At 44.1% G+C, this 57671-nt stretch carries 27 protein-coding genes (2 of these 27 running past the window's edge); 19 read left to right on the top strand and 8 right to left on the bottom strand.

Features of this window, described 5'->3' with window-relative positions:
* Window positions 1-1189: the 5' portion of an FAD-dependent oxidoreductase gene (locus FKN16_RS01575; protein ID WP_170901854.1), read on the bottom strand. The gene continues 503 nt to the left of window position 1, outside the view; 1189 of the gene's 1692 nt are visible here — the first part of the coding sequence; its start codon is at window positions 1187-1189; its stop codon lies beyond the left edge, outside the window.
* A gap of 283 nt (window positions 1190-1472) precedes the next feature.
* Between FKN16_RS01575 and FKN16_RS01570 the strand changes: the two genes are divergently transcribed.
* The gene (locus tag FKN16_RS01570; RefSeq protein ID WP_170901853.1) at window positions 1473-1946 is read left to right on the top strand and encodes a DUF1842 domain-containing protein; all 474 of its coding nucleotides are present in this window, start codon (window positions 1473-1475) and stop codon (window positions 1944-1946) included.
* Window positions 1947-2080: 134 nt separating this feature from the next.
* Here FKN16_RS01570 and FKN16_RS01565 read toward each other — a convergent pair whose 3' ends face one another.
* The gene (locus tag FKN16_RS01565) at window positions 2081-5254 is read right to left on the bottom strand and encodes an AAA family ATPase (protein ID WP_170901852.1); all 3174 of its coding nucleotides are present in this window, start codon (window positions 5252-5254) and stop codon (window positions 2081-2083) included.
* A gap of 869 nt (window positions 5255-6123) precedes the next feature.
* On the opposite strand from FKN16_RS01565, the gene FKN16_RS01560 reads away from it, so the two are divergent.
* From FKN16_RS01560 to FKN16_RS01540, 5 genes are all read left to right on the top strand, one after another.
* Window positions 6124-7422 (top strand): hypothetical protein, encoded by a 1299-nt coding sequence (locus tag FKN16_RS01560; protein ID WP_170901851.1) that lies wholly within the window; start codon window positions 6124-6126, stop codon window positions 7420-7422.
* 7 nt (window positions 7423-7429) lie between these two features.
* Window positions 7430-8377, top strand: coding sequence for a formyltransferase family protein (locus tag FKN16_RS01555; protein ID WP_249370499.1), 948 nt, complete (start codon window positions 7430-7432; stop codon window positions 8375-8377).
* A 146-nt stretch (window positions 8378-8523) separates the two neighbouring features.
* A complete protein-coding gene (locus FKN16_RS01550) occupies window positions 8524-9138 on the top strand; it encodes a tail fiber protein (protein WP_170901849.1) in 615 nt (204 codons plus the stop codon).
* Between the two features lie 120 nt (window positions 9139-9258).
* A complete protein-coding gene (locus tag FKN16_RS01545) occupies window positions 9259-17973 on the top strand; it encodes an Ig-like domain-containing protein (RefSeq protein WP_249370498.1) in 8715 nt (2904 codons plus the stop codon).
* Window positions 17974-18218: 245 nt separating this feature from the next.
* Window positions 18219-18362, top strand: coding sequence for a hypothetical protein (locus FKN16_RS01540; RefSeq protein WP_170901848.1), 144 nt, complete (start codon window positions 18219-18221; stop codon window positions 18360-18362).
* A gap of 189 nt (window positions 18363-18551) precedes the next feature.
* On the opposite strand, the gene FKN16_RS01535 is transcribed toward FKN16_RS01540, so the two are convergent.
* Complete coding sequence (locus tag FKN16_RS01535) at window positions 18552-19955, bottom strand: PLP-dependent aminotransferase family protein (RefSeq protein WP_170901847.1); 1404 nt, start codon at window positions 19953-19955, stop codon at window positions 18552-18554.
* A gap of 359 nt (window positions 19956-20314) precedes the next feature.
* Here FKN16_RS01535 and ampC point away from each other — a divergent pair, with 359 nt between their 5' ends.
* Window positions 20315-21466 carry a class C beta-lactamase gene (gene ampC / locus FKN16_RS01530; protein WP_170901846.1) on the top strand — a complete coding sequence of 384 codons (1152 nt, stop codon included), beginning with the start codon at window positions 20315-20317 and terminating at the stop codon, window positions 21464-21466.
* 94 nt (window positions 21467-21560) lie between these two features.
* Window positions 21561-22205 carry a CatB-related O-acetyltransferase gene (locus FKN16_RS01525; RefSeq protein ID WP_170901845.1) on the top strand — a complete coding sequence of 215 codons (645 nt, stop codon included), beginning with the start codon at window positions 21561-21563 and terminating at the stop codon, window positions 22203-22205.
* Window positions 22206-22388: 183 nt separating this feature from the next.
* Here the strand turns inward: FKN16_RS01525 and FKN16_RS01520 are convergent, their stop codons facing one another.
* Both FKN16_RS01520 and FKN16_RS01515 read right to left on the bottom strand, forming a co-directional pair.
* Window positions 22389-23387 (bottom strand): 2-oxoacid:ferredoxin oxidoreductase subunit beta, encoded by a 999-nt coding sequence (locus FKN16_RS01520; protein WP_170901844.1) that lies wholly within the window; start codon window positions 23385-23387, stop codon window positions 22389-22391.
* On the bottom strand, window positions 23377-25218 hold the full coding sequence (locus tag FKN16_RS01515; protein WP_170901843.1) for a 2-oxoacid:acceptor oxidoreductase subunit alpha: 1842 nt from the start codon (window positions 25216-25218) through the stop codon (window positions 23377-23379). Before FKN16_RS01515 ends, FKN16_RS01520 begins: the two co-directional genes overlap by 11 nt.
* A 265-nt stretch (window positions 25219-25483) precedes the next feature.
* On the opposite strand from FKN16_RS01515, the gene FKN16_RS01510 reads away from it, so the two are divergent.
* Window positions 25484-26413 carry a LysR family transcriptional regulator gene (locus tag FKN16_RS01510; protein ID WP_006741107.1) on the top strand — a complete coding sequence of 310 codons (930 nt, stop codon included), beginning with the start codon at window positions 25484-25486 and terminating at the stop codon, window positions 26411-26413.
* A 248-nt stretch (window positions 26414-26661) separates the two neighbouring features.
* Here the strand turns inward: FKN16_RS01510 and FKN16_RS01505 are convergent, their stop codons facing one another.
* Complete coding sequence (locus FKN16_RS01505; RefSeq protein ID WP_170901841.1) at window positions 26662-27639, bottom strand: peptidoglycan DD-metalloendopeptidase family protein; 978 nt, start codon at window positions 27637-27639, stop codon at window positions 26662-26664.
* A 381-nt stretch (window positions 27640-28020) separates the two neighbouring features.
* Here FKN16_RS01505 and FKN16_RS01500 point away from each other — a divergent pair, with 381 nt between their 5' ends.
* From FKN16_RS01500 to FKN16_RS01485, 4 genes are all read left to right on the top strand, one after another.
* Window positions 28021-38433 (top strand): tandem large repeat, encoded by a 10413-nt coding sequence (locus tag FKN16_RS01500; protein WP_170901840.1) that lies wholly within the window; start codon window positions 28021-28023, stop codon window positions 38431-38433.
* A 763-nt stretch (window positions 38434-39196) separates the two neighbouring features.
* Window positions 39197-40915 carry a hypothetical protein gene (locus FKN16_RS01495; protein ID WP_170902004.1) on the top strand — a complete coding sequence of 573 codons (1719 nt, stop codon included), beginning with the start codon at window positions 39197-39199 and terminating at the stop codon, window positions 40913-40915.
* A 1-nt stretch (window position 40916) separates the two neighbouring features.
* Window positions 40917-42152: a hypothetical protein gene (locus FKN16_RS01490; RefSeq protein WP_102387268.1), complete on the top strand. Its 1236-nt coding sequence runs from the start codon at window positions 40917-40919 to the stop codon at window positions 42150-42152.
* On the top strand, window positions 42145-46836 hold the full coding sequence (locus FKN16_RS01485; protein ID WP_170901839.1) for an OmpA family protein: 4692 nt from the start codon (window positions 42145-42147) through the stop codon (window positions 46834-46836). Before FKN16_RS01490 ends, FKN16_RS01485 begins: the two co-directional genes overlap by 8 nt.
* A gap of 82 nt (window positions 46837-46918) precedes the next feature.
* Here FKN16_RS01485 and FKN16_RS01480 read toward each other — a convergent pair whose 3' ends face one another.
* Together FKN16_RS01480 and tssH are read right to left on the bottom strand one after the other, a co-directional pair.
* Window positions 46919-48550, bottom strand: a complete 1632-nt coding sequence (locus FKN16_RS01480; protein ID WP_085343953.1) for a sigma-54-dependent Fis family transcriptional regulator — start codon at window positions 48548-48550, stop codon at window positions 46919-46921.
* A complete protein-coding gene (gene tssH / locus FKN16_RS01475) occupies window positions 48537-51215 on the bottom strand; it encodes a type VI secretion system ATPase TssH (protein WP_170901838.1) in 2679 nt (892 codons plus the stop codon). Before tssH ends, FKN16_RS01480 begins: the two co-directional genes overlap by 14 nt.
* Before the next feature lie 455 nt (window positions 51216-51670).
* On the opposite strand from tssH, the gene FKN16_RS01470 reads away from it, so the two are divergent.
* From FKN16_RS01470 to FKN16_RS01445, 6 genes are all read left to right on the top strand, one after another.
* Entirely contained in the window at window positions 51671-52189 is a 519-nt protein-coding gene (locus FKN16_RS01470; RefSeq protein WP_005373415.1) for an Hcp family type VI secretion system effector, read from the top strand.
* Window positions 52190-52261: 72 nt separating this feature from the next.
* On the top strand, window positions 52262-54340 hold the full coding sequence (gene tssI / locus FKN16_RS01465) for a type VI secretion system tip protein VgrG (RefSeq protein ID WP_109169809.1): 2079 nt from the start codon (window positions 52262-52264) through the stop codon (window positions 54338-54340).
* A 2-nt stretch (window positions 54341-54342) separates the two neighbouring features.
* On the top strand, window positions 54343-54825 hold the full coding sequence (locus tag FKN16_RS01460) for a hypothetical protein (RefSeq protein WP_005392644.1): 483 nt from the start codon (window positions 54343-54345) through the stop codon (window positions 54823-54825).
* A 111-nt stretch (window positions 54826-54936) separates the two neighbouring features.
* A complete protein-coding gene (locus FKN16_RS01455; RefSeq protein WP_145534683.1) occupies window positions 54937-56256 on the top strand; it encodes a hypothetical protein in 1320 nt (439 codons plus the stop codon).
* Window positions 56237-57229, top strand: coding sequence for a DUF2169 domain-containing protein (locus FKN16_RS01450; RefSeq protein ID WP_170901837.1), 993 nt, complete (start codon window positions 56237-56239; stop codon window positions 57227-57229). Before FKN16_RS01455 ends, FKN16_RS01450 begins: the two co-directional genes overlap by 20 nt.
* Window positions 57222-57671, top strand: the start of a protein-coding gene (locus FKN16_RS01445) for a hypothetical protein (protein WP_170901836.1). The gene runs 495 nt beyond the window's last position; 450 of the gene's 945 nt are visible here — the first part of the coding sequence; it begins with the start codon at window positions 57222-57224; the stop codon falls past the right edge of the window. The genes FKN16_RS01450 and FKN16_RS01445 overlap by 8 nt, the downstream gene beginning before the upstream one ends.

The following is a 57671-nucleotide window of genomic DNA, read 5'->3' as shown; positions in this document are numbered from 1 at the left end:
CGTCATAATCGGGAGGGAAAGGAGAACCACTTTGACACAAAGAATCGCGCCCCCATGTGCTCATCAGGGAGTGATCGTATTTCTTCCCGTCAAAATCAGTGCCATGTGCTTCATAGACTTGAACTAAATCAGGGGAGCAAGCGCCAAATTGAACGGCTATAAATTGGTCAAGATCTTGCACTGTTCCTTCCCAGTAGCCATACATGGTGCAGTGATGGCTGATGGTTTCGAGATCACAGTGGTTAGATGATTCAGGCAGAGCATCAATTTGCAAGTTGGTGCCGAGAAGTTTAGCCGTATCGAGACTTTTTATAGCCTGTTCCCAATTTTTTAGCACATCTATTGTAGGGTGCGATGGTATTGGCTGAAGCATACCGTTGATTTTTTTGTAAAGGTTCCACTGAAGTTCGAAGCGGTGGATCTCTTTGGGTAAAGGGAATGTTTTTACGCGTAGCTCGGTAACAATGCCATAACTCATGCCTCCGCCGCCTCTTAGTGCCCAAAATAGGTGAGGGTTGGACTCTGCTGAGACTTCTGTGATCGTACCATCGCCCAATACCACGGTTGCACTCACTAGGTGCTCACAACACATGCCGTATTTTCGCGTCCAAGGGCCCCATCCTCCGCCTTGAATATAGCCAGTCAACCCAACTGTGGCACAGGTTCCATGTGCAATCATTCGATCATGCTCTGCAAGTTTTGGTGTCAGTTGATAGAAGCGATAGCCAGCACCAATGGTGGCAATATTTTCACACAATTGGAAGGTCTTAATTCTGCTCACGTCAATCAAAATGACGTTGTCACCACTGCATTCACCTGCGTGATCATGCCCTCCTGAGCGAACACGAATCGGGAGACTGAATCGAGTTGCTGTTAGATAGGCTTGTTGAACTTCTTGCGTACTTTCGCACATGACAATGACAAAGGGTTGGTGTTGATAGCGAGTATTGAAGATGAGTGACTCGACTTGATATTGGTTCAAACCGGGAACCGGTGAAATCGTGTTTTCAAGAGGTATCAGTAGTCGCTCTTTAGGAAAACCGCATTTATCCATTTTCTGAATAAACAGTTTGGCATTATTGATTGAGATTGAGTACGCGTTAAGTACAGCGAGGCGTTGTATTTGAGGGTTAGGGTGCTGTTCTACCACTTGGTTTTCTTTAGTTCCCTGCATCCATTCTTGTTCCATTATTTTTTCCATTTGGCTTGTGTATTGAATAGTTGTTTAAATATTAACTCGCACGCATATGTTCGCCATATCAGTTTGGTATCAGTTGTTCTGTACAAATCGCTAAAAGCATCAGCGAGAGAGCAATAATATCTGGTTGATGAAAATAACGAGCGGCATCTGCGTTACCTTAGATAATTTATGTAGTCAAGTAGATCTGATCCTAAAGTGATACTGAACTTGAATGACGTGTTATCTACATTGAATGGGTCACTTACGACAATAAATTCAGTTGGAGAACACAATGAAAATGGAATCAAAAGAATCACAAGCAATTTTTACTGCTCATTATCAAATTGGTAACGGCTTACCTGGAGGAGTGAACTTCGATGTTAATCTACTCGTGGCCAGCGAAGACAAATCAATAGTGGGTAAAGGACATATCTTTCAGGCCATTAACCCACCGTTAAATGTGGTGTCTGATCTCAATGGCAGTTTCAACTATCAATGCACGATGCGTGATTGTCATATCATGGTGACGTTGCAGGGTTACCAGCCTTACCTAGGTATTGCTCCTCTAGGAGCAGATCTTCACAACGTAACGCTCAACATCCTACTTAATGATGATTGGAAGTCAGGCGTGGCATTTTATCGATATAAAAATAGTTCAGGTAAATGGATTGAAGTAGCAAATCAACGCGTTGCTCTACTTTTACCTGAGCATGTTCCTAGCATCGAGAACTTTAAGGTGGAGCAAAGTGATCTTGCGCCAGCATAAATCTAATCAGCGATGACACTGTGCCAAAACACAGATATTCGATGGTTTCGAATATCTGTGTTTGACGAGGTAAATCGAGCAAACAAGATGATTTGACGGTGCAATTAATCGACTTTCTTCGTTTATTGAATATTTCATGGTTGAGTAGATGTGAAGAGCCAATGGTCGAGCTCATCAACACTGATTTGAGCCTGGTTCAGTTGATGTTTACGCGCGGCCTGATTGAAGTTTAACAACTCAGAGACGGAGCTGGACTGGTCGAGTAAGGCAAGCATCAGATTCGCTTGTTCAATATAAAAATCACCCCATGGATGCGGATCTTCTCGGGTGAAGTTAGCAAGCTTATCGCGATATTTTCGAAGTAGCGTAGGCTGCTTATACTGCCACGCTACTTGGATTCCTTGTTGGTAAAAGCGTAAATAGTTATGACCAACACAGGTAGATTCTAGCCAAGCCTCACCAGTGCGCAAAGCGGAGAGGGCCGTTGATTCATCGCCACAAATAAGTGCCTTGGTAGATACGAGCCAAGGACCAATAAAATTGTGTAGCTTATTGATATGAACAAGCTCTAGAGCCGTGTCGATGTCCGAAAGGGCTTTCTCCTCTTTTCCCTGATACCAGTGCAATCTTGCACTGGACTCCAAAAGAAAAGCGACAAATCGATGAGCATTAAGCTGTTTTGAAAGTTGCAGAGCGGTCGAGATTTCGTTTTCAGCTTGCACCAATACATTACGGTCGAGAAAGATCCATGCTGCCGTAAGCCTGGAAACAATTTCTGCTTGGCGGTTTGCCGTGAGATAGGCAAGATTCGAGGCATGCTGAGCCTGTTTTAGTGCTTCGTCAGATTGCAGTTGATAGATCATCACTGTTGCCAGCATGTAGCGATTGGCAGTTTCAATCGAAAGCAACTGATGCTCTTCACACAGCTGCAAACACTCGGTTAAGTGCTCGTATGAGCGAGCCATTTTTCCTTGTGCGTAGGCACAATCACCGAGGCCGCCAAGCGATTTTGCTTTCGCGCGAAAACAGTTTGCTCGTTGACTGTAATCTAATGCAAGTAAATGTTCTTTCTCACATTCGTCTAGCTGCCCAGTGGGGAACAGCATATTACCTCTCATCGAGTGAATTTCACACAAAGATTTATTTAACGTCAGCTTTTCGCACAGGGCTTGGGCTTGGTCTAAAATCGACATCGCTTGTACAAAGTTGTCGGTTAAGCGGTAGGGGTTAATGAGGTCTAAATAGTATTGAACACGTTCAGGATCATTTTCTGTGTGATGAACCGCTTGCTCAAGAACCTCAATACTCTCTTTGATGCGTCCCATCGAATACAGGCAGTTTCCTTTCATATTTAGTGCATACGCCATCTGTTCTTTAGGTGACTCTTTAATAGCGTACTCAATAAGAGTCAGTGCTTTTTCAAACTGATAATTACTCAGGTAGTGTTTGGCGGTCTGTTCAAGAACAGTAAATACACCTTCGACCTTGGCATGATTAATATGGACGGCATGTAAGAATCGATCTCGGTTCTCATACCATTTTGCGCAGGCCATGTGTATTTTGGAACACTGTGACTTGTCTATTTGACGGAAAACAGCATTACAAATCAAATCATGATGGAAAAGGTATTGATCGCCATTGAGTTTTACTAAGCCAGCGTCGACTAACTTATCTGGTACGTAACCGGGAATTCGAGTGATTTCACGCAGTTGCTCCAGTTGAAAGCACTGCCCCAACACAGAGGCAGTACAGAGTGCTTGGCGATCTTGGGCTGGAAGTTGAGCTAATTGTATCGAAACTAAATGTTCCAATGACTCCGGAACGTCTTTATCAAACTGAGAGCAAAGCAGTGTTTGGCGCAAGTATAGAGGATGGCCTTTCGCAAGCTTTATACAGTCATTGATATGTTTATTCTGTTGGCATGTGATTGAGCAAGCTAACTCGTAAGACTCTTCAGATGATAACTCCCTAAGTTCGATTAGATTCACGTTGGTAAACCAAGATTGTTTGGAACTAAGTCGTTTTTGCTGCCTAAACGTCAGAAAGAGCAAAATATTGGTGTTTGTAATATGAGGTAGCAGTGTCTCAAGAAATGCCAACATTACCTCGTCGGCCCAATGGACATCTTCAACAATAATCAAATGCGGTTTGCTGGTCTGCCGTTGTTGAATTAAGAAAGGGATAGATTGCTCTATCGTTTGTTTCAGCGTTTGGAACTCCATTAAGTTCAGCAACTGCTTTTCTGATTCGTTGAGTGCTACCCCCATTAACCAATAAAGGCAGAGGTGGAAAGAAGAGGGAATTGATGACTCGACAGTTTGCTGACGAATAGAATCATCGGTATCTTCACTAGTAAATGAACAAATTGCCCGAGTGAATATATTTTGAGGGGACAAGAGATCAGCACTGCCATGATTCAGGATTTGAATCTCTGTGGTTAAACACGAAGATCGATTCAAAGACGCAATGACCTGGTTGAGTAGGCTGGTCTTTCCTATCCCTGCGGTACCAGTAATACAATACGTTTGGCCTGCTTCCTGTTTTTGCCATCGCTTGATTCCGCTATTCAATGTTTCTAGTTCAAGTTTACGCCCTACAAAACAGTCAGTATGGCTTTGGTGTAAGGATACAAGATGCCAGTTGTTGAAGTCTGGCTCTCCTGTTAGAAACGGTTTTATTGGTCTGGCACAATTGGACGAGATAAAGCAAGGACAAGCAGCTATTTCTCCCCAAGGGATTTTAACTAGGATTTCATTGATTGGGGTTATCGCATTCGGATGTTCCGATAGTTCAGTGACTCGATGCTTGTATTTCGCATTGATAAAAGACCGAATCGAAGCCGAAAGAGCAACCTGTAATTGAAGGGCTAGTTGCCGAATTCGTTCAAAAACATATTCGTCCGATTCCTGTATAGACCAAGTAAGAACAAACGTCCGGTTTTGTATTATGGGTGTAGTGTTTTGGCTGAAAAGTAATGTTTGCAGAGTCTTTGCGGTCAAATCACACTTTGCTTCGATTGCAAAAATAAAAAAATATGGTGGTGATGAAGACACATTTGTAAGTAATGGTTCTGGGGCGCGATCTATTAAGAGGTCCTCTACGTGGACAGAAAAGTATTCCGCGAGATTGGATGCGGTACGATACAGCACATTCGCCCCAGACTCTGCTCGCTTTATGGAAGCAATAGATACGACAAAACCCTGTTGAAAGCATTCTTCCGCCAGTCTTTCTTGGCTCAGTCCTAATTTCTTTCTCAGTTCTTTGAGTCGTAATACGTTGAGTGGAATTCTTCCATCCCTATTTGCCATATTTCACTCCGTTGTAACGTATAGCTTTTCCCAGTAAACCTGAATCGATTGGATATGTTGAGTGAATAAATTTATCTTATTTCACTACATATAATACTAGTAGTTAAAATGTTATATACGAAAATGAAATGGGAATTTTAATCTTCAAACTACCTTAATTCATTGTTGTATTAGTGGTGTTTTTGTTGTTAATAATTTTGATAATTATTGTTGTGAATTCATGTTTTTCTTAATAAGTTTTTTGAAATATCTTTAAATGTATATCTTTTAAAAGATTGCACACCTTAAACTTATATTGGTTTATATTAAACTTTAACAATTAAATTCTTTAATTTTAAAGATATAAATTGACAATTTTATTTTTAGTGTTTTTTTTATTTCTATTCTGGCGAGTTAAGTTTTTCTAGTCTATAAATTAAACATCGGCGCTTTCTAAATAACTGCCGATAAAAATAATTTTAATTTCAATATTATAAATAGTTGGCTTTATACAATGGATATTGGCTTTTTCTGCCTGTTAAAAGGATTTCATATTACACCACACTTGAATGCCGCGCTTACCTCTATCAAGGAGACTGCGTGGCTGCCACATGTCAAACGATCTTGTTATCGAGGGGATTGGCAAGCGCTTGCTTTAGAAGAATCCTATCGAAAGGCCTATTACCCTAACTATTTACTACTCTCTGAATTTCCAGAATTGGAACTGTCTTTATCTCAATTTTGCTGCCCAATTTTGTCAGTACGGTTTATGAAATTGGATCCGTGAGCTCAGATATTATAACGCCGAGCTTATGGCGTATGTTTTTCTCAAGTACAGGCTTGTTTACATCATTAACTACTGCTACAGCGGCAATTGAGGTTCATGAATTATGCAAAAGGGCTCACCTATAGAATTCTACCAGCAACGTCCTCAATCTCGTGAGACGGTCGGTGTTGAAGAAGTGCAGCAACAAACTCAACAGTTTGGTTTTGCTGAACCCGAAATGGATGAGCTGCTTAAGTACTCATTACGGACTCAACTTGAGGCTATGCTCCAAAACCAACTCAGCACGGCTGAACGCCAACGGCAACTGAAAGAGAGTTTCGCTGCGGCAGTTGAGCTCGTATTGAAGGAGACAAAAGTTGAGCACCGAACACTGGTGCAAGCCTTTCAGACCATGTATGGCAACGCTTGCCAATCTCTTTCTCTGGCTAAACTCACTCAAGAGGAACTGACCCGACAGTACATTTCCACGTCTGGGCTGGTGATGTCTCCACTTAACTGTAAACACACCATCAAAGATGTGTACCGAATTAAAGGCTTTGCGTGTGGTACAAACAAAGCTATCCAACAAATGCTTGCCAACAAGCCACAGGTTAAAGTGCTTTATCCAGCTTGCGGCCCCTTTGCACCATTGCTGCTGCCTTTACTTGCTCACTACAAACAAAGTGATCGGATTAGCGCAGAGCAGCTTCAGGTGACACTAGTAGATATTCACCCCGGAGCGATTAAAGCAGTCAATCAATTGATCGCTGATCTCGATATCGCAGACTACATTGAAGCCTTAGTGGAAGAAGATGCTACCCAATTTTCGTCAACTCAAACGTTTGATCTCCTGATACTTGAAGCGATGCAGCATGGCTTTAGTCGGGAAGGGTTCCTAAGCATCGCGAAACATTTGGTTCAATATTTACATATTCAAGGCGAAATGATCCCCAAGCAGGTATCTGTGCGCGCCATGATGGTCATCGGGGAGACGGAATTTAATCGACAATGGGAAAAAGCAGAGTATGCACATTCCAACCATTGCCAACCGGAAGCGATAGATGATCGAATTGATCTGGGAGAAATTCTTAACGTCAATAAAGCCATGTTGCTCAAAAGCGAGATTTTTGAGCTAGATGGTGGAATAAAAATGCTGCAAGGCAACACCGTTGAGCTGCCGAAAGATGTGCCAGATATGGCAAAACGTATCCTGGCCATTTACAGCCATATCGATACTTACGGAGATGCGATGGTCGGACAATACGACTCTGGTATTACCCATCCTAAACCCGACATGACTTTTTATGTGGATGCCAAGCCCAAAGCTGTTGAACACCATTACTTTGAAGCGAAGGGAGGGGATAAGGTCAGTTTCTATTATCAGTTAACCGGATTGCCAGGTTTTGTCGCCACCCATGGATGATTTCGATATGCAGCAAAAATACGTCGTTTTTACAGGAAGTTGTTACGCCTTGCCCATCATTCAGTTGTTGGCACAACAGCATAAATTGGCGGGCGTGGTAGTACCGGAAGGAGAACTAAATCCTGACTTACAGCAGCTACAGAGCTATCTGAGCGCTCAATCGATTCATATTGCTCAGTATACCGCCAATGACAGCAGTGCTTTGATAGCGCAACTCGATGCTTGGCGAGTCACGGATGGCGTCATCTATTTGTTCAGGCACATAGTTCATTCCTCGCTGTGTCAGTTTTTCAACGGAAACTTGTACAACATTCATCCGGGAAAGCTGCCCGAGTATCGAGGCCCGATGCCTCTCTATTGGCAATTAAGAGACGGTTTAGACACCTTTAGCCTCACCCTGCATCGTCTTGAGGCATCGGCTGATTCCGGCTCTATAGGAATGGAGTTAGAGGTACCATTTCACCCGTTTGAGACCTTAACCAGTGCTCAGCAAAAAGCGTCACAAATGACGGCTAAGCTGATGTATGACTTCCTCATCGCGCAACAAAAGCAAGGGCTGGTTTGGCGTGAGCAAGTATCAAACCCCAACGAAGTGGCACGAGCAGTAAACCAACATGATCTGCACATTCGTTGGAACGTGCAAACGAGTCGCGAAATCGTCAATTTAGTGCGAGCAGGCAATCATGACTTCGGTGGTGCGATGTTGAGCTTGCCAAATGGTGTCGCCAATGTTTTGCAAGCAAGCGCAATGGAGACTTCTTTAGTCGGTGTTGAGGCGGGGAGCATTCTCGAGATCAGCCCACAGCATGGGTTACAAGTGAAAACGTTAGATAGCGCCATATCAATAGATGTTATTGCTACACAGCAAGGCGTGTTTTCGGGTTATCGCTACGCGCAAATGGCTGGGCTGGACGCTGGGATGTCATTGCTTCAGCGCTCTTCGGCCTGCGAGTAAAGAAATATCTCAATACGGCTCTTTGCGGCATTAATGAAGCCCGTAAAGGTATTTAGTAATGCGAGATTGGAAAGTTTTAACCAACCACACCAATTACGTTATGGGTTGGTTTTAACTTAAGTGTATACGTTAAAAGGAAGAACAGTATGGCTACAGAACCGTATCTTGGGACACTAACCGCATTTGGTGGCAATTTTGCAATTAGAAATTGGGCAATGTGCTCGGGGCAAATGCAGGCAATTGAAGATAATCCAGCACTCTTCTCTCTAGTTAGCACTCTATACGGAGGTGACGCCCGAACTACCTTTGGTTTACCTGATTTGCGTGGTCGCAGTCCAGTTGGTGTAGGCACACGACCTGGGGGGATGGATTATCATCAGGGAGAAAGATTGGGTACTGAACTGGTAACTATTGATATAACCCAAATGCCAGCACACTCACATACGGCAATTTTTACCCCTCTTGGCACTTCTGCACCTGTAACAGGCAGGATGCAGGTTGCTACCAATGCTGCAAATACACAGGTACCCGATAGTAATTCGTATATAGCGCAAAACTCTACCCCCGGGTTCTATAAACCGACGTTTCAGCAACCAGATTTGACTGAGATCGAAGGCTTAAGTGTGTCTGGTGGTGGCTCGGAAGGAGGTACTGTAACTGTGACTGAAACAGGCGGTTCAGCGCCACTTAATATTTTGAGCCCGGTATTGCCGATCAATTGGTTAATTGCCACTGCGGGAGTATACCCACCGCGCAGCTAATCAACCAAGAAAGAATTGGCTGAATCTTGCGCTAATCCTTTCCTATAAAAAAATTAAATATTTAAGTTGATTATGATAACCCGGCCATGTTGATAAGGCCGTCATCTTCAGGAGAGGAAAATGAGATTACATCGTCAGGTTGCGATCGCAATTACAACAGCATGGGTGTTCTCAGCGTTTTTTTCCGGTGGAGCCTGGGCTGCACAGCAAACGATTAACTACTCTAATGGTTCAGGTTCCAGTTTTCGTGAGGTGGAGACAGGCGTCACAGGGGGTATGCCCTCAGTTACTCTTACCAATGCAGGTGCTGTATCTATGGTATTAGATGCGGGCACTAGCTCGGATGGCCCTCCGTTTACTGGCCTAGATGACCTCGGATTTGTAGCTGGTGTTTTTTACTCAAATACCATGATTAATGAGTTCAACAATCGTGGCTTCCGCTTTTTTGAGAAATCAAGTACTAACTTCAGTTTCGACGAAATTACCTTTATGCAGGGGTCGGCCCGAGACTCAGATAAAACGTATCAACTTGTGTTAACTGGCTTCTCTAATAATACTCAAACAGTGACCGAAACTGTCACCTTGCCAAAAGGTGGTGAAGCAAACTCAGGGTTACAGGATTTGTTTACCCTGACCCGTGGTACAGACTTTACTGATTCTGCATGGCAGGACGTTGATACAGTGACTATGGCGTTTACCCGAAGTCCGGGTGCTGACTCTCGTTATCTTATCAAAAGTATCAAGATTGATGACGCTGCGGTTTCAGACTCAACCGCGCCTACTTTTGTCAGTGCGAGCTCAACCCCCACTGATGATGCAACCAATGTTTCTGTTAGCAACAACATCGAGATTGCCTTTGATGAGAATATTGAGCTGAAGAACGGCAATATTACCATTCGTAATGTTACAGACAGTCGCGACTTTGAAGTATTTAATGTTGCCACCGAAAGCGATGGCACAACAACATCACCAGGCGCTGGCCGAATCAGTGTTACCAACGATAAAGTTTACTTAAACCCAACCAGTGATCTGATAGGAAACCGGACTTACGCCATTCATATTGAATCTAGTGCCGTGGCTGACACCGCAAATAATAGCTTTGCTGGGATCAGCGATGATGCCACATTTAACTTTACTACGGTCGATACCACGCCAAATGCGCCATCTACACCCGATTTAGATGCTAGTTCGGATACCGGATCATTAAATACTGATAATATTACCAGTGACACTACTCCAACGTTTAGTGGGATTTCTGAGAGTGGATCGATCGTTACTTTATACAGTGATCAAGTCGGTGGAGGTGCAACGGTTATTGGCACAGGCACTGCTACTGGAGGAAACTGGCAGATAACAACCAATGAGTTGGCGTCTGGTATTACACATGCAATAAGTGCTAAAGCGTCTGATAGCGATGATAATGTTAGCTCGGCATCCAACGCGTTAAGTGTCACCATTGATACAATAGCACCATCCGCAGTGAGCATTACCACGCCGATTGAGACTGACAGTATCGTCAACGCTGCAGAAGACAACGATGTGCTGATCGCTGGCTCCGGCGCGGAAGCAGGCAACAGCGTGACCGTGACTATCACAGACAATAACGGCTCTGTCAGTCGTACGGTGACGGCCGACAACTCAGGCAACTGGACGTTGAGCGGCAGCGAGCTGGATATCAGTGGCCTGAACAATGGTACCCTGACTGTGTCTGCAACCCAAGCTGATATAGCAGGTAATATCTCCACCGCAGCCACACAGAGCATTACCCTGGACAATGCTGGCCCATCAGCAGTGACCATCACCACGCCGATTGAAACCGATGGTATTGTCAATGCAGTGGAAGATAACGATGTGTTGATTGCTGGCTCCGGCGCGGAAGCAGGCAACAGCGTGACCGTGACCATCACGGACAATAACAGCTTTGTCAGTCGTACGGTGACGGCCGACAACTCAGGCAACTGGACGTTGAGCGGCAGCGAGCTTGATGTAAGTGCGTTTAACAATGGCACCCTGACGGTGTCTGCAACCCAAGCAGATATAGCAGGTAATACCTCCGCCGCAGCCATCCAGCGCGTTACCCTGGATAACGCCGCACCATCAGCTTTGACCATCACCACGCCGATTGAAACTGATGGCATCGTCAATACGGCAGAAGACAACGACGTACTGATTACTGGTTCCGGTGCGGAAGCAGGCAATAGCGTGACCGTGACCATCACGGACAATAACAGCTCTGTCAGTCGCACGGTGACGGCCGACAATACCGGGGCTTGGACGACTATTGGCAGTGAGTTTGATGTAAGTGCGTTTAACAACGGCACCCTGACGGTCGCGGCTAGCCAGAGCGATGCTGCGGGCAACACCTCCAGTGCAGCTAGCAAAACATTTACGTTAGATAACGTGCAGCCAACTGTTTCTTTGAGCAGCTCAGACCTCGATTTGATCTCTGGCGAAATGGCGAGTGTCACGTTCACCTTAAGTGAGTCATCAAGTGACTTTGCTGAGTCAGATGTCACCGTCACTGGCGGCAGTTTGTCCAACTTTGCAGGCAGTGGTAGCAGTTACACGGCGACCTTTACACCAACGGAAGAGAGTGTGGCGAGCGGCACCATTGATGTTGCCACCGGCACATTTACCGATGCCTCTGGTAACAGCAATAGTGCAGCAACACCACTTTCCATCAGCGTCGATACTATGCTTCCAACCGTCAGTATCACTAGCTCCAGCGCTGCGCTGAAAGCGGGTGAAACGGCAACACTCACGTTTACCTTGAGTGAAGCCGCAACTGATTTTGCCGAAGCCGATGTGACCGTTGCTGGCGGAACTCTTTCTAACTTTGCGGGCAGTGGCGCCAGTTACACGGCTACCTTTACACCTGCAGAAGAAAGCACTGAGGATGCAACTATTAATGTTGCAGCAGAGCAATTTAGCGACGCTGCAGGTAACCTCAATACCGCAGCGACTCAGTTGTTGATCTCAGTGGATACGGGGATCCCGACTGGACATAGCATCAGCATTGATCAGGAGAGCATTAACAAAACCAACGAACAAGCGATGAGCTTTACCTTCGCAGCAGCTGAAGTGAACGCGATGTTCATTTATCGCGTGACCGACGGTACCACGACCATTGACGGCGCTAGTCAAACAATCTCCTCGGAGACCATGCAAGTAACGGGCATTGACGTCACTGGTTTGCAAGAGGGGACGTTGACAGTAAGCGTGGTGGTAACCGATGCCGCAGGCAATGCATCTGATGCAGTGACGGATACGGTGACTAAACGCTACGATGTCGCGCCAACGGCAGTTGATGATAGCTTCTCGACTGAGGAAGATACGGCGAAACAATTTGATCTGTTAGCCAACGATTCCGATATTAATGATGACATGGTCGCTTCTTCTGCAACGGTTAAAACGCAACCAATTAAAGGTCAGGTGTCGATCAGCAACGGTGTTGTTACCTATACGCCAAATAGTAATGAGACAGGCACGGATAGCTTTACCTATACCGTGAAAGATGCCCTGTTGCAGGAGTCACAAGACGCGACAGTGACCGTCACTATCATGGCTATAAATGATGCGCCAGTCGCGAAAGCGCTGACCATTAACACTGACGAAGATACCGCAAGCGCAGCAGTCACCGCGCGTAGTCAAGCGAAGGATGTTGAAGATGGCATCCCAGCGGGTGATTTAGCGTTAGTTAGTTTGCCTCAAAAAGGACAAGTCGCCATTGATCAAGCTGTAGGCACTTTTGTATATACGCCGAATGCGAATGAAAATGGTAGCGACAGTTTTACTTACACGATCGCAGACAGTGAAGGCGGCGTTTCTCTTGCGGCCACAGTCAGCGTCAATATCGGTTCCGTCAATGACTCACCAGTGGCGGAGGCAGACAGTTTTACTTTTGATGAAGATGTCACATCGACACTCGATATTTTAAGTAACGACAGTGATATCGAAGATGGGTCATTCACCCCGAGTAGTATTACCCTGCAAGATCTTGGTCAAGGAGAGGGGGGATACAGTTTTGCCACGGTTAGTGTCAATGCCGATGGGACCTTAAAGATTGTGCCAACAGCGAACGTTAATGGTCAACATAGCTTTACCTACACGTTAACCGATAGTGGTCAGGCAGTCTCCGTGCCAGCAACCGTCACACTCAATATTACGCCAGTGAATGATGCCCCCGTTGCTGTTGATAACAGTGCACAACTACTGGAGGGAGGCTCCTTTGAAGTCAACGTATTAGGCAATGATAGTGATGCCGATGTTGGAGACAGTTTTGAACTCACTAGTGTCACAGTCGTCGATACGCCAGCATATGGCAGTGTGAACGTGACGGCGTCAGGAGCGATTGTTTACAACCCCAATGAGAACTACTTCGGTGAAGACAGCTTCACCTATACGGTGGCAGACTTAGCAGGTGCTGTATCTAACGTCGCAACAGTGACCATGACGGTAACACCAGTCAACGACGCACCAATGGCGCAAGCACAGTCACAAACGCTTGATGAAGACAATAGTTTGGTGATCACGCTGGTTGGTTCAGATATTGATAACGATGATGACACTCTGCAGTATCTTATCACTGAGCAAGTCAGTCATGGCGTTCTAGAGCAGTTGACCAATAATGGTTGGCGCTATACACCAGAAGCGAACTTCAATGGCTCCGACTTCTTCTTGTTCAAGGTCAACGACGGTGATCTCGACTCGACAGAGGTTCGTGTCGATTTGACGGTTAATCCAGTCAACGATACACCAACCGCGACCGATATCAGTGTTACGGGAGAGGAAGAGATACCGCTGACCATTACTTTAAATGGTAACGATGCAGAAGGCTCATCTTTGAGCTATCAAATTGTAACATCACCAGTCAACGGTAATGTTACCGTCACAGGCAATCACGCGGTTTATACGGGTAACAGTAACTTCTTTGGTCAGGACAGTTTCACTTACAGCGTAAGTGACGGAGAACTTACCTCTGGAGTGGCGTTAGTGACCATCACGGTGAATAACGTTAATGACTCGCCAGTGATTACGGGTACCCCATCGGCGCAAGTTGATGAAGATAGTGTGTATCAGTTTGTGCCCGCGGCATTGGACGATGACCCAGCGGATACTCTGACCTACTTGATAGCTAACAAGCCACCTTGGGCTACATTTGACAAGACAACAGGAGCACTTTCTGGTACGCCAAGTAACAGTGATGTGGGGACTTATCCAGATATCGTGATTAGCGTATCCGATGGTACTATTTCTTCCTCATTGTCAGCGTTTTCGATTACTGTGAATAACGTGAATGATGCACCTGTTATCTCTGGCTCACCAGCAACACAAGTGAATGAAGACAGTACCTATCTGTTCACGCCACAAGTGTCAGATGTTGACAGCCAAGCCTTTACTTTCAGTATCGTGAACAAGCCATCTTGGGCTAGCTTTGATGCATCAATAGGCACGCTCAGTGGTACACCAGATAATGGTGATGTTGGCAAATATCAAGGCATTGTTATCTCGGTTTCTGATGGTCTCACGACCACAATGCTCAATAGATTCAGTATTGTGGTTAACAATGTCAATGACGCGCCAGTGATCAGTGGCACTCCTGCTCTTACTGTCAACGAAGGCAGTACGTATCGCTTTGCGCTGCAGGCATCGGATGTTGATAGTAGTAGCTTGAGCTTTTCAATCCGCAATAAACCATCATGGGCAACCTTTGATAGAGCAACTGGGTTGCTAAGTGGTACGCCGGAAAATGAGCATGTTGGCAGCACCAATAATATTGTTATTAGTGTCTCTGACGGTGAGCTAAGCGCTTCTCTAGCAGCGTTTAGCATCACGGTAATCAACGTCAATGATGAACCAATGGCAGTTAATGATACCTATGTCTTTACCGAGAGTAACGATGGTAGCTACTTATTGGATGTACTCAGCAACGACAGCGATATTGATCTAGACACATTACAACTGGAATGGGTTAAACCTACATCTGGAACGGCAACAATTGTGGGCAGTCAAATCCAATTGGTAACGACCTCAATTGGTACAGTGACAGTGCAATACAGTGTGAAAGATGGTAATGGAGGAAAGGCCACCGCGAAAGCAATCGTGACAATTAAAAGTGCGAGATTGGACGCACCAACAATAACCGCACCTTCAGATATCGAAGTGAACGCAAGTTCGCTCTTTACTAAAGTTGCATTAGGCTCTGCCGTGGCCCGAGATAGCACAGGCAAGCTATTACCTGTTTCATTGGTGGACAGCACAACCTTCTTCCGACCTGGAACTAATACGGTCTATTGGCGCACTCAAGACTCTGATGGAAACGTTGCTGAGGCTAGTCAAACGGTAACAGTGTATCCACTGATAAGTATCTCCAAAGATGCGCAAACCACGGAAGGCACCAACCATAGCGTAACGATACACCTTAACGGCCCATCGCCGAGTTACCCAGTAGTCGTACCTTACACGGTTTCAGGAAGCACAGACAGTGATGACCACACACTCACCTCTGGCGAAGTGGTGATACCTAGTGGTACCGAAGGCAAACTTTCGTTCGAACTACTTAATGATGGACAAAGTGAAGGCGTTGAAACCTTAGTGATTGATTTGGACAGCACCCTTAATCTAGGTAGTAAGCGTCGTTACACCTTAACAATCTTTGAAGAGAATGTGGCTCCGAAGGTCTCGGTAAGTGTATCTCAGGCGGGGGAGCAGCGGAGCCAAATTGAAAATGGTGTTGAACCGGTCACAATCACAAGCAGTGTTAATGATGCAAATATGTCCGATATACACAGTTTCAGATGGAGTAGTGATAGCGATGTACTTAACCAAGCGATTGCGGGGCAGATGTACAGCGAAACATTGACTTTCTCTCCGCAATTACTGAGTTCAGCGATTTACAATTTGCAATTGACAGTGACTGACAATGGCACTCCACCATTATCAGTGACACGGAATGTCTATTTAGAAGTGGTACAAACATTGGCGGAGCTCGGAAGTGAAGATAGTGATGGCGACTTAATCCCGGATGATCAAGAAGGTCATAATGATAGTGATGGTGATGGCATTCCTGACTATCTTGACGCAATTTCTGACTGTAACGTAATTCAACAGGTTGTGTCAGAAAAAGATCGCTTCCTCATTGAGGGGCAGCCAGGTGTCTGTTTACGCAAAGGAATAACCATTCTGACTAACACAACAGGAGGAGCTTTATTGCTAGATGAGGAGCTTCCTAAAGATATCAACATGAAGAGCATCGGGGGAATCTTTGATTTTGTAGTAACTAATTTGCCGCTGCCCGGCCAAAGCTATCAATTAGTTTTGCCTCAGCGTTTACCTGTTCCAGCAAATGCAGTGTACCGAAAGTATAACGCTGAACAGGGGTGGATAGACTTTATTGAGGATGCTCAAAACACAGTTTCTTCTAGTGCTGGCGAGGCTGGTTATTGTCCGCCACCAGGGCACAGTTCATGGTCACAGGGTCTGACTGAAGGTGACTGGTGTGTACAACTTACCATTGAAGACGGTGGTCCGAACGATGATGACGGATTGGCTAATGGCAGTGTCGTTGACCCTGGCGTCGTTGCCGCTCGTGTAAACAATAATGCACTCCCTCAAGCGATTGACGACAATGCGTTTGTTAGTCTCAATGGTACGGTGACGCTCGATGTATTGAGCAATGATACCGATGCTGATGGTGATGGGCTGAAGGTAAGTCGCGCTTCTGTAGATATTGGTAGTGTTAGTGTGGTTGATAACAAACTAAGTTATGTCACTCAACCACAGTACTACGGGGAGGCTTTGATCACTTATAGCGTAACGGATGGTAATGGTGGAACGGGATCGGCGAAGGTGACGGTAAATGTGGTAAACAGTCAGAATCCGAATGCGGTGGACGATAATATTACCACCGATGATCGTACCCCTGTCACGGTTTATGTCCTTGCTAACGATACCGATCCGGATAACGACACATTGAAGTTGGTTTCAGTCCAAGCGCAGTATGGGCAGGCGGTCATGAATGCAGATCAGAGCGTGACCTATACCCCTACCTCAGGGTTTGAAGGCAATGATGTGTTGACATATATCATTCAAGATAGCCAAGGCCTGCAAGACACAGGGAAAGTTATAGTGACAGTTAAGTTGGTAAGAGATGTAAAGGTTGAAAATACTTCAGCAGGATCATTGGGTGGAATGGTGTTGATGCTTTTGATTTTGTTAGGAGCCATGCAACGTTATGGAAGAAACAGTGCTCTAGCACTAATTGCTGTGTTTAGTTTTAGTAGTCAAGCGGGCTGGTATGTTGATGTTCAAATGGGGTCAAGCCATGCAGATGAGCGTGATGCTGTTAAAGGTGATAACGTAATCTCTACTGACAACACCGGGCTCTATCGCTCTGTCGGGTTTGGATATACTTTTTCTGAGCAATGGTCTGGAGCTATTCGTTATATTGATATGGGTGAAGGTGGTGCTACATTGCGTAGTGCTACTACTTCACCAGAAGACTATCACGCCAATGTCGCATCGATAGCACCACTCCTTGTTGAGGGCATGGGCTTCGACATCGGTTATAAGTTCTGGCAATACAATTCATGGTCCGCAAAACTGAGTTTGGGGGGCTTGTTCTGGGAAACCGATATTGAAAGTACGTATCAAGGCAGCAAGATAACGACGGAAGTGGATGGTTTTGATGGATATATTGGTGCAGAAGTTGGCTACAACCTCTCAGATAATTGGGAGATCGGTGTCCAAGGCGCTCGTTATTTTTTACATGAAAATGATGTTGATATAATTGCGCTACAACTTCGTTATTTTTTTGAGCCGTTATCAGTGTATTAATTTATGGTTTGGTATTTTTCGATAATTTGTATCCCAAGTGATCATGAAGCGGTATGGTAAATCACTGGAGATTAATGTCGTGATTGTGATCTTTATTATGTAGGTCAATAGTCCATAACAAATCCTTAATTACCTTGAAGTCTTCTCTTCTTTAACATCTAGGGAAAGATAGTGATTGATAGAGTGTTAAGCAGAACTTACTATCCGTTCGATATTAGAAAAATAAGGTTCATTGGATACTAGATGTGAACTTAAAAGAAGATGATTTACGTAATAGGGTTGCTGGTGGCGCTGAAAATGTCAGCGTGATACGTCGCTTTACTTTGAACCTAGTACGTTTACAGTCGAAGAAATATAGTTTGGAGGCTGAAGCAAAACAAGCGGGTTAGAGCGACACAATTCGTAGTGAACCCTTATTGAGTTGAAAAGCGTTCCAAGCTCGCAGTTGCTCTGACTCTGCTGGTGATAACACGACGATAAATTGATACCTATCAAGACGATAGTTTGATATTGCCTCTTCATAAGTTTATTGCTTTTTAGGTTTATGACATTTTTGAAGAGGCAATTTTATATCTGCTTTAATCCAATACTGATTGAATAATATCAAATGCTTTTTCTATTTTTGGGGTAGGGATAATGCCAAACCCAAATAAGAGGGCATTAGAATGATTGTTGATAGAAAAATGCGATGATGGATAAACCGCTACATTGGATGAAGCAAGCTTATTCACCATTTGTGTCGCGCACCCCGATACTTCAGCTGCTATATGCAATCCACCTTGGCTCTGAATACGTTGTAAGCAATCTACGTTGTCAATTAATTGAGTGAGCTTATGATACCTTTCGCTATAGATTTTATTCATATTGAGTAAATGGTGAGAGAAATGACCGTCACGCATGAATTCGTCAAGTAGGATTTGAGACACTACAGATGTACTTCTTCCCAAGTGCCATAACATATTTGAAATTGGCTCTATTAAAGACTTTGGTGGAATCATATATCCAATGCGTATGCCGGGAAATAGTATTTTAGAGAAACTGCCTATCATTATGACGCAGTCATTTTTGTCTTGTGACTTCAGAGCTTGCTTACTGGTATTGAGATAGTGATATTCCGCATCATAATCATCTTCGATAATGATTGCGTTATTAAATTCTGCCCACCTCAACAGTTCTAACTTTCTTTCTACGGAGTAGCTAAAGCCTAAAGGGAACTGATGACTAGGCGTTGTATAAATAATTTTGGTATTAGAAGGGATTGATTCAACGACAACGCCTTGGTTGTCCATCGGTACGGTGCCTATTTGCGCGCCAAGCAATCGAGCTTGATTTCGAAAAACAGGATATCCTGGATCTTCCGTCGACACGAGGTCCCCCGGAGAGAGTAATGTAAGGAGAGTCGTCATTATTGCCTGCTGGCATCCTTGCGTAATGATGATGTCTTCAGGATCACAGATTACGCCTCTCGAATGTCTTACATACTCGCAGATAGACTCTCGTAAACAAGCTAGTCCTTGCAAATCACCACCATGTGCAAACTCTGGAGTTAATGCATTGAGCCTACTCAGTCTTGAGTGTCGCCAAATATGCTTTGCTATTCTCTGATGATCAGGAACGCCTAAAGTGAAGTCATAGTCTAGATTCTTTGGTGCGATGATCTCTGGCTTTTTCGCTGCGTTAGTGCCAAACACCCCTAGTTGGTAGTGTTTTATTGGTCTCTTATCTTGATTCACCGTTTGTTCTAGAGCATTACTTACGTACGTGCCAGACCCTGCCTTTTTTACTATCCACCCCTCGAACTGAAGTCGCTCATACACCGAAATGACAGTGTTTCTTGCTATGCCTAACTTTTTAGACAACATGCGAGTCGACGGTAATCTCTCATTTGAGCGTAATCTGCCTTCTAATATCCCTTGGTATATCTCGGAATAAAGCTGTTGGCTGGTGACTTTTCCAGTTTCGAAGTGTAGTGAAAATGGCATCGTTTTCTCTGTAGACGTTGAAAAGTGGTTCTAAATCGTTGTGAGGATGTGGATCTGTATATACCAAGTATATCTACCTAGTATACCGTTATCGTGATATGGAGAAAGCGTAATTGAGTACACTATTTCCCCATCTTGCAAACGGATGTTAATTACATTCGTATCTAATCGGCCTACCTATCAACGGTGATCAGGTTTAAACCTGTTTATATCGTACTAAAAATTTGAAGACATAGTGTTATTCATCGGGGGTTAACGATTGGAGTTCTTCAAGTCAGGATTACTTTTATATAAAAAGCTAAAAGCCTTGGAATAAACTAGAAATTAATTATAAGTGAAAATTAAAAATTGAGGGTTCAATGAAACTAAACAATGCCTTAGTGGCCATTTTATCGCTCACTTCTTTCGTCACGTTTGCGAAAACGGAGTTAACGGTTAGCAGTCAATTAAAGAGCATAGTTGATGAATGTGCTAAAGGATTAATGAACGAATACGACATTCCGGGGTTGGCTGTTGCAGTAACGATTGATGGTAAGCGTTATTTTTACAATTACGGTTTCGCTGACGAAAGTACGGGGAGTTTAGTCACCAACGACACAATTTTTGAACTCGGCTCTATCAGTAAAACTTTTGCCGCTACTTTGATTGGGTACACCCAAGAAAAAGGTAAGTTGAACATGGATGACAAGGTCAAAGATTATATTCCAGAATTAGAAAATAGTGTCCTGGGTAATACCAAGCTAGTTCATGTCGCAACCTACACTGCAGGTGGTCTACCATTGCAATTTCCTAGCGAAGTAACGAACGACGCTGAAATGATGCAGTACTACAAAACGTGGAAACCGGAGTACGAAGCCGGTACGAAGAGGAAGTACTCAAACCCTAGTATTGGTCTATTTGGCTACATCGGTGCCTTGAGTATGAAGTCAGACTATACGGAAATGATGGAAACCGTCATCCTACCTGAGCTCGGTATGACCAATACCTTTGTCGATGTACCAAAGGATAAGCTTAACAACTATGCTTTTGGTTATAGTTCTGAGGGAAAACCCGTTAGAGTTAATCCAGGTATTCTTGATGCACAAGCCTATGGTATTAAATCAACAAGCTTAGACATGCTTCAATATATCGAAGCAAATATGGGTCAAGCGCAACTTAATACGGATATAGAAAATGCGCTAGAGCGAACTCATACTAAGTATTTTGATACCGACACGTTTACGCAAGCCGTAGGGTGGGAAGGTTATGATTACCCCGTTTCACTTTCGCAATTATTGAAGGGTAACTCCAGCGATGTAATTCTCAACGCTAAACCGGTTCAAGCAAGTGTATCCGGTACTCTCGGTCGTGACGTTTGGTATAACAAAACGGGCTCAACAGGTGGCTTTGGGGCATATGTCGCGTATGTACCCTCTGAAAAAATAGGCATAGTGATTCTGGCGAATAAAAACTACCCTAATGCAGAAAGAGTAGAGGCTGCTTACAATATTATTAGCTCGGTAGTGAAGTAAATTTTAGTGGTAATAGGCACTACGTAATTATTAGAGCTTATTTAGATACATACTATCTGCATTGTTTTATTCGATAGTATTTATAGGAGTATTCATGAAAACTAAGCATTGGTCTAAGGTGACTTTGCTACATGAAGTTGTTACGAATCCAAATATAACGATTAAAGGTAAACATAGTTATTACAGTGATTGTTGGGACGCCGGTTTTGAGGAGTCCGTTGTAAGATATCTACAAGGCGATGAGTTCAGCCGAGATTGGGAACCAAAATGGAAGATTGATAAGTTACATATAGGTGACTTTGTCTGTATTGCAGCGGAAGTTGTGATTGTTATGGGGGGAAATAGCACACATAGAGCTGATTGGTTCTCCTTGTACCCATTTATGGACTTTATTGAAGAAGCGTATGTCGGGAAAGGAGATACTCACATTGGCGATGGCGCCTGGCTCGGTATGCGATCCATGATAATGCCGGGTGTGACTATCGGAGAAGGAGCAATCGTTGCGGCAAACAGCGTGGTGACGAAAGATGTTGAGCCTTACAGCATGGTTGCAGGCTCACCAGCTAAGCATATCAAATATCGCTTTTCTCTAGAGACGATAGACGAACTACTCGCTCTTAGGATATATGATTGGCCTGATAAGAAAATCGACAGTCTGAAGAGGTTGTTACGTTCAGACGATTTAGAAGGGCTGAAAAAGGCAAGCGCTGAATACGATAGAAATCATTCAGTAGAGTGACGATGTCACTATTTTAAAAAACAGAAGAGGCTCATTATAGAGCCTCTTTTTATTGTGATGGATATCTGCAACCACCACACTTCCTTATCAACTCATCATTCAGCAAGTCGCCAACTAGAATCGGAAACCTTTTAGTTTCATCTTTGTAGGAAAGGTTACCTCAATAGTTGGCTCTTTCAATTGTTAGCAGAGACGCTCATAACTGTTTTGTTTGAGCAATTCGGTTAAGTCGCCTTGACCATATTTTAGAGTTGCTTGGTGTTTTTGATGTTGAATGACCTGATCAAAAGTAGGTCGAGTCACTGAACGAAATACGCCCACGGGTACGGGAAAGTCTGGATAGCTCAAGTTAGCAAGCGCATAAGCATAGTATGACTCCTCGCATTGACTGGAGTGGAGCAAAAGGTTCGGGGCCTCTGATTCGACAATCTCGAAACCAAACCCTCTATTGATCAACGCTTTTGAGTGTGTTTTACCAAACAATAACGGTTCATTATCTGAGAGATAAAGTAGATGTTCGCTTCTATTAGCTGGGCCGTTGTAAGGTTCGTGCACTTTATCGTTAAAAATGACACAGTTTTGCAGGATTTCAACTACAGCAGTGCCCGAATGCGCGGCGGCAGCCTCTAACACCATCGTCATGTGTGCAGGATCATTGTCTGATGTTCGTGCTATGAACGTAGCACCTGCGGATGCTGCTAATGCCAAAGGCTTAAGCGCTTGATCGGGAGAGCCTTCAGGGCTCGACTTAGAAATGAAGCCCTGTTCGCTTGTCGGGGAAAATTGGCCTTTGGTCAGTCCATAGACAGCATTATTAAAAAGCAAAATTTTAATGTCTTGGTTGCGTCGAATCGCGTGAATAAAGTGATTACCGCCAATACTCAGTGCGTCACCATCGCCAGTTACAACCCAAACATCTAACTCTGGATTGCTCGCTTTTACACCAGTAGCGATGGCAGGGGCACGGCCGTGAATCGTATGAAATCCATAAGTATCGAGATAATAAGGAAAACGAGATGAGCAGCCGATCCCTGAGATGAATACGGTGTTCTCTTTAGTTCGACCTAATCGTGCTAGAACGGACTGCATCGTTTTTAATACGTTAAAATCACCACAGCCTCGACACCATTTGACTTCAACATCAGAAGCGAAATCTTTGCGGTTGAGTACCTTAGTCGTCATTTTTAATTTCCTTCAGGTGGTGGTTGATAGACTCAATGACCTCGTGAACTTTGAATGGTAACCCCTTAACTTGGGTTACGGAGCGTGCCGAAATGGCATATTGTGAGCGAATCACTTTAACGAGCTGCTGGTTATTCAACTCAAAAACAAGCACATGTTTGAATTGGCTAATGAGCTCTTCCAAATTGACTGGAAACGGGTTTAGATATTTAATATGGGCGTGGGCAACCGATGCGCCTTGCTTTCTCAGATGCTCAATTGCGGTCGACACAGAACCTTGCGTGCCTCCCCAACTTAGCACTAGCAGTGAGTCTTGAATACTGCCTGTTAGCGTTTGTTTAGGGATGAAATGGCAGATGTTATTTATTTTTTTTGCTCTTTCATCAGTCATGCGCTGGTGGTTTTCAGGATCATGAGAAGGGTTGCCAGTAATCGCTTGCTTTTCTAACCCTCCAATGCGGTGCATTTTCTCTTTTGTACCAGGCGTGACCCACTCTCTGCTGTAATACACGTCATCACGGGCATAGGGATAAAAAGGGCTTATGTTTGCTTTTGTTGCCTCGGCAGTGAACTTAATCTCATCAGGGTCGGGCACGAGCCAAGATTCGGAGCCGTTTGCTAAGTAGCCGTCACTCAATAAGATCACTGGCGTCATAAATGTAGTAGCAATTCGACAGGCCTCGATTGCCATGTCAAAGCAGTCTGCGGGAGAAGCAGGAGCCAACACTGGGAGTGGTGAATCCCCATTTCTACCATACAAAGACAAAAGCAAGTCTGATTGCTCTGTTTTAGTCGGTAGGCCAGTTGAGGGGCCTCCACGTTGTACGTTGATAACAACCATTGGCAACTCCGCCATCACGGCAAGGTTAATGGTCTCTGCTTTCAAACATAATCCAGGGCCAGACGTTGATGTGACTCCTAAACCGCCAGCATAAGATGCACCTAAAGCTGAACAAGCAGCTGCAATCTCATCTTCTGCTTGGAATGTCGTGACCCCAAAGTGTTGATAGGTTGATAGTGTGTGTAGAATATCTGAGGCGGGTGTTATGGGGTACGAGCCCAAAAATAGCTGGCGTTGGAGTTTTTCTGCTGCGCATATTAACCCAAGCGATAATGCTTCGTTCCCTGAAACCGTGCGATACAAGCCAGCTTTATCTGCTACGGGAGCAACCTGAAAACAGTCGCTGAATATTTCGGTTGTTTCAGCATAATTAAATCCCGACTTTATGGCTAAAGTGTTTGCCTCTCTCGCTTGCGAATTGTCAGCGAATTTATTATTTAGCCATTCAATGGTCGGTTCTAGCGGACGGCTGTAAATCCATAAAACAATACCAAGCATAAAAAAGTTTTTGCTTCGCTTCACTACTTTAGGCGCAATGTTTAACTCAGAAAGAGATTGAACGGTTAAACGCGTAAAACTGTCACTAATCACTCGATAATCTGCGAGGCTACCATCGCTCAATGGGTTAGATTCATAGCCAGCAAGCTCAAGGTTTTTTTTATTAAAACCATCGAGATCAATAAGCACCAAACCGCCTTCAACGAGTTGTGAGATTTTGGTTTTTAATGCAGCGGCATTCAGAGCGATTAAGACTGAAAAATCGTCGCCAGGAGTATAAATCTCTGTTGAGGCAAATTGCATCTGAAAAGCCGATACTCCAGATGTGGTTCCTGCCGGAGCCCGTATCTCAGCTGGATAATCAGGTAACGTCATGACATCGTTTCCTTGTTTCGACGAGTTGTCTGAAAAGCGTTCTCCAAGTAATTGGATACCATCTCCAGAATCGCCAGCAAAACAGATCACTTCGCGTTTAAGTTGAATTATTGTCATTAAAACCTCTTACCGTGTTAGAGCAAGTTCAGTATGTTTCATTGCACTTAATGAGATGCAATGGAATAAAGGTTGGAGAAAATGCCGTAAGCACGAGCATTATGAGTGTAGAGTTAATGGTGTTGGCTTTATTTGTCGTCTCTGAGGTCAGTAGAAATATCCATAGCTAGGTATGCTTTTCCGAAATACTAGAAAAGTTTGCATGACACAAAAATACTTTTTCTGTCATATTAGATGTGATTATTTTTCATTAATTCTGAGCGTTATGGATAAACTGTCATTAATAAAGTTGTTTGTATCTGTTGTGGACTTAGGGAACTTTACAGCAGTCGCGAATCAATTAGGGCAGTCGCCTTCTACTGTTAGTAAAGCGATTGCTCGCCTAGAACAGGATTTGGGTGTTCGTTTAGTTCACCGTACAACACGTCAACTCCAGCTCACTGAAGCGGGGTTTAACTACCTTGAGACGGCAAGAGAAGTGATCAACTTGCTCAAAAGTAGTGAAGAGCAGCTTCATCAAAGTATTGCATCTCCGTTTGGTACACTTCGTGTCAGCCTTCCTTTATCGTTCGGGCAAAACTATATAACTCCGCTGATTCCAGAGTTTTGCGAACGTTACCCTGAAGTGAAGTTGGATCTTAGCTTTTCCGATGAATACACCAGTATATTGGAGAGTGGGATGGACGTTGCTATTCGAAGCGGGAGACTAAATGACAGCAACCTGATTGCGAGGCGATTATGTCCTATTGATATGGGTATGTTTGCCAGTCCGGAGTACATAAAGAAGTTTGGTCGGCCTCAGAGTGTTGAAGCGCTTAACCAGCACAAATGGATAATGTACCGCTATAAACAATCGGGGCGCTTGCTTACCTTGACGATGCCTTTAGATGGGCAATTAGTAGAATTTAGTCCTACACATCAAGTGACAGTAGACAATGGTTATGCGATGGCCTCTTTAGCGAGTTTAGGAGCAGGGATTGCTCTGATGCCCCAATATCTTGCTCGAGACTTAGTGCAGCAAGGTAAGCTGATGTTGGTTTCTGAACCTCAAAGAACCGATGGTCAAGGTGTCTATATATACTATCCAAGTCGTAAGTTTGTGCCCGCGAAAGTAAAAGTATTTATCGACTATATTATTCATAAACTTGATGAGCAGGGAGAGGCGATCAACAGCAGTTGGATGCTGAACCATTAAAGCTCTTGCTGGAGGACGATAGCTTTTTCTGAAGTCTAAGCGTGTTACGTGCCAGCAAGTTTGCTACATTCAGTTGTGCCCACAAAAATATTAACCCATGGGCTGCAAACAAAGATTCGAATCACTAAGAGCCACATATAGCGGCTCTTTTTTGTCCTGAACTTGGAAAGTGGCGACAGGTCTTGAAGTGCTCAGAGGGTTACGAGGACTCGCTTCAGATAAATGAAGAAAGATCGAACCGAAGTATGTTATTGCCGGTTTGACTGTCTATACCGTTGCCATTCCGCTGTTAATTCTGCTTTTTCTTTTCTCGCTGCAATCAGCATTTCTATATTAACGTCAGTGTTTGGGTGCTTTTGAATGTATCGCTCGTAATCAATCGGAATACCATTAATGTGCAGTTCAAGGTGTAAATGCGGCCCTGTTGTTCTTCCTGTGTTACCCGTTTTTCCTATCACTTGTCCTCGGCTGATCTTCTCGCCAACGTGGACGTTGCGTTGAGATAAGTGTAGGTACCGTGATACCGCACCATTTGTGTGGCGGATATTAATGTAGTTGCCCGCAAAACGGTTGTAACGAGACTTTAAAACGATACCATCAGCAATACTACGAATCGGTGTACCTACTGGTGTTGCATAGTCAGTGCCTAAGTGCGGAGTCGTTATATTAGTTACTGGGTGTGTTCGTTTTAAGTCATAGCCAGAGCTTACTCTGTAGCTTTTATCAAAGGGATCTGAAAATCGGAGTTTATTTTTTATTGACACGCCATGTTCATCAAATATGTTACCTTGCCCATCATTGATAATAAATAAATCGGTTTTACTACCTAAATAGTAAAAAGAACTAATATAGGTTTCATTTCTACTATTTAACTTAGTTCTTAAGATAAAATGGTCATCTCTCTTAACTGAATCAATAATATTAAAGTTACTTTTAATAAGGGCCAATAGCAAATTAATCTCTTTTTGACTTATCCCTGATTTTAACAATGAAGCGACAAACGAGTACTCAACCACACCTATGGTGATTTTTTGTCTAAGAGTCCCCCCCTCAAAAGGTGCTTGAACTCCCTCATTCTTGAACTCCAAAGGCTTAACGGTAGGCAGTCTATCCATGGGAGTGAGGATGTGGTGAGAAAGCGACACGCTAATAAAAATGAGTAAGGCAATGGTGAGAAGGGTTGCGGTAGGAGTTCGCACACTCCTTTTTATTATTAAAATAGTCATTAGTTTTGGTGGTTTATCAAGGCTGACAGTTGTGCGTAGAGTATAATATTTTAAATAAAACCTAGCATTAAAGTATGGCTAATTCCTCCGTTTTAACTAAGTGAATAATTATAGGTGATGATTTTAATTTAATAATTTAGTAAAAGTGACGGTTGGTCTGGTGTTTTTGGCTTTTTAAATGGTGTTATTGTCACGTTGAGAAAATATTTTACAATAATATAATCTCGGCAAAATATATTTTGCCAAATTACTATGTTCGCTAAAAATACGCTGAAATTAACATTAGGTCTTACGCTTACATCTCTTTTATTGAGTGCATGTGGTGGTGGTGATGGAGGAGACAACACACCTCCAGCTAGAAGCAAAGGAAGCATTTCCGGTATGGTTTTTGACGCCCCTGTAAATGGCGCAAAGATTGAGGTTTTCGAGTTCAAAAATGGAAACTTAGGCCGGAAGTTGGCTAACACGACGTCTGATGCGTTCGGAAACTATCTGCTAGAGTTTGAATCGTCTTCAATGCCTCTTTTTGTTGTTGCAAAAGAGGGGAGTTATACCGACCCGTTTACGAATGAAACGGTATCAGTGAGCAATGCGAAGACACTTAAATTTGAAGGTGTTGTGAACTTTAAAGAGGGGAGTGAGCAAAAGTTAATGCTTACTCCGCTGTCGAACTTGGCAGCAGGCTTGGCAAAGTACAAAATTTCTCAAGGATCCACAGATGAGAGTGCCTTTTCAACCGCTTTGGATAGTATCAATAGCATGTATGGGTTTGACGTAAATGAGACCAAACCTATTGATATAACCAAAGGTGGGCAAAGCAGTTTTGCTAGTGCTGGGCATCAATACGGCGCTTTATTAACTGCATACTCGTCTTACTCTTACGATCTTATAAAAAAATACGGCAACAGCGATAACGTCTACACTTCAATGCATTTCGCTGACATCCAATATCGGGATGTTATTGCAGATGGTGTTCTTGATGGTCTTGAAGTGAGCCAGACTTCAGGAGCAGTGACTCCCCTCAGCTTTGGACAGAAAAAGATAAATAGCGACATTTATACACGTGATTTATCTCAGCATGTTCTGATCGTGGTAAACGATCCAAGTGTCAATATCTCTGGTACTGATGCCGCAGACTATGTCGACTTTAGTAAGAAGCTTAATGACTTAGGTACATATGGCAGTACTGATGGCGTCATTCCACCGCGAGATGGTACGGATATCGATACAGATGCGCCAATAGTTACTCGTACGGACAGTGATGTACTCGCTGGCACTGACAAAGTTGATCTAAAGATTGTAGATGATATCGGTGTAGAAGACGTATCCGCCTTTATTCAGTATCAGATTAATGGCTCTTGGTCTGGTGAATTTCAATGTAACGACATACAAGATTTTGGAAGCACATTCTGTTCGGTTGAATTTGATGATTTTGAAGTTGGCCTTCGAGAGACCAACGTTAAAGTTAACATTAATACCAAAGAGATCGATAGTGTGGATATGAACCCTGCCACAGGGCTCTCAAACGTAACAGCAGCACGATTAGTCTTATATACAGCGGATGTATTGGGTAATGAGTTAATTCCAGGCAGCCATTCGGGTCTTCATATCAACTTTGAATGGGATAACGATGCGCCTGTTATTGATATTACATCGGCGAGTGCAATTAATAATCAACTTAAAGAGTATGTTCTGAAAGGGGTTGTAAAAGAAAGCTCGCAAGAGATCAGTTCGGTCAGTATTTCATTTAAAGATGGCTTACATGAGGACGTCACATGTTCTCCTGTAACGGTAGAGTCTGGAAACGCTTGTGAGTTTAGTAAGGCTTACCCAACTGATGAATTCCTATCTACGACGGTCTTTGAGGTTCGAGCGAAGGATAGCAAAGGTAATACGGGCACCGCTCAGCATGCAGTAAGTCGTGACGATCAAGCGCCAGCACAGACGATAACCTATCCTGAAGGTACGTCAATGACGTACGTAAATGTGGGTTTAGATGGTGAACGAACCACTTACGATGGTATCTACTCTCAAGATACGTATACCCCAGACAATGTTCAAGCGAGCCGCGATTTCTTGAAGATTGACTATGCGTACGCAAGTATAGGGATTCAGAACTCATTAAAAGGGATAGATTTTAGTAACTTCAACGCTAATTTATTGAAAGAGAATAAAATCCCTTATGTTCGTGTGAAAGTATCAGACGTAAATACCGATACGGTTTTAGGCTCCAACGCTAATAAGCTTAAGCTCGTCGTCAAGTACTACGTAAGCCAAAACAACGATAACAACTACTCACTTCAGCAAGTTATTGATACAACTGCATCAGATGACGATTACATCGCAAAAATTCCGCACGAAACGCTGTTAGATAGCAATGGGCGAGTAGAGGATGTCATCTATTACATTCCGTTTGTAAGAGATATTTTGGGTGACAGCTTTAAATCGGTATCAGAAAACAGTAGTCAAAAGTTAGTCATTCAAACCGTCGATGAGTCTGATAACGAAAGCACTCCAAGAGAAGTATATTTTAGAAGTAGCTTTGACCTACCAACCATAAAAGTGGTGACACCATTTATTGGTGCGCGAGCGCAACTTGAAGGGTTGAGTCCAAATGGTGAATTCACTTCACTTGCGAGTTGTACCACTATCCAACAATTGGAAAGTGATCAATCAATGGCTCTTGACGTCGCGAGTTGTGAAACCACAACTGATGTTGTGAATTATGACTTCATGCGTGTTCGTTTAATTGGTATCGAGGGCAGCGAGCCATACTACTATCAATGGAAAAGAAATCCAGGAACCAAAAAAGTAACGGTTGATTTAAACAAGGCCAATATTGGCGTGTACTTTAAGCTCAATGGCTCTCAGACTTACTATATTACTGAACTATCGACATATCAGACTAGCTTGTTTGATTTCCAGTGGGATCAAGTCACTGCCGGAGAGAAAACTTCTGAGCGTGCGATTCAAATTCTTGATGAGGTGCGCTACGCGTTATCAGGTACGAACAACAACTCATTCTTTGGGTTTGATCCAACGGTTGTGCCTTATGCAACGAACGAAATGCTTGCTACCAAAGCGATTCCAGAAAAGCCATCAAACGATTATCTACACCGATTTCTTGTCGAAGCTATCGATAGTATTGCTCAAGGAATGCCGAGAAATAACTCATTAGATTTTGCCTCCGCTATTTACGATGATTTGAGCTTTGATGGAAAAGCGAATGGTATTGGTGTTGGTGGACGTCAGGTTATGCTCGATTCTTATCAATTTGGTTCCGATACTTATCGAAAGGATTTAGCGCAATCGTATTACGAAATCATGGCGAGCAAATACGGTATTGAGACCAATATCGCGCAGCTCTATGCTGATGATATTTCGATGGCTAATCCTAACTTAAATGGTAAGAACATTTTTGATACAGAGGGTAGCAGTATCGATATCTTGCCTCCACAGCCCAAATTAACGATTGAAAGCGGTCGAGAGACGATGGTTGGCAATAAGCTTTATATTGCTGGTGAAGTTGTTTCTAAAATTGTCCTAGACGATCCTTCTGGTATTGTAGAAACCGACGCTTATGGTCCGAAGTTTAGCACGATGTGGTATCAAGCCAGTGAGCCAAACATTGAAATACCGCTGGACATCAACATTGTAGAGAACCCTGGCAACAGCAATGCTTATCGAAAAGAGTACCTCTTTACCCTTAACTCTCAGTCTAGTGAACTAAAAGATATTGTAGAGTTTGCTGTGGAAACCAGTGCCATGGACCCACATGGCAATGCGTATGGTTACGATGGCAAAGCTCCGTTTATAGAAACGGTATTTATTGATAATGATTTCCCTAAAACGAGTTACCTCCCACCTAATGACGTCGACGGTAAACCTGTAGAAGACGGTATTTATTTAAATGCCAAAAATACCCATGAATTGACCTTCAAGGTTGAAGATGTTGTGGGTGACAAGCTTTCTTCAAGAGGTCTTGTTTTCTACCAGCAAACGGGTGAAAAAGTCACATACACACCAGAGGACTTTGCGAATAACTCGAAAGACGCCTTTAAAGTCAAATTATGTACGGGGGAGCTTTGTTCAAATCAAGGCGCGACGATTTACCCGGGTGATGGTGATTGGCTAGTCGTTGCAGCGGCAGAGGATAATTTAGGTAACTCCGTTTCAGAGTTAACTAGCACGGCTCCGAGATTCAATATTCGTATCGACTCTGAAGCTCCTATTGTAAAAAGTGAGCAGGTTCAAAGCCGTTTAGGCGGTAACAACCAATGGACACCTGTCATTGATTGGGGGACGTTAAGCCCCGGCAATAATGTAAAAATAGATCTTCGCCGAGGATCTGGTCAGGCACTGACATTAGAAAGCTGTGACCCTATAACAGAGACGTGTGACGTACCATACCTAGTTGGTGAACAACCTGACGTCAAAGTCCAACTGGTTTCAAAAGCATTTGATTACGATGAATGGAATGAATTTTATGTCACTGCGACGGACAACGCTTACCCTGCCAATGTTAGTACAACAGGGAAATTCACATTCCAAGTCGATAACAAAGGTCCAGAAATCATCCTAAATACGCCTTGGGTTGAAGACACATTGTCCAAAGAGAACTATGTTGTCGGGCGTGAGTTCAACGTGCGATTTAAATCCGTAATAGACGATTCAGACATTGAGCAAGTCTCTCTATATCAGAATGGTAAAGATTCGCCAATTAAGACAATTGTGCCAACGGATTCATCTAAAGAGTTTGTAATGTCTCTCATTAAGAGTGACACAGATAAAATAGACATTTCTGAAGATGAAAAAACGACGTCACTGTATGTAAAAGCAACCGATATTTACGGTTTTGAATCTAGTTCTAACACGAGCAAGGTTATTCTTGATCGTGATGGGCCAACATTAGGGTTAAGTGGTTTCAATGCGAATGACTACTACTTAGGAAACTATGTCTTTGACCTAACGGCGTTAGATCTAAATGCCAACGGTGATGTTTCAATTAATGGCGTAAATCGAGAAAGCCTAGAGTATTGGACGTTTAGCGATCTTGAGCCATTACCTGGATCTCCAGGTAAAAAAATCAATGAAGATCTCAAAGTGAGCCTTGGTGATTTAGGTACGGGTACACACAAGGTTCGTTTAAAAGGGTCTGATGTTCGTGGCAACACAACCTTAACCAGTGGTGAGCAAGATTTTACCGTTAAAGTGTACAATTCCATCCCGCAGGTGACGCTGGCGATGAGTTACACGGATGGAACGCCAATTACAAGCAACACCATCTATCAAGATGGGAATATCGTACTTACGCTTGATATTGTTGATGATAGTGGCGTTGATCGAATTGACTCAACGTATAGATTTTCTGGAGAGCAAAACGGGACTAACTTTACGTTCTCAGAAACCGCAGATGGCACTTGGACGGCAACGCTGCTTTCTACACAAATTGCCAAAGATGGTAACTATGAACTTGATATAAAGGTTTACAACAAAGTTCGTTACCTTGACGAAAAAGACAGAAAGGTTGGAAAAGTAAACCAAACCTTTAGCGTACAGCGTGAAGGCGTGGTTCTCTCGGTTGCAAGTCCGCTGGACTTCCAAAACTACTTATCTGATGGTGTTCTTGATGTCACCTTTACTACATTGAGTGCGGTCAAAGCCAAAACGTTAGAGTGTTGGGTTCGTGAAGAGTACAACTCTCTAGATGCACCACCAACTAATGAGCAACCAACTTCTGGTGTTATCAACGTATCGCAAGAACCTTACAGTTGTAGTGTCAATGTTGGGCAAAACATGACAAAGGCACCTGTCACTTTGATCACTAAAACCTTGGGTACAAATGGGCGTGAAACGATCAACAAGTTCAATTTTTCGATGGTGGATATTGATGCACCAACAGTCGTTGATGGTAACTCATACAGTTTTAAAGGAAGTGATGTTTGGTTTGATGAAGCTTTGAAGAAGAAGATGCTCACATTTGAGCTCTCTTTCAATGATGCTTTATCAGGCGTGAATACTGAAAGTTCAGATAAATATCCAAAGTTGGTTCGTAATCTTGGCAACAAAGCTTATACACCAACGACCTGTGCCAAAGGTGTTGGAAATATCAAGTGTACGTACTCTGAATCCTACGCCGATATTATTGATGGCCTGAGTACAACTCAAGAATACAAAATCAAGAACGTATCTGATTTAGCAGGAAACTTGACGCCAGAGCATGATCTACTGCTTGAATTACCTAAAGGTTCAGTAGTCGTTGAAATTACTGATCCGGTTGGAAACACAACCATTAATGGTCAGCAGCTTGTCGCTAAATTCAGAATTAAGTTGTATGAAAATTCTAGGCTAGACAATGTGATGGCCAGATTTGGAACGGAATCCTACAACTATAAAGATAATCCGGAGAAGTTTGCGCAACTGGAAGTGTGTGCAGATGACCCAACCTACAAGTGTTCAACATTTACGAGTGAACTTCCTAGCGATGCTGATGGAAAAACGATCAGGACAACGATTACCGCAACAGATGTGTGGTCGAGAGTCGGTGAAGCGACCGTTGATATTAAAGTTGACAACACACCTCCAAGTGTTGGCGATGAGATTATCGTAACCGAATCGCCAACAAATCCTGATAATGTTCGTTTTCGTTTTGACATAACGGACACTGGTAGCAGCCTCGCAAAAGTAAACTACTCGGTTTTAAACCCGAGTTATCAAGAAGAAAGAGTAGAGGATGGGAATGGTTCATCTACGTACTTTGAACTATCGAAATCTCAGTTAGAGGGGCGTGGTTCAATCACAGTAGACATCAAAGCGACAGATAGCGTCGGACTGTATTCTGATATCAGAAAAGTCATTGATATTAGTGTTCCTAAAGTCACAGTTGATTTCGATGGAATTACGAGTTTGCAGGGTGGGAAACTGTTTTTAACCAAGGCGAGCCAGCCGTTTACGGTATCTACGGTGGAAGGAGAAAGAGTGAAAGCTTCACAATATTCTGTGGAGCTTATTTCAAGCCTCGGTGATTCCTTGCGTTACTCAGGTGATGTTATCTCATCTAGTGGTAATGGAATGATGAACTTTGCCGTCGATAACCAAGGGTCATATACCCTTAAGGTGACGGTGACGGACTCAGTTGGAAGAGAGAATACAAGCTTTGAATTACTAGGCAAAAGTTATGATGGACAAGTTATCGAGTCTATTGTTGATTATGACGTTCCAAGTATTTCTGGCTTAAGTGCTAATCAAATCTCTAAGGTACCGACAAACGATAAGTATCAGCTGGAAATTAGTGCATACATTACAGATAAAAATTTAAATCTCGTCACGTCAAAAGCGGTGAGTGGTGGCAGCACTGTGGCTCCTCAAGCGATTACTGAGCCGACAACCGAAGCGGGGCCTTATGTCATAAGCTATTTGTTACCTAAAGGCGATCATACGATCACGGTGTCAGCAACAGACAAGGTGGATAACAAGAGTGAAAGTTCTATTGACGCGCATGTGGAAGCGGCAACCGTTCCCGGGCTAAGTATCTCTACCGCCTCAAGCGCCCCTCTTTTTGGAGGCGAAGAGATTACGCTTGCGTTTAACTTTACAGAAGAAGTTACGAACTTTGATATCTCAGATGCCCATCTTGTCGCTAGTGATAGCGGTGCAACAGGAACGTTAAAACAAGATACTTGGTCGACTTCAGACAATATTACGTGGACGGTTAACTATGTCAGCCCAGAAAAACAAGATAAAAATATCACTATTCAGGTAGAAGACAATAGCTATCAAAGTACCAACACAATTCCTGGAAAAGGAAGCAGCTTAAGTATCGCGGTTGAAGGAACCTTACCAAAACTAACCAATGTGACATTTAACCCCGAGCATCAGAGTGAGGGTCAAAGCGTGAATGTATCGCTTGAGTTTGATAAAGAGCTCCAAGAGGCGACCGCTACGCTAGGCGGCAATCGCATTAGTTCTCTGTCAGCAACGGCAAATAAAAAGGTCTGGGTTGGTGATGTACAAGTTCCGAGCACCGCGCTGTTAAGTGTCGACTTGGTTGTTAGTCAGTTTAAAGATTTGACTGGTAACATAGGGGAGGATAACACCGCTCACGAATTACCGATCACACCGACCTTAGCTATTACGCCAGTGGGCAGTGTGGATGAAACGCATGCCGCCACGTTAGAATTCGAAGGCACGTCGACACGCTTTGACGGTCAGTCCCTTCGTCTTGAAGTGAAAGCCCAAGGCGGCGTGACGGTATTGAAAAGCAGCAGTGCAACGGTACAAGCTGGTGGCACTTGGACCAGTGACGCAATGGACATGAGTCACCAAACCAACGGTACTTACACCGTGATTGTGACAGGGACGAACTCAGCGGGTATTGAAGTGAGTGAAAGCCAGAGCTTTACACTCGCGCAGTCTCTGCCAACCTTGACTAACGTGACGTTTACTCCTGAGCACCAAGCCATCGGCCAAAGCGTGACGGTGACGCTGGAATTCGATAAAGCATTGCAAGCTGCCGTTGCAGAGTTAGGTGGCACAACGATCACCTCATTAGTGGCAACAGCGGACCCAGGCGTTTGGACTGGTGATGTGGTGGTACCAAGCACGTCAGAGCTCAATGTGGCGTTACTGGTTCGTGACTACCAAGACTTATCAGGGAATACCGGTAGTCAGAACACGGCTTACTCCATGCCAATCACGCCGACCTTAGCTATCACTCCAGTGGGCAGTGTGGATGAAATGCAAGCCGCCACGTTACAATTCGAAGGCACGTCGACACGTTTTGACGGTCAGTCCTTGCGTCTTGAAGTGAAAGCCCAAGGCAGCGCGACGGTATTGAAAAGCAGCAGCGCGACAGTACAAGCCGGTGGCACTTGGATCAGTGACGCGATTGAGATGAGTCACCAAACCAACGGTACTTATACTGTGATGGTGACGGGGACGAACTCAGCGGGTATTGAAGTGAGTGAAAGCCAGAGCTTTACACTCGCGCAATCCCTGCCAACGCTGACTAACGTGACTTTTACGCCAGAGCACCAAGCCATCGGCCAAAGCGTGACGGTAACGCTGGAATTCGATAAAGATCTGCAATCCGCAGCGGCGGAGTTAGGTGGTACAACGATCACTTCATTAATGGCAACCGCGGACCCAAATGTTTGGACTGGTGATGTGGTGGTACCAAGCACGTCAGAGCTCAATGTGGCGTTGCTTGTTCGTGACTACCAAGACTTATCAGGAAATACCGGTAGCCAGAACACGGCTTACTCCATGCCGATCACGCCAACCTTAGCTATTACGCCAGTGGGCAATGTGGATGAAACGCATGCCGCCACACTACAATTCGAAGGTACGTCGACACGTTTTGACAGTCAGTCCCTGCGTCTTGAAGTAAAAGCCCAAGGCAGCGCGACGGTACTAAAAAGCGGCAGTGCGACAGTACAAGCCGGTGGCACTTGGACCAGTGACGCAATGGACATGAGTCACCAAACCAATGGCTCTTACACCGTGATGGTGACGGGGACGAACTCTGCGGGTATTGAAGTGAGTGAAAGCCAGAGCTTTACACTCGCGCAGTCTCTGCCAACCTTGACTAACGTGACGTTTACGCCTGAGCACCAAGCCATCGGCCAAAGCGTGACGGTAACGCTGGAATTCGATAAAGATCTGCAATCCGCCGCAGCGGAGTTAGGTGGTACCACGATCACTTCATTAGTGGCAACCGCGGACCCAAGCGTTTGGACTGGTGATGTGGTAGTACCAAGCACGTCAGAGCTCAATGTGGCGTTGCTGGTTCGTGACTACCAAGACTTATCAGGGAATACCGGTAGCCAGAACACGGCTTACTCCATGCCGATCACACCAACCTTAGCTATTACGCCAGTGGGTAATGTGGATGAAGCGCATGCCGCCACGCTACAATTCGAAGGCACGTCGACACGTTTTGACGGTCAGTCCCTGCGTCTTGAAGTGAAAGCCCAAGGCAGCGCGACGGTACTAAAAAGCGGCAGTGCGACAGTACAAGCCGGTGGCACTTGGACCAGTGACGCGATTGATATGAGTAACCAAACCAACGGCACTTATACCGTGATTGTTACAGGGACGAACTCAGCCGGCATTGAAGTGAGTGAAAGCCAGAGCTTTACACTCGCGCAGTCTCTGCCAACGCTGACTAACGTGACGTTTACGCCTGAGCACCAAGCCATCGGCCAAAGCGTGACGGTAACGCTGGAATTCGATAAAGCATTGCAAGGTGCTGTGGCGGAGTTAGGTGGCACAACGATCACCTCGTTAGTGGCAACCGCGGACCCAAGTGTTTGGACTGGTGATGTAGTGGTACCAGACTCGTCAGAGCTGAATGTGGCGTTACTAGTTCGTGACTACCAAGACTTATCAGGAAACACCGGTAGCCAGAACACGGCTTACTCCATGCCAATCACACCAACAATACATCTAGATGCTATCAACGATGTTGCTGGAGTGGAAAGCGTGACAATAAGTGGTAGCAGTGAACGATTTGAAGATAGTGAGTTCATAGATATCAAAGCAGTCGACGCTGATGGTACAGAAGCCACAGGCATGGCAACCGTGTTTTCAGACTCATGGACAATTGACTTAGATCTTTCAGGACTGAAAGACGGGGCGGTGACGATTTATGTGAATGGTACCAACAAGCTGTCTGCCTCTGCCGAAGAGGCTCAAGCAACATTTAATTATGATCGCTTCGCAAGTACAGCCTCCTTAGGTGCTGTTTACAACCGATATTTTAGTGAGAACAAAACTTTAAAAAATGCGGCATAAATAAAGCGAGCGTTTAGCTCGCTTTATTTGGGACTTTTTGTGATATTTATCAAAATAATTGCCTTTATTGATAAGTTACTCGAATTAATGAATCGTCTTAATACAAGGCTGAATAACTATAATAACTAGGCCAATGTTGCTTTTAGGTGTGTATGACGTGATTGTGATGGTCGCTCGGTAGATGCTGTGGTGAATGTGTCGCGTTGAAAATCTTTTTAAATATTATATATTTACGCTCGTTTCTATACTCTGGGTATAGTGTTCTGCATGAGGTCGATGGGTAATACCTCGCCTCTTTAACTCGCGATGAAGCAAATTTAATCCTAGCAAGCTTCAGAGCAGTTACTTTTGTGAGTGCGTAATGCGCTCACCTTTTTATTTAAACTTCCTCAGTAACAGTCAATTTGTTGTTTGTTGCTGAGGAGGGCATCTCATCAGCTTCTGACTTTCCGAGCGCTTACCTCAAGCTCACGTTATTACGATTTTTGTTAACTTCAGTCCATAAGTTAAATTTTTTTAGAGAGTAAGATTTTACCATTTTGACAAAGTGGGTGATGTTACTGGCTTTTATTGTGGTTAAATCGCATGTTTTGATAGTAAAAATCACCATTTGTTTGGTGTTTTTGAATTCGGGTGATTTTTCTATCTCGTTGAAAATAAATGGCTAAGTAAGTAGGATACGCAGACCAAATCGTACTTGTAAGCCTTATCAGCTTAATTGTCACCGCAGCCATATTTACGATGTTGGTTGTGGAGAATTCAAATGCATTTAGTTTGCAAATTTATACCTAGCTCGAAGCTATCCTCCAACGAGCTATCTTATGTTCTTACACCGGACGAGTGTATAGGGCAGCTTTCACGTTTGCGCAATTCAGATGACATCCTTAGAAACCTCCCTAAAGAGTTGGCGCAAAAGATTTCCATCTCTGCCAAAAAAACGACCAGCGCATTGCTAGCTGCTATAAGAATCGAATTGGGAAAAGGCAATTGGGTGTCATTATCTACCGTTGCTCGTCGGTCGCCATTGACGGACTCTCAGCTGCAAAGCTTCCCTAGACTTAAATCACTCGTTGACTCTGTATCTGCTTCGAATGAAAGCAAAGCTTTTAAAGCAGGATACAAGCAGGTTACTGACGATGTTGCTTTAGTTCGTAGTTACACGCATGTACCTTCTGAGCCAAGCCCAGACCAAAAAATTGTTGTCGAGTTTGCGGGGCAGTGGTCTAGCAATGCTGCATGTTTGATGTTGGGAAAAACCGAAGCTCAAAAAGAAAAAGTTACTGTAGGCAAGGCCGATACAGAAAATAAACACCGCAGCCTCGCGACATTTAAAGATCTCGAGGCTGAGGGAAAAACGCTCTATATCAAAATCCCTTGTTCCGACCAGCCTCAGCCAATTTTGCTTAAACTCGCCGAAGACCTGCAACCCGTTGATAAAGATACTCAGATGGATGAGTGGGATAACGTGATGGTGCCGGTAGTTCCAGTTAATAAGAGTGATTCTGGGTATGTATCTATTGACCGCGGTTATATTTATGTCGTTTGGCAATCAGAAGTTTGGCGAGAAATCCAAGTTCAAAACGACGGACGCTTTTCGGATGTCGATCTATCACTCTACCAAAGCACTAAGTCCTCGCCTCAAAGATCGGTCGATATTAGCTTATATGATGAAGACTCCGAAGCATTTCTGTCAGGGGAAGCGTTTCAGTTGTGCCAAGACGGTAAAAAAGTCTATGAGGGTGTGTTGGACGAATACGCTTGCGCCCGTGTTTTTGGTCTTACTGCAGAAGAAGTCGAGGTAGTGGTCGCTGGTTGGCCTAACGAAGGCGAAACATACACAGAATTACTTCAAACCGAATTGAGTCCATTTAAGGCTGGAAGTAAAACAAAGAGAGAGCCACTTGGTGTTCCTTTGCCTCATATTTGGCTTCCATACAAAATAAACGGTAGCGTACAAAGTGATGTTGCTCTCTACTATTCTCGGACTCAACTCAATACTCAGCAACTCAATGAATTAAAGAGCGGGAATAATGAAAAAGCGGTTGAAGTAGACCTCTGTGATTATTCTTCTGCTCACAACTTTGATGCGAGATCCGAACCTGTGATTTCGCTGCCGAATCTAGATACTCAAGCGCCAAGCAAATCAGATTACAATATTGTCAGTCAAAAAGAACAGGGTGTTGCTGCCGTTGTTGTTAACTCCCCAAGTGAAGGCATTGTAATCACGTATAAAAGTAACCCTCAGTGCGATCAACCAGATGATTATTTCCAACTGACGTGTGTTGATGAAACATGGAGCCAAAAGATTTTTTTGCGCGAGGCTGAGTTTGTGGATCAGTATTGCAAAGAAGTCGTGTTTAGTGGTTGGTTACCAGAAGTTAAAAGGGTCAATCTAACCCGTCATTGCCGATCTCATAACTTAGATAAAACGGTCTTAATGTCAGTAATTTATCAAGACATTGAACTCACGGAACTATTATAAAATGAAACGAACAACGTTAAGTATCACGCTTCTTTCGACAGTTATGTTATTAACAGGCTGTGGTGAAGAAAGTAATCAAACTTCGAATACTGCAACAACACAATCCGTAGAAAAAGAACCCGCTCAAAAGGCTTGTTACAACGTTGGTGAAACAACGTCATTCGAACGCAAAGATGTGACAGGACCACGCTGCCAATGGCAAAGTGAGCATAACTTTATTGTTTACTCTGAAGATCTGTCTAAGCCTGAATACCCAGGTACGCTTCCTGTCAAACCAGGTTATGCCGTACGCCGAGCAAAAGAGTGGCCTCGTGAAGACTTATCTGATGCAAGCTCCTATGACAAACCTCGAATTCAGTTTTGGTGGAATAATGTTAAGTTTAACGACCCACTCGTAAATGATTACGAAAACGGCTACAAAATTTGGAGCGTGAAAATTGATGGGACAGATTTACGCTTAGTCACAGATGATATACCAAGTACAGCTTCACCACAGAACTATGTGACGAGTCGTTCACCCAATAATCGTTATGTGGCTTATGCCTATAGCTTTGGTGGGCCTTTGATAAAGGCAATCTTTGACTTAGAAACGCAACAGACCATTCAGCTGGGTAGCGCGAGTACTAAGCCATATTTGGTCTGGGCGGACGATTCTAGCTACATCTATTTCTCAGACGGTTTTAAGCGCTTTAAATACACACTCGCGACGGGAACCAAAGAAGAGGTAGATGTACCGTTGTCTGAAGATACGGTCATTGTAGATGGCAAGTTAATCAATGCTGCGGGCTTGGGGGTTGGGGTTTATGACGCCAAGACACTCAAACGCTTATACACGATTTTACCTGAAAAAGAGTTTGAAGACTCCATCGATATTGAGAAGCGCATCTACCGCCAAATTGCTATCAGCCCCAATGGTAAATATGTATGGGGCATAAACTCGTATCGTAAGGTGCTGATCAATGTTGAGGATCAAACTTGGCTTGCGTTTTCTAAGGAAGGCGATGAAAAGAACGTTTATGCGAAAGTTGTAAATATCAGTAACAACGGTAATGAAACACAGAGAGGAGCAGCAAAAATAACCATAAGACGTTATGGGGCAGATTACCGTTATGAAATGAATGGAAATGGCGCTCAGTCATGGAAGGTGATTCATTCTGGCAGAGTTGCTAAAACCCCAGTGCTTTATAATGCCGATGCTGACGGCGGGCGTTTTCTGGAGGTAGAAAACGATGAGTAATGACCTTAAGTATTTACCAACAGATGTCTATTTGTTTGGTGTCGATTTTCCTAATGTTGGGGATGCACAGAACCCTCGATATAAAGCACTCAACATCGAAAAAGACCTGACTTCATTGGAAGAGTTGAAAAATATCCGCCCTATGTCACGGCTTCCTATTGCCATAAATTTAGGAGAGGAAAGCGCAGCCCTTTGGGCGACAGACGATTTAGGCCGTTTACATGTACTGGGTGATTCTACTCAGAAAAATCAAAAAACCAATATCAATCAGGTTTTGGTACTACGCTCGCCAGTACATGAGTTAGCACAGAAGACGTACAAGCTGTCCTTTCCTGAGTGGTCAATGCTTACAGAGTTAGCGATTGGTGCACAGAGTAAGGCTCGGCCAATCAAAAAGGCGTGTGCAGACCTTGTCTCTATCTTAGAAAAGCTAAAGGGGTATGACGGTGAGCAAACGCTGAACTCGCTAGAAAAAAAAGTGGAATACGCTGTCGCAGAAGTAAAACGCTCACAACTCGCGCCTAAATATGAAGCGGGCACTCAAGCACTAACGGATGAGCAAGTTACATATAACAAATGGTATGACTCTGTTCCCGAGGATGAGTCCATTCGTGGCTTTATTGTACCCACGTTCTCATTTCTCGCAGTAGTATTTTCAACACAAGAGTATGCTGATGCAATTGTTAAAGTTACTCGTTTTGATGAGGAGAGCGGACAGCACCTCAACCTGCAAGACGAAGAAATCATAACGCAAGCACAACTTGACCGAAACAGTGATTCGCATCGTCCAATAGCTTTGTTTCCGTTGGCGTCGGAGGTTTTTACTGATGGCATGTACACCATTGAAGTGGTTTTTGATGTTGACCTCATCGATGAGATACCTGAGTTTGCACAGAATGCCACTAATGTAACCAAAGAGTATGATGAATTTGGTGATGCTACTAGAGTCAGCTACGAGCTACGAGAATACATCACGCTTAGCCAAACGACACCGTTTGGTAAGATCGCGGTTGTTGCGGGCGACATGATCTCACTTGAAGAGTCTTTGATATACCAATTTCCTACGCAGTTTAAAGCTCTACAAGCCTTCCGAATGGGGGAGCTTGAAAACCTAGAGAATAGCGGAACGACTGCCAGTATGAGTGCTGCACTGTGGGAGATTGGCACAAAAGTTACACCAAGTTTGGTTAATGCTGGCATTAATATTCATCAAAACCCATCAAGTAAACATGATGTGATTGGGAGTTTAGCAAACACGTTTTGGGGGCAAGTAGACAAGGGCGCATTACCTCCAGCCATGATTTCGGCATTGGAGTTTTCATTTGGGGTATCGGCGACTGCAGCCGCTTACCAAACTCTTCAAGATTTACGCCAAGCAGCATCGGAATCTGAGCGTGCAGCTCAAGTGGGCTTAAAAACGCTTCTCAAAGAGAAAGGGTTTGATAAAAGTAAGTTCTTTACCAAGGTTATTGAACCTGCGAGAAATGGTAATGCCCACGTTGTGGCGGGGAGTGCTGCTAGAACGTGGTTGACAGGTAACGGCAGTGTCAAAAGCTTTTTGTCGCCCTTTGCTGGTGCCGGGCTCAATGCAATTAACACCTTCTATGAGATAAAAGAGATCACTGACAAAAGCGAGCAATTACGCTTAGCAGAAGAGAAAGCTAAACTCAGGAAAAGTTATTTTGAGCAGGTATCACGCGATTATCTGAACTGGGTACCAGTCTGGAAAGAAAGTCTGAAGAGCGGGGAATTACTACTTAAGCAAATCATAGATAAGTTAGGCGACAATGTAACGTTTACTGACAGCATTCCGAATGACGTTGCTGAAGACAGTGCAATGTTTGTTAAAGACCATAAAGGTGCTGGTTTACGCTTGGTTTTTCCTTTTGATAACAACCAGGTTCAAGCCCCGCACTTGTCATATTTAGCTGCTGTCGATAAAGAGTTATCCAAGATTCCAAATGCCGTTGTTGAAATCGAAGGGCATGCCTGTCAAAACGGTGATTCAGAATATAACCAAAACCTTTCGCAACAGCGAGCGCAGCATGTTGCTGAGTTCTTTTCTTCAGTCAGTGATATTCGATTCTTTGGCGAACGTCGACCAATAGTCGAGGTACCAAACAACGAAATCAAACGCGAAAACGCGCAACTTAATATTAACCGACGTGTTGAAGTTCGAATCTACCTCCAAGAGTTTGCGGCGAGAATTCCACCGAGTCGACTTGGCTTTAAGGCTATGGAGCAAGCGCGTTTAGCTCAGTTAAATGCGAACTTGGGAGAAGAAGCAATTGCAAAAGAGCTCAAGCTAGCTATCTTCGAGATGATCGTTGGTATGGCTTGCTATGTTCCGATAATAGGGCAGGCAGCAAGAGGCTTTTTCGTTGTCAAAGAAGGCGGAAAAATGCTGATGAGTGGTGCCCAGTTGCTTGACTCTGCACTCTTTGATTATTACTTGTCTTCCTACAACGAAGTTAGAAAAAGCATATCTGCAATTGAACAACTTAGCCATGAAACCACAGAGATTATTGATTCATTGGCTGAAATTAATACTCAATTGACCGAGATGTATTTTACGTCATCAGATGCGTTAGTTGAGCACTTAGGAAAAGCTACGGGTGCAAAGGAGCTGATTAAGCGCTATCAACGCCGTGCACTTGCTATTAATGGTTTGGTGCTTTTGATTCAAAGAGCTTGTGCTGAGGGCGAACAAGAGTTCACGGAACAGTGGCGAGTATTAGCCATCGATGAATACATTCAGCGATATATTGAAACCGATGGCTGGATATTAAACACAGAGTTAAAAGAAAACTTGTGTAACTTGTGGCTCCAAGAACTCATGCGTCGTGAGGGACACAAGCAATTAGTTGAAAGTTACGGTGAAGAAATAGCGGAACAAATCATTACTCGTAACAAAGCCAACTATATTGCTCCAAAAAGGAAAGATGTTTCTGGGGCGTTTAATGTCGCGTTTCCAGTGCAAGACAAGCTCTATAATCGCGATCAACAACGAGGCTTAGTGGAGTTTGCGACACAGTTTAATGTTGAGTCTAAAAAATTATCAGAAGAGGACCTAGGGTTCGTTCGATTATTAGTCTCTGAGCCTCATGACAATTCTAAATGGGGCACCTTTGATGAGTGGGAGAAGGCACGATTAAAAGCAAATAAAAAGGTGCGATTATCGCCTTTCCACCGTTTGAAGTGGCAAATGGTGTTACGCAAACAAAGTCTAAAACAGATGACGTCAAATGTGTTTCAGTGTGAGATGTCTTATCAGCGCACTGACGGTTTACTTAATACCAGTGGACCTAAGTTTAATTTGATGTTCAAACCGATGAAACACGAGGAATTTAGTGTAGACCCCAAAGGTGAGTTGGCCGAATTTTTTGAGGCGGAAAAAGTAGACAGCAAAGTCCTTATTGGTTGTGAGTTTGAGCCGTATTTTTACTTTGGTGATGATGTCTTCTCTGGAGTGAAGCCTTTGATCGCCAAGCATGATTTAGTCGATTATAGCGGCTACTTATCTAAAGTTGCTCTCGGTCCGATTTTTGGGCAGGTGATAAAAATTAACTCCCAACAAGATGTACTCAAAGAATATGTAAACAGCGGTGGCTTCAAAAATATGACCTATGAGTTCACTCTATCTGGAAGCAACTATAAGCTACCAGTACGAGTGGACAAGACAGTCGGACGATTTATTACGTCACCTAGACAGATTCCTGTAGGGGTCGATACAAACCATAACTATACACTCTCTGCTAAATCGGGCTTTATAGCGAACGGAAATAGTGTGTCAGAGAAAGATTTGTTAACGCTAGATTTTGTCTTACATAGTAAAGTTCATAAAGGCCCGACAAAGCCTGTTATCGATGACATTAAGCACAGTGCGATTGCGGTCAACTACGGGAATAAACGACAGTTTATGAACGAGGACAGTATGTTCACTACTGCAGATGAGCTCAAAGGCTTTGATTGGACTTCGAATAAGTCATTCGCTATGGAAGTTATGCTTATTGGTGGCAAGCACAGAAAAGAGTCGTATGAGGGACAAAACCTCGAATGGCAGAGTGTTCCAGTTTCACTAAAGCTATCTACCACTTTTGATAATGAAGCCGTATTCGGATCTGAAACTACCGCTGGTCCTGAGTATCTAAGTAACCTTACTTATATTGGGATACTAAAGAAGGACGGTTCTAAATGGACGCTAGATGACAGCGATGTGGTTAACAAAAATATAGATGCGGATTTTGTCTCTGAGGCTCTATCCAACATAGACATGGATGAAGATTTCGATGGTAAGGTGGTCTACGCGTCTCGTTTCGAGTTCGCATTTAAAGCGCTGAACGGGCAAGAAATCAAGGGGCTTCGACCATTTGGACCCGTTGTTTCGACATCTGGTCGATTCCAAGAAGCAGTTCTAAAGGTGTCTTCTCTAGCACAACGCAATACAGCGGAAAAAACGCCGTTCAAACTTGGAAGCTTTGAGATGTCGTTAGGAAGGCAGTACAAAAATGTAGATGAATTACCTTATTTTTCTGATTGTGAAGACCCAAGCTATAAAGTTGATAAAGATATGTACATCAACTGGGCAAAACTTAAACCAGCAGAGCGTACAGAACGTTTGGTAACTTGGATTAGAGACCCATACTTGGCAACCATCATTGAAGCGTCGATTCTCAACAAATAAAAAACCGCCTTCGGGCGGTTTTTCTTTTCTTACCAATGGAAACTGAAGTAAGATTTCTCGCTTCTCGCTTCTCGCTTCTCGCTTAACCCGCAGCGGAAATATCGTATTTCTTCATCTTATGGTTGAGAGTGCTCATTGGAAGTGCCAATTGCTCAGCGGCCTTCTTGGTGTGCCAATTGCAGGCATTTAAGCAGTCGATGATCACAGTACGCTCGTATTGGCTAACGACGTCCTTAAGGCTCTTTGAAGCGTCTTCTAAATCCGCTTGTGCCTGCCGCTCGTAAGCAGGTTGGTCTGGGGTAGGTGAGGCTGCTTTCATGTCGATACTTGGCACATCTTCTGGGATTTGTTCGCCAAACTCGATGTGAGTAATGGTTTCAAAATCAGACAGTAGCACCGAGCGCTCGATGATGTTCTTAAGCTCACGCACGTTCCCTGGGTATTGGTAGGCAAGGAGCTGTTTACGTACATTGGCACTTAACCCTGGCGCTTGCGGCAAACCTAGCGTGTTAGTCGTGTGTTGCACGAAATGCTCAGCAAGGGGAATAATGTCCGACTTGCGTGCTCTCAGTGGTGGTAATGTAATAGGGAACACATTCAAACGATAGAACAAATCGGCACGGAATCCGCCATCTTTGATTTGCTGCATAAGATTACAGTGGGTTGCGGCGATAACGCGAACGTCCACTTCAATCTCTTTGCTAGTGCCGATAGGGCGAACTTTGCGTTCTTGCAGTACACGCAGTAACTTTGCCTGCAGTAGCATTGGCATATCGCCAATCTCATCCAAGAAAAGCGTACCGCCGTTGGCTGCTTCAAACAAACCGACTTTGTCTTTGTCTGCGCCCGTAAATGAGCCTTTCTTATGGCCAAAGAGTTCTGACTCTAATAACTGCTCTGGGATTGCGGCACAGTTCTGTACGATCAAAGGTTGTTCTGAACGATTAGAGTTTTCGTGAATGTATTTCGCGATCACCTCTTTACCAGCGCCCGTTTCACCACGCAACAGCACATCGACAGGAAGAGATAGCACCTTATCAAGACGATTCAAGACATTGAGCATTTCTTCGCTCTCTGCAATAGGACCTTGATAGGCTTTCTGGGTACGCTTTTTGAGCTGAGTGTTCTCGCGTACTAGGGCTTGATTGTCGGCATTGAGATTTTTTATTACTTGCCCGTATTGCTCTAACCAAACGGCTTGGCGAATATTACTCGCAGCCATACGACAAAACTCAGTCAAGGCTGCCTCGTTGTCGATGACGTTCAAATCGAGTAAGACTAACAGTCCAATGGTTTTGCTTTCGCTATCAATCAAAGGCCAAGCCAGTAAGTTCTCGCTTTTTAATCCCAGTGTCTGCTCAGTTTGATAGATGCTTTCGCAGTCATAACCGTTGTACTTATACAACTCGTTAATCAACACCACTTCACCATTACGAATAGCAAAGTTAAATGGGTCGTTCTCACTGGCTGAGTCTAACTGTAATGCTTCCCAAGGGTGGGAAACAATCGTTTTATCGTTATGGTGAGCGGTACTTGGAATCAACGCCTGGCCAGTCTGGTCCAAAACATAAATGATGCCGTGCTTTGCGAGGGTCATTTGTCTCGCAGCGGTCAACACAGCATCCAACGTTTGGGTAAGCTGGCTGCGATCAGCCAAAGACTGACTGATCGCAAGTAGGGCGTTACTAAGTTCGCTATGGTTAGCTGAACGCATAGGTTAGTGTTCCTTGCTCATCGACAGACACTTCGATTTGCGTATGTGAATCATCCTTGTCATGCACCAATAGCTGAGTCGATAGTTGCGGCAGCAACTGACGGTTGATGACCGCGTCGATATTACGCGCGCCTGTTTCAGCAAGGCGACAGTTACCTAATACGAACTCAACCAAGCTTTCTTCGTAGCTTAGCGACAACTTGTGATGGCTCTGTAGACGCTGAGAAACTTTGTTCAGCTTGTGGTGAATAATTTCTGTCATTGCTTCATCAGACAGCGGAACAAATGGTAGTACTGACATACGTGCCAACAGTGCCGGCTTGAAGTGTTGGTTCAAAGTAGGGCGGATAGCTTCTGCGATGATGTTTGCATCGATGTCTTTGGATTGATGAACCAAAGATTCAATCTCGTGCGTCGCAAGGTTACTGGTCATGATGATCAGCGTGTTCTTGAAATCGATGGTTCGGCCTTCGCCGTCGTTCAATGTACCTTTGTCGAACACTTGGTAGAACAGGTTCAACACTTCAGGGTCGGCTTTTTCCACTTCATCAAGCAGCACAACAGAATATGGACGTTGACGAACCGCTTCTGTCAGCATGCCGCCTTCACCGTAACCTACGTAACCCGGAGGTGAACCGATTAGGCGAGATACCGTGTGTTTCTCTTGGAACTCAGACATGTTAATGGTCGTCATAAAGCGCTCACCACCAAACATTTGATCAGCAATTGCACGAGCTGTCTCGGTTTTACCCACGCCACTTGGGCCAACCAACAGGAACACGCCTGTCGGTGCGTCTGGGTTACCTAGGCCGGCTTTTGCAGTTTGAATGCCTTCAGACAGTGCATCGATAGCGTATTCTTGGCCTTTGATGCTCTGTGTTAGGCTTTCTTTCAGTTTTAGCGTGGTTTCTGCTTCGTCTTGAAGCATCTTACCCATAGGAATACCAGTCCAGTCCGAGAGCACGTGGCTGACTTCATCTGGGCCCACTTCAAAGTGAACTAGTGGGTTGCCATTGCGGATTGCATCTAGCTGTTCTTGGCAGGCCGAAATTGCAATGCGAACGGCTTCTTCATCCATTTCTGCATATGGAGAAACGTCTTGCTCTTGTTCTGAATCTTCGTCTGCAACAAGCTCTTCTTCATTTGTTTCGCCGAAGACCAGTTCATGTAAGCGAGAGCGTAGAGCAATCATCTCTTGGATCTGCTCTTTTTCTTTGTGCCATTGCGTTTCTTGTTCTGCTAGCTCTTCTTTCGTTGTTTCCATTGCCAGTTTTAGGTCTGGAATGTTAGCAAGGCTGTGCTTGTCGCCAGTTTGCTGCAGAGCATCACGCTCAAGTGCTTCAAGCTCGCGCTGTTGAGCTGCAAGTTCTTGTTGCAGGGTCTCTACAGAAGCAGGAATAGCATTAAGGCTGATGTTCACTCGTGCACACGCCGTATCTAGTACATCGATCGCTTTGTCTGGTAGTTGACGACCAGAGATGTAACGAGCAGAAAGCGTTGCCGCAGCAGTGATGGCGTCATCACGCACGTAAACGTTGTGTGACTTCTCGTATGCTGGGCGCAGACCACGAATGATCAATGCTGCTTGTTCCGGAGATGGTTCGTCGAGTTTCACCAATTGGAAACGACGCGCAAGGGCAGGATCTTTCTCGAAGTACTTCTTGTATTCCGACCATGTTGTCGCAGCGATGGTTTTCACTTCACCACGCGCTAGGGCTGGTTTTAGCAAGTTTGCCGCGTCGTTGCCGCCTGCTTGGTTACCACCGCCAACAAGGGTGTGTGCTTCATCGATGAAAAGAATGATAGGGGTTGGCGAGTTTTTCACTTCATCCAATACCGCGTTTAGGCGTTTTTCGAATTCACCTTTTACGCTTGCACCAGCTTGCAGAAGACCCATATCTAGCCCGTAAAGCTCAACACCTTTGAGGTTGTCTGGTACGTCACCTTGTACAATCTTAAGTGCCAAACCTTCTACTACTGCGGTTTTACCAACGCCCGGCTCACCAACAGCAATAGGGTTGTTTTTACGGCGACGAGCAAGAATGTCCACGATTTGGCGGATTTCTTGGTCACGGCAGAAAACAGGATCGATTTCGCCTTTGCGTGCTTTACCAGTGAAGTCGGTTGTGAACTTGCTCAGTGCTGAGCCATCCTCACGAGCTTGTGTTTTCTCTGAAGTAGCAACTTGCGCCTCAATAGAGTGGCTTGTTAGCTCTGCAAAGTTACGCTTAAGGCTGTCAGGGTTTACTGCTTCAAGGATAGAGGCGTAACCATGTTGGCCGTAACGGAGAGGGTTGCTAACAAGAGTAAGGAGTAGGGCGCCAGAGCGGATTTGTGTTTCGGATAGATCTAAAGAAGAAACCAGCCAGCTTTCTTGTAACCATTCGATTAATAAAGCAGAAAAAACAGGTTTGCTGCCATTTCCTTTGGCGTTGGTGTCGAGTGTAGATCGAACCGATTGTCTTAATAAGTTCTCAGAACAATCAAAATGACTTAATAAGACGTCAAAATCACTATTTGGCCTTTCTAATAGACTCAGTAAATAATGCTCAATTTGAACTTCGTTTGCTTTTTCAGAGACTGCAAGTGCAGCGGCGTCTTCTAATGCTACTTTTGCAATCGGGTGTAGACGCTGAATTAATGAAGAAAGGTTTATATTTATCATAGCCATTTTATTCTTTAGAGGAAAAGAGTAGCGGCTATTATACTAAAAGTGATTGCGTTCTTTTTTTATCAAGATATTTTGACTATCGTTTGTTGGTTATTTTTAATGATTATTGTGACATTAATGTTTGTGGTTATTTTAATGAGGTTGTTATTCTAAATTAATTGATAGTAAAAGTGTCGGATTTATTAGTTTTAATGACTTTATTTACACAGTTTTATATGGTTATTTTCACTTTTTAAAATTAGAACAATTTATTATTATCTTAATCCAACTTTTTGGTTTTTTATCCAATAAATTGTACTCAAGATATTAGTGAATAATGTCTTAGTTTGTTTAAATTGTTGTTTTTGTTGTGTTTTTAAAGTTGGCACGGACTTTGATTATACCAAGTAGTCGCGGTGATAAGCGATTTGGTGATTTAAACAAAACAGATTTTAGAAAAGGAAATAGCGATGCCAACTCCAGCATATATGTCTATCCAAGGTGAGACTCAAGGCCATATTACTAAAGATACTTACTCTGCAGATTCAGTAGGTAACACATGGCAAGAAGCTCACGTTGATGAGTTCCTAGTACAAGAACTTGATCACGTGCTAACTGTTCCACGTGATCCACAAAGTGGTCAGCCAACTGGTCAACGTGTACACCGTCCACTTGTTGTAACTAAAGTTCAAGATCGCTCATCTCCACTACTATTCAACGCACTAGTATCTGGCGAAAAACTTCCTGAGTGTGTGATCCGCTTCTACCGTACTTCAGTTCAAGGTAAACAAGAGCACTACTACTCAATCAAATTGATTGATGCGCTACTTGTCGATATCCAAACTCGTATGAACCACTGTCAAGACGCAGCAACAGCTGACCGCGTGACAGAAGAAGTGCTTAAGTTCACTTACCGTGCGATCGAAGTAACTCACGAAAACTGTGGTACTGCGGGTAACGACGACTGGCGTGCTCCACGCGAAGCTTAATTGCTCGTCGCGTAAAGATTCAGGGCCAACGATTGTTGGCCCTAATTCGATTATTTGTATCAGGTAAAAGATATGGTGAATGACGTAGAATTTAAATTTGAAGTGCCTGGATGTGGGCATGAATTTCGGGTTGAGAGCTTTCATGTTCATGAAGAGTTATCTAAGCCTTTCCACATCAATCTCTCATTACTTTCACTTGATCCAGATATCTCGTTTGATGAGTTAATACGTAAAGCAGGAACACTAACACTTTACGGACAAGGTGTTGGGGCTGCGCGTGTGTTCAACGGCGTAGTGAATGAAGTTCGTTACTTAGGGACTGGACGTCGTTTTTCTCGTTATCAATTAGTCTTGGTTCCTCAAGCTTGGTTCTTATCTCAGCGCCAAGATTGTCGTATTTTCCAGCAAAAGTCAGCACAAGACATCATCACAGAAGTACTCGATGATGGGGCAGTCACCGATTACCGATTTGAAGTGTCGGGTACTTATCCTCCAAAAGAATACGTTCTGCAATACCGTGAGTCTGACTTGCACTTCGTGCAGCGCATGATGGCTGAACACGGTATGTGGTATTACTTTGACCATAGCGATTCAAATCATACGATGGTCATTGTCGACAGTAATGACGCGATTGCACCTTTGATAAGCTCGCCACTAAATGCTTCATACATTGGGCCGATTGTTTATCATGCCGATGGTGGGGGTGTTGCCGATCGCGAGCATATCTCTGATCTCGAGTTAGTTAACCGCGTTAGAACGGGACAGGTTACGTACACAGATTACAACTACGAACACCCTAAAATTCCACAAGAGATGACACAGGCTGGCGAGCTAGACCAAGATCTCAAGCAGTTTGATTATCCTGGACGATACGTTGACCCGCTTATGGGCCAAGTGAGAACCACGGAGTGGATGTCGGAACACATAGTCGATAATCAACAAGTGGAAGCAACGAGTGACGTAATGCGCTTAGCATCTGGTTACAGCTTTAACGTCAGTGACCACCCACGTTCTGAGATTAACCGCGATTACCTCATGTTGTCTGTAATGCACACAGGGCAAGATCCGCAAGTGCATGAAGATGAAGCGAGTGGTATGCCAACCACTTACTACAACCAGTTCTCATGTATTCCACGTGATGTGGTTTTTAAAGCGCCTAAACTAGCAGCACCAGTGGTTGATGGCCCTCAAACGGCGGTCGTTGTAGGACCAGAAGGTGAAGAGATTTACACCGACAAACTTGGTCGAGTGAAAGTACAGTTCCATTGGGATCGCTATGGCGATAACGATGAACATTCAAGTTGCTGGATCCGCGTAAGCCAATCAATGGCGGCGCCAACTTGGGGCGCAGTGTACTTGCCGCGTATTGGCCATGAAGTCGTAGTGACTTTCCTGGAGGGGGATCCAGATCGTCCGTTAGTTACGGGCGCAGTTTACAACGGTTTACATTTTCCTCCGTACTCTTTACCTGAAAACAAAACTCGTACCACGTTCCGCACGCAAACGCACAAAGGAACAGGTTACAACGAGTTGAGTTTTGAAGACGAAGCGAACCAAGAAGAAGTCTATATTCACGCTCAAAAAGACATGTCGACCAAGGTGCTCAACAACCGTTACCGTGATATCGGTCAAGATGAGTTCTTAAAGGTTGCACGTCACCAAACGAATGAAGTTCACGGTGACCATAAAGAAACCATTCATGGGCATAAAACGACACAAGTAAACAGTACGTTTACCGAGACAGTCGAGCAAGACGTTACCGTCACATACAACGCGAATGAAGCTCAGTATGTGAAAAACAATTCTGACTTAGAAATTGGTGATAACCGTACGACTAAGATCGGTAAAAATGATGATTTAGATATTGGTGAAAACAGTAACCTTACTATCGGTGCATCTAAGAGTTCAGACATTGGTGCGGATGATAACCAGACGGTTGGTGGCAACTTAACGGTATCAGTGAAAGGTAACACCGCTTATAAAGCCGATGGTGCGACGCAAATTATCAGTGGCGACAAGATTGTATTGAAAACGGGTGGTTCCTCTTTAGTGATGAACAGTGATGGTTCAATAAAGTTATCAGGCTCGGCTATTACGATCGAAGGCAGTGACAAAGTCGTCGTGAAAGGTGGCAACGTAGTGGTTAACTAACAATGGAAAAACAACCTCTTACAACAGAAGTAATATCAGAGCAGCAAGCCGAATCAACGGCTTGCTTTTCGCGTTTTGGAATAATAGTGGCTATCAATGAGTCTACGGGCAGTGTGCGAGTTGATTTTGATGGTAACCCATTTAAGCAGCCACTCACTGCGAGACTAGGACGTGGCTTTCGTCGTTCTGAACTGCAAATGGCTATCGATAATCGATTAAGTTGTCGAATTGAGTTTTTGAACGACGACTTAAGCTTGCCTCTTGTAACGGACATTTTTTTCTCCATTCTGGATGACTCAGATGAGTTTGTATTGCGAGCGAAGAAGATGGTTATCGAGACAGAACAAGAGTTGGTAGTCAAAAGTGGTGAGACAGAAACTCGCTATAGCGGGCGCGATGGACGAATTACCACTAAAGCGAAGTACGTCACTTCTCAAGCAGAAAAAGCACAAAAAATTCAAGGCGGAACGATCGCAATTAACTAATTACCTCGCGTTAGCTAATGGTTTTGTGTTAACAAGTCACGCCGAGTGAGCTAATTACTTCGAGTTAACTAATTGCAATCGCATTATGGCACGCTAATAACGGATAACTAGATGCGACAAAGAATCGGTGTCGAGCACCTAAAGGCACCCATAACCAATCAAGAAGTCGAAGGCGCGTTAGCAAAAGCTGAGCGTGCTGTGAACGACCTTTCCCAATTGCCAGTAACGTGGCTGGATTTCTGTAATGAAAAGCTGTCCATTGCTTCTGAAAGTATCGGGTTTTTAATCAGGCAGCGAGTTCAAATTCACAAAAGGGGTTATCCAAGTCGTGAGTTGGAGTATCTCAAACTGATCGAACGCCAAATTGAAGAACTGGAGCAGGTGTACTTGTCGTTTTATCGATTAGCGCCGGGCTTACTCCATCAATTAAGAAGCAAAGAGCCAGAAATCTATATCTGGCTCATGTTACAAGGAGAGCTAGGTTCAGATCTTGATAACCTTTTGTGTGGACTGAGTTTGCTCGAAGATATTGACGCTAAAACTGCAATGGTCGTTGCCGTGCAATCTCCGGTTGAATCTATGGATAGCACGCTTTCGGAGCTTATTGAGGGTAATGCGACATCCAGTGCGTTTTACTTTGAATGCTTACGTGTCCGCCAGACATTAAGTGTTTCTCTCATCAAGCGCTGGAACAAAGCCAGCATCATTAGCTCTCATGTTGCTTTGCCACTACTCGCTTTACAAGACGTGAAAGAGGGGATTGATTGGCTTAATGACAATGAAGGCAGCGAACAATATCTATTTGAACGCTTGATTACCAAACGTGACAGAGGCACTTGGTTCCGTCAGAGCTTTGGCATCGAACCAAGTGGATTACCATCAGCGCAAGTGCTCACTTATGCCAAGTTGCTTGAGTTAAAAGAGTTTGAGGCGTTTGATATCTCTTCTCCATTAGCACCTGTTGATTTTGCTCTGAGTGGTGATTGGAAGTTGATGCCCCCAATCATCGAGCACTTGGAAAGTCTGGAGGAAGCGGAGGGTGAAATTTGGCTTCAAGCCTTGTATGTCGTCTACGGAAAACTTCTTCCTCTGACTCCGCAAGATGTTGGTGTCGAGTATGAATGGGAAGATATCGTCGATCTTCTCAATGAGTGGGTGGAAGATGAAAAATATATCCAAAATCTACCAAGCCGCTTGGGTTACGCATTGAGCTTCGAGTCTACGTTAGCTGCGATGCAAGATGCTAACGTTGATGTGCTGTTCCGCGATTGGCTATGGCGTCAACTCTGTATTCAATCCAGAGCCTACGTGCCTTGGGATATGGCAATGCCGATTCATCAACAAGACTGGAACTTTAACAATTTAAAGGCCGCACCTTCTGCGAGCGAACGATTCAACTTAAGGAATAGCAATGCAGTTATGGGATATTGAGGCGCACCCTGAGCTATCACTTAAAGGTCGTTTTCAACGTGACGAAAACGGCGATGAAGTCTGGGTTGTGGTCGCCAAACGCACATGGCAATTCGATGGTGTTGTTTGGCACGAATTAGGTGAAAGTGAAATCTTCGATGATCCTCAATATTTGGGCGAAGAAGGCTTCTCTGCGATGAAAGTTGACCACGAGTTCGCGTATACCAAAGACAACACAGATGTACTTGTTTACGGCAAAGCACGCAGCTACGCGAAAAAGCCAGTGACATACCAAGAGTGTCGCGTGTTGATTGATGGTCATATCGATAAGACTCTCGCTATTTACGGGGAACGCGTATGGGTTGAGCATGCTGGCAGTATCACGCTGAGTAATCCAATCCCATTTATTGAAAAAGACATTGATTACACTTGCGCGGTAGGCGGTGATTTACGTAACCGAATAGGTGGTGGGGTTGCCGACTCCAACAAAGAATTGCTTGAACAGAAAGTACCCTCGGTTTTTTATCCTCGAGAGGACTGGAGTGCCGCCGCGAAAAAACTACGCGTTGCGGGGTTCGGGCCAGTCCCTCCGTTCTTTGAGTCGCGCCAGAAGCTGGCCGGCACGTTCGATGACGATTGGATTGAGAACCGCAAGCCAATGTTGCCACTCGATTTTGATAAGCGGTTCTTCCAAAGCGCGCCTATTGATCAGCAGTGCAAAGGCTTTCTTCATGGGGGAGAGCGTTTGATGATGAGTGGCTTTTGTCATGATGACACGCTTTCATTCCGCATTCCTAAAGAGAAATATCGAGCAACTGCCGTTTTTAATAACGATAGCTATCAAGTTGATATGGCGATGTACACCTTATTCGTTGATGCTGAAAAGAAAACCATATCAATCAGTTACACCGCTGCGTTTCCTTGTCAGGGTAAAGAGCATTTGTTGGTGTCGACATCGATCACTAAGTTGGAAGAGGTAAGCGAGCATGCATAATTCAACAGGTCGCTATGTGTTGGGTATGGAAGTGATGACACCAACTGGTATGAACTTAGATATTGCCAGTGCAGTTTCGTATGCTGATTTAGGAAGATTCGACCAATGTGTAGGAGATGATGGTATCGAGCGGTTTACTTACGCAAAAATCGAATACACCAAAGAAATGGAACAGTTTGAGAAAACGTGTGAGTTAATAACCCGCTTGCTTGATTCATTGTTGGAACAATTGCCGCGTTCTTTAAAGCCGATTCCGTTACTTATAGCGGTGCCTACGTCTGTTTCACTAGTAAAGGTGCAAGAATGGCTTGGTGAAAGTAACTATGCTGACTTTCTCTCTGTGGTGAATGCAGTTCATGCCAGTGGGCCTAGTTTCGTTCTCCAGGCCATGAAATCATTGGATAAATACGATGCCATGATGTGTATCAGTGTCGATTCCTTG

It is taken from the genome of Vibrio sp. 11-4(1), from assembly GCF_013048625.1.
Taxonomy (GTDB): domain Bacteria; phylum Pseudomonadota; class Gammaproteobacteria; order Enterobacterales; family Vibrionaceae; genus Vibrio; species Vibrio diabolicus.
This window is presented reverse-complemented; position numbering and strand designations above follow the sequence as displayed.

Coding starts and splice junctions, on each gene's coding strand:
- FKN16_RS01570 (WP_170901853.1), top strand. CDS start 1,473: ATGAAAATGGAATCAAAAGAATCACAAGCAATTTTTACTGCTCATTAT.
- FKN16_RS01565 (WP_170901852.1), bottom strand. CDS start 5,254: ATGGCAAATAGGGATGGAAGAATTCCACTCAACGTATTACGACTCAAA.
- FKN16_RS01560 (WP_170901851.1), top strand. CDS start 6,124: ATGCAAAAGGGCTCACCTATAGAATTCTACCAGCAACGTCCTCAATCT.
- FKN16_RS01555 (WP_249370499.1), top strand. CDS start 7,430: ATGCAGCAAAAATACGTCGTTTTTACAGGAAGTTGTTACGCCTTGCCC.
- FKN16_RS01550 (WP_170901849.1), top strand. CDS start 8,524: ATGGCTACAGAACCGTATCTTGGGACACTAACCGCATTTGGTGGCAAT.
- FKN16_RS01545 (WP_249370498.1), top strand. CDS start 9,259: ATGAGATTACATCGTCAGGTTGCGATCGCAATTACAACAGCATGGGTG.
- FKN16_RS01535 (WP_170901847.1), bottom strand. CDS start 19,955: ATGCCATTTTCACTACACTTCGAAACTGGAAAAGTCACCAGCCAACAG.
- ampC (WP_170901846.1), top strand. CDS start 20,315: ATGAAACTAAACAATGCCTTAGTGGCCATTTTATCGCTCACTTCTTTC.
- FKN16_RS01525 (WP_170901845.1), top strand. CDS start 21,561: ATGAAAACTAAGCATTGGTCTAAGGTGACTTTGCTACATGAAGTTGTT.
- FKN16_RS01520 (WP_170901844.1), bottom strand. CDS start 23,387: ATGACGACTAAGGTACTCAACCGCAAAGATTTCGCTTCTGATGTTGAA.
- FKN16_RS01515 (WP_170901843.1), bottom strand. CDS start 25,218: ATGACAATAATTCAACTTAAACGCGAAGTGATCTGTTTTGCTGGCGAT.
- FKN16_RS01510 (WP_006741107.1), top strand. CDS start 25,484: ATGGATAAACTGTCATTAATAAAGTTGTTTGTATCTGTTGTGGACTTA.
- FKN16_RS01505 (WP_170901841.1), bottom strand. CDS start 27,639: ATGACTATTTTAATAATAAAAAGGAGTGTGCGAACTCCTACCGCAACC.
- FKN16_RS01500 (WP_170901840.1), top strand. CDS start 28,021: ATGGTTTTTGACGCCCCTGTAAATGGCGCAAAGATTGAGGTTTTCGAG.
- FKN16_RS01495 (WP_170902004.1), top strand. CDS start 39,197: ATGCATTTAGTTTGCAAATTTATACCTAGCTCGAAGCTATCCTCCAAC.
- FKN16_RS01490 (WP_102387268.1), top strand. CDS start 40,917: ATGAAACGAACAACGTTAAGTATCACGCTTCTTTCGACAGTTATGTTA.
- FKN16_RS01485 (WP_170901839.1), top strand. CDS start 42,145: ATGAGTAATGACCTTAAGTATTTACCAACAGATGTCTATTTGTTTGGT.
- FKN16_RS01480 (WP_085343953.1), bottom strand. CDS start 48,550: ATGCGTTCAGCTAACCATAGCGAACTTAGTAACGCCCTACTTGCGATC.
- tssH (WP_170901838.1), bottom strand. CDS start 51,215: ATGATAAATATAAACCTTTCTTCATTAATTCAGCGTCTACACCCGATT.
- FKN16_RS01470 (WP_005373415.1), top strand. CDS start 51,671: ATGCCAACTCCAGCATATATGTCTATCCAAGGTGAGACTCAAGGCCAT.
- tssI (WP_109169809.1), top strand. CDS start 52,262: ATGGTGAATGACGTAGAATTTAAATTTGAAGTGCCTGGATGTGGGCAT.
- FKN16_RS01460 (WP_005392644.1), top strand. CDS start 54,343: ATGGAAAAACAACCTCTTACAACAGAAGTAATATCAGAGCAGCAAGCC.
- FKN16_RS01455 (WP_145534683.1), top strand. CDS start 54,937: ATGCGACAAAGAATCGGTGTCGAGCACCTAAAGGCACCCATAACCAAT.
- FKN16_RS01450 (WP_170901837.1), top strand. CDS start 56,237: ATGCAGTTATGGGATATTGAGGCGCACCCTGAGCTATCACTTAAAGGT.